Raw genomic sequence first — 55,523 nt, forward strand, 5'->3', positions numbered from 1 at the left:
CGCCAGGCGGCCATCGCGAAGCTGGTGTGCACCGACACCGCCATGAAGGTCACCACCGACGCCGTTCAGGTGCTCGGCGGGGCCGGCTACACGCGGGACTTCCCGGTGGAGCGGTACATGCGGGAGGCCAAGGTGCTGCAGATCTTCGAGGGCACCAACCAGATCCAGCGCCTGGTGATCGGCCGCGACCTGCGCCGCTGATCGAGGCGAACCGGGCCCGTTCGCCGGTCGCGGGCGGGATACTCGTCCGCATGCGGTGGCTGTGGGTCGTGGGTGGCCTGGTCGTGGTGGCGGTGGGCGTCGGCGTGGCCCTGTTGGGCTTGGAGAAGGCGGACCAGGTGGCCGGCGTGGTCGGCGCGCTCGCCGGGGTCGCGGGCCTCGCGGTGGCGCTGTACGGCCTCCGCCGCCCCACCACGCCGGTACCCGCACCCGCACCCGCATCCGAACTCACCACCACGCCCACGCCGGCACCCGCACTCACCACCACGCCCACGCCAGCACCCACCACCGCACCCGCACCCGCACCCACCACCGCACCCGCACCCGCACCGGCACCGGCACCGGCACCGGCACCGCCGGCGACCGTGACCAACACCGTGGAGAACTCGACCGTCCACGGCCCCAACGTCCAGATCGGGTCCGCGGGCGGCAACGTCGAGGTGCGAGAACCCTGACGTGAACCGGGTTTCGCACTCCTGGATCAACGGCCCGAACATCCAGGTCGGGTCCGCCGGCGGCAACGTCACCATCGCCCTGGACCGGCCCGGCTACCGCCTGCACTGGCTCGCCCCCGCCGCGCCGGAGGCGTGGCGCCCCCAGCACCTCCGCACGCCCGGCTACCTGCTCGACGCCCGCCGCCGCACGGTCCCGTTCCACCCGAGGCCGGCCGTGCAGCGACGCCTCACCGACTGGCTCGGCGAACCCGGCACCCCGCTGTCGGTCCAGCTGGTCCACGGCCCCGGTGGACGCGGGAAGACCAGGCTGGCCAACGCGTTCGCGGGTGTCGCGCACGAAGCCGGCTGGGCCGTCGCCCAGGCCACCGACCTGCGCACGCCCCACGTCGCCGGCACGTCGTCCACCCCCGACAGGGTGCTCGTCTGCGTCGACTACGCCGACCGCTGGGGCGCCGACACGCTGCTGGAGATGATCAGCGCCCTGCCGGTGGACTTCCCGGGCGCCACCGTCCGCGTCCTGCTGCTGGCCCGCTCCCCGGCGTCCTGGCCGCACCTCGCCGCCCACCTGGACCGCGTCGCCGACCTGCCGGACCCGGTCGAGCTGGGCGACCTCGCCGACGACCGCGAACTCGCCTTCCAAGTCGCCGCGACGGCCTTCCAGCACGCGCTGGCCCTCGAACCGCGACCGGTGCCGACCCCGGACCTCACCGGCCACGGCTCCGCGCTCCTGCTGCACATGGCGGCCCTCGCGGCGGTCTGCGCGGCCCGGGACGACGAGCCCGTCCCGACCGACCTGTCGACCTACCTGCTCCGCCACGAGCGCCGGTTCTGGCCCGCCGACGACCGGTTCGCCGACGCGGTCTTCCTGGCCACGCTCCTCGGCCCGGCCGGGGACGCGGAGGCCGTGCTGTCCCGGGCGAACCTCGACCCCGACCTCCTGGACCGGCACGCCCGCCTGTACCCGGAGGAGCCGTTCGCCCCGCTGCGCCCGGACCGCCTCGGCGAGGACTTCGTCGCCGCGCACCTGGCCGCCGACCGCCGCGCGGGGAAGGTGCTGGCGGCGGCCCTGGAGGTCGATCCGCTCAAGTCCCGGCGCGCGCTGATCGTGCTGGCCGCGGCGGCCGACCGGCACGAGGCGGTGCGACCGCTGCTGTGGGACGCCTTGCGGCACTACTGGCACCTCGCCGGCGCGCCCGTGGTGCGGACGGTGGTCTCGCACGGCTCGCTGGACCTGTGCGCCCTGCTGCTCGGCCGGCTGCCCCTCGACGACCCCGACCTGCTCGACCCGTGCGCCGACCTGGCCGTCCGCACCCTGCGCCTGCTGCCCGACGACGTCTCCCCGCTGGTGCGTTCGGTGGCGGTCTCCGCCGCGGCCAACCGGCTGCGCGCCGCGGGCGACCACGCCGCCGCCGTGCCGCTCGCCCGGGAAGCGGTGGAGCTGGACCGGCGATTGGTCGCGGCGCACGGCGAGGACCACCTGGCGACGCTCGCCGGGTCCCTGGCCAACCTCGCCGTCCACGCGGCCGGGGTGGACCGCGGGGAAGCCCTGCGGGCGGCGCGCGAGGCCGTGGCGCTGTGGCGGCGGATCGTGGCGGCGGATCCGGCGCAGCGCAGGCACCTGACCATCGCGCTGGTCGGGCTGGCCAACCGGGAGCACGGCCCGGAGCGGGTGGCGCGCGCCCGGGACGCCGTGGCGTCGGCCCGGGCCCTCGGCGAGTCGGGCGACCCCGCCGCCGAACCGCTCACCGTCACCGCGCTGCTGCCGCTGGGCGCCGCGACGGCCGAGTCCGGGGACCCGGCCGGCGCGTTGCGGGTGCTGCGCGAGGCCGTGGGCATCGCGCGGCGGCTGGGCCTGCCCGACCTGCTCGGCCAGGCCCTCCGCGCGCTCGCGGCGAGCCAGGTCGGCGGGGAGGACCGGCCGCCGGGCGACCTCGACGCGGCGCTGGCGGCCGGCCGGGAGGCGCTCGCGCTCTTCGAGCGGTTGGCGGAGCGGTCGCCGCGCGCGTTCGCCGGGTACGCCGCGTCCGCCCGGGAGGTGCTGGCCGAGGTCGAGCGTCAGGCCTCGGTGTAGAACGGGTTGGCCACCACGCCCTCGCCGTCGGCCCACCGGTACACCTCGCGGCCCTGGACGAAGACCTTCAGCGCGCGGCTCATCACGTCCAGCGGGTCGCCGGACCAGATCACCACGTCGCCGTCGAGGCCCGGCGCGAGGGAGCCCACGCGGTCGTCCAGGCCCATGATGCGGGCCGGGTTCACGGTGATCGACTCCAGCGCCACGCGGCGGTCCAGGCCCTCCTTCACGGCCAGGGTCGCCTGGTGGACCAGGAAGTGGATCGGCACCACCGGGTGGTCGGTCGTGATGGCGATCCGCACGCCGGCGCGGGCCAGGACGCCCGGCGTGCGCAGGCTGCGGTTGCGCACCTCGACCTTGGAGCGGGTGGTGAACAGCGGCCCGATGACGACCGGGACGTCCTTCTCCGCCAGCAGGTCCGCGATCAGGTGGCCCTCGGTGCCGTGGTTGACGATCAGCTTGTAGCCGAACTCGTCGGCCAGCCGCAGCGCGGTGGCGATGTCGTCCGCGCGGTGGCAGTGCTGGCACCACGGCAGCGTGCCGTCGAGCACCTTCGACAGCACTTCCAGCGTGTTGTCCCGGTCGAACGGACCGTCGGCGGCGGCCTTCCGGGCGGCGTAGTCCTGCGCCTTGGTGAAGGCGTCGCGGATGACCGCGGCCACGCCCTGGCGGGTGGACGGCAGCTTCTTCTGGTCGCCGTAGACGCGCTTGGGGTTCTCGCCCAGCGCGCTCTTCACGCTGACCGGGTCGCGCAGGAGCATGTCGTCCACGGTCCGGCCCCAGCACTTCACGGCCACCGTCTGGCCGCCGATGACGTTGCCGGAGCCGGGCTTGATCACGGCCGTGGTGACGCCGCCGGACAGGGCGTCGGCGAAGCCCACGTCGGCGGGGTTGATGGCGTCCAGGGCCTTGAGGCGGGCGCCGTTGGGGTCGGTCATCTCGTTGGTGTCCTGACCGGCCCAGCCCTCGCCCTCCTCGTGCACGCCGAGGTGGCCGTGGGCCTCGACGAACCCGGGCAGCACCCACGAGCCACCGGCGTCCACGACGGGCACGCCGGTGGGCACCTCGACGGAGGCGCCCACCGCGACGATCTTCCCGTCCCGGACCAGCACGGTCCCGTTCTCGATCGGCTCGCCCGCGACCGGGACGACGTACCCACCCGTGATAGCGACGTTCATAGTTAGCGACGCTAACGGTCTAGGCCAGGGGACGCAAACCCCACCGGCCGGCCCACGAGTCGCCCGGCTCCAGCCAGAGCAGGTCCACGCCCGAGTTCAACGCGTCCGGCGGGCACGTCATGGGCTCGATCGCCACCGCCCGGCCGCGACCGGGGAAGTTGTCGGGCGTGTAGACCTGCACCCACTTGAAGTCCGGGTCCGCCCACATCTCCACACCGCCGCCGGGGCCGCGCAGGACGTGCCGCACCAGCCCGTCCACCGGCTCGCAGCCGCCGAAGGCCGTGTCCAGCGCGACCCCGGCGAGCAGCCGGGCCACGCGGAAGTCGTGGTCGCCGGACACCGGCTCGGCGGGACCGTTGGGGATCATGGTGTCGGGGTCCACCGGCAGCACGGTCGTGGCCGCGAGGGACAGCGTGGACTCGTCGGTCGGGGACAGGCCCGCGCGCGGGTACGGGTGGGTGCCGACGCCGAAGGGCGTGCGGGCGTCGCCGACGTTCTGCACGCCGTGCGACACGGTCAGCCCGTTGTCGTCCAGCGCGTAGGAGATCGTCGTGCGCAGTTCGACCGGCCAGCCGAAGCCCGCGACCGGGATCTCCAGCGAGATCAGCGACCCGGTGTGCTCCACGACGGTCCACACCGCCCGCCGCACCAGCCCGTGGATCGCGTTGCCGCGCGCGGGCTCGGTGATCTCCAGCCGCTGCTCGACGCCGTCGAGGGTCCACCGGCCGCCGGCCGTGCGGTTGGGCCACGGCACGAGCACCGCGCCACTGCCCATCGGCGGTTCGTCGTCGTAGGTCTCGACGTACGGCACACCGCCGACGTCGAAGGACTTCAGCCCCGCACCGTCGGGGTCGATGACGGCGCGCGCCGCGCCGTGGGCGATCTCCAGCATCGATCAAGCTTAGCGGCCACGACCAAACAACTAGACCGGTCTGTATAGTTCACGGCATGGCACGCCGCACCGACACCCGTCAGCGCATGGTCCGCACGGCCGCGGACCTGTTCCACGCGCAGGGCTACCACGCCACCGGCCTGAACCAGGTGCTGGCCGAGGGCGGGGCCCCGAAGGGTTCCCTGTACTTCCACTTCCCGGGCGGCAAGGAGCAGTTGGCCGTCGAGGCCGTCGCCCTCGCCGCGGACGACCTCTGCACCGCCCTCCGCGCGATCTTCGAGACCACCGCGGACCCGGTGCGGGCACTGGACAAGGTCCTGACCATGCTCGGCGAACGCCTGGAACGCACCGACTTCCGCGAGGGCTGCCCCGTCGCGACCGTCGCCCTCGACGCGAGCGCCGAGAGCGAACCCATCCGCACCGCCTGCGTCTCCGCCTACGACCAGTGGCAGCGGGTCATCGCCGACCACCTGGACGGCGACGAGGACGCGGCGGCGGTCGTGCTGGCCGCCATCGAGGGCGCGGTCCTGCTGGCCCGGACCCGCCGCGACCCGACCCCGCTCCGCGCCGTGGGCGCCCGCCTGCCCGCCCTCCTGGGAAGGACTACCAAGTGAAGGTCCACCACCTCAACTGCGGCACCATGCGCCCGTTCGGCGGGAAACTGGTCGACGGCAGGGGATCCGTCTTCCGCCGGGCCGAACTGGTCTGCCACTGCCTGCTGCTGGAGACCGAGCACGACGGCCTGGTCCTGGTGGACAGCGGCCTCGGCGTGGACGACGTGCGGCGCCCCGAGGAGACCCTGTCCCGGGGCTGGCGCCGGATGTCCCAGCCGGTCCTGGACGAGCGGGAGACCGCCATCCGGCAGGTCGAGGCGCTGGGCTTCCGCGCGGACGACGTCCGCCACGTGGTCCTGACCCACCTGGACCTCGACCACGGCGGCGGCCTGCGCGACTTCCCGCACGCGGAAGTCCATGTCCTGCAAGAGGAGTTGGCCAACGCCCTCCAGCCGGACAAGCGCGGCAACGACGCCGTGCGGTACCCGGACAAGCAGTGGTCGCACGGCCCGAAGTGGGTCACCCACGAGCCTCGCGGCGAGGCGTGGTTCGGGTTCGACGGCGTCCGGGAGTTCCGCGAGGACGTCCTGCTGGTCCCGTTGTTCGGCCACACCAGGGGCCACACGGGCGTCGCGGTGAAGAAGGACGACGGCTGGTTGCTGCACGCCGGCGACGCCTACTTCTACCACCGCGAGCTGACCGACGACCCGTACTGCACGCCCGCCCTGACGATGATGCAGAACCGGGTGGAACAGGTCCGCGAACTGCGCCTGCACAACCAGGACCGCCTGCGCGAACTCAAGCGGACCCACGGGATCGACATCGTCAACGCCCACGACCTGACCGAACTGCGCCGCCACCAACTCCAGCCGGTCTGACGGGTCGCGGACGCCGCGCCGGAGAAGACGGCGCGGCGTCCGCGGTGCCTACTTCGACAGCTTCTCCGCGTCGAACTCGACCTTGCCGTGCACGAACCGGTTGATCAGCCAGAGCACCAACCCGGCGGCCAGCAGGTACAGGGCGATCTTGTAGTCGTCCGCCGGCCGCCCGGACAGCGGGCTGGCCAGGTAGGCGCACGTGATCGCGCCCAGCACCGGCACCCAGGTGGGGGCGCGGAAGTGCTTGTGCTCGACCTCCTCCTTGCGCAGCACCAGGACCGCGATGTTGACGATGGTGAAGACGACCAGCAGCAACAACGCCGTGGTGCCGCCGAGCTTCGCGATGTCGGCCGTGGACACCAGGATGATCGCCACGCCGCTGGTGAACACGATGGAGATCCACGGCGTGCGGCGGAACGGGTGCACGGTCCCGAACACCTTCGGGATGATCCGCTCGTTGGCCATGCCGTAGATCAGCCGGCTGGCCATCAGCATGTTGATCAGGGCGGAGTTGATGACCGCGAACAGGCCGATCAGCGAGAACACCCACAGCGGGAAGCCCGGCGCGCCGACCTGGACGACCTTCAACAGCGCCGAACTGCCCGCCTTGGACAGCTCGCCCGCCGGGATCAGCAGCGACGACGTGATGGCCACCAGGACGTAGATCGTGGCCGCGATGACCATGCCCCACAGCATCGCGCGCGGGAAGATCCGGACCGGGTCGCGGCACTCCTCGGCCATGTTGACCGAGTCCTCGAAGCCGACCATCGCGAAGAACGCCAGGGCGGTCGCCGACGTGATCGCCACCAGCGCCGACTGGCCGGGCGCGGGGTCCACCTGGGTCAGCCGGCCCGGGTCGCCGTCGCCCGCGAGCACCGCCCACACGCCGATCGCGATGATGATGACCAGACCGGACAGCTCGATGCAGGTCAGGACCACGTTGGCCTTGACCGACTCGGACACGCCCCGGAAGTTGACCGCGGCCAGGCCGACGATGAACAGGATGGCGACCAGCGTCGCCGACACGGTGAAGGTGTCGGAGAAGAACTCCTTGATCACCGACTGCAGGTAGGTGCGACCGAACGCGAGCGCGGCCGACGACGCCGACGTGATGCCGGAGCTCATGACGGCGAAGGCCACCATGAACGTCAGGAACTGGATCTTGAACGCCCGGTTGGTGTAGAGCGCCGCGCCGGCCGCGCGCGGGTACTTGCCGACCAGTTCGAGGTAGCTGAACGCCGTCAGGAAGGCCACCGCGAAGGCGATCAGGAACGGCAGCCACAGCGCGCCGCCGATCTTGCCCGCGACGTTGCCGGTGAGGGCGTAGATGCCGGTGCCGAGGATGTCACCGACCACGAAGAACAGCAGCAGCCTGGGCCCGATGGCCCGTTTCAGTTCCGGTTGCGCCGGTGCGCTCGTCGCTTCCGCCATGCCGGATGAGTGTGCCGGATCACACCTGGCCCGGATAGTTGAACCACCGAACCTTGGGCAAGGCTTGATGTTCTACAGCAGGGAAAGCCCTTCGCGGACGTCGATGCGGGCCACCGCGACCGCCTCGTCCAGGGCCGCCCGGAACGCGACCGCCTGTTGCAGGTCCAGCGCCACCGCGCCGCCGCCGCCCGGCAGGAAGATCTCCACGGTCCCCCGGGTCACCCCGAGGCCGAGCCCGGCCCGCCGCGCGCCTTCGGCCTCGACCCGCCACTCACGCCCGTCGCTTCGCACCCGGCCGAGGATGGCGGAAGCGACCGCGGGCGGCAATTACCCGATCGTGGGAGCGGGTTCGGGGGTGAACCGGTAGCGCCACACCGCCGGGATCAGCAGCACCGCGACCACCGTGGCCACCACGACCGCAACCCCGCCGAACACCGTCGCGACGCCGGGCCCGACCGCCGCGCCCGCGGTGCCGTGCACCAGGTCGGCCAACCGCGGCCCGCCCGCCACCACGACGATGAACACGCCCTGCATCCGGCCGCGCATCTCGTCGGTGGCGGCGGACTGGAGGATCGCGCTGCGGAACACCATGCTGATCATGTCCGCCGCGCCGCCGATGGCCAGGAACACCACGGCCAGCCAGAGCGCGTTGGAGAACCCGAAGCCGATCATCGCGAAGCCCCAGGCGACGACGGCCACCGCCGTGCCGACGCCGTGCCGGTGGATGCGGGAGGTCCAGCCCGACACCAGCCCGCACAGCATCGCGCCCAGCGAGATCGAGGCGAACAGCCAGCCCAGCGCGAGGCCGCCGCCGGGCGGGTCGCCGAAGGTCACCTCGGCCATCTCCGGGAACAGGGCGCGCGGCATGCCGAAGACCATCGCGATGATGTCCAGCACGAAGGAGGCCAGCAGGATCTTCTGGACGGCCAGGTAGCGGAACCCGTCCACCACGTCCTTGAGCCCGGCGCGGCGGCTCACGCCGTTCAGCGGGGGCAGCGGCGGCAGCTTCCACACCGCCCAGATCGTGATCGTCAGCGCCACCGAGTCGATCAGGTACAGCGTGGGCAGGCCGATCACCGGCATCAGCGCGCCGGCCAGCATCGGCCCGAAGACGCCGCCGAAGGTCATCACGGTGGAGCCGAGCGCTACCGCCGCGGGCACCTGGTCGGCGGGCACCAACCGGGCGACGGACGCGGCGCGCGCCGGGGCGTTGGCGGCGAAGAACACCTGTTGCAGGCCGAGCAGGGCGATGACCAGCCACACGCTGCGCATGTCGAAGGCGGCTTGCAGCCACAGCAGGACCGACGTCACGGCGATGCCGACGTTGGTGACCACGAGCAGCTTGCGCCGGTCGACCACGTCCGCGACCGCGCCGCCCCAGAGCCCGAACACCAGCAGCGGCACCAGCGCCACGCCGGCGGCCACGCCCACCCAGCCGGACGAGCCGGTGATGTCGTAGACCTGCTTGGGCACGGCCACCGCGGTCAGCTGGCTGCCCACGGCGGTCACGACGGTCGAGAGCCACAGCCGCCGGTACGCCACGACCTTGAGCGGTCGGGTGTCGATGGCGACCTTCCCCAGCAGCTTCCTCACTCTCGTTAGCGTACGACAACTAACAACTTGTTTACCGAGACGTGGACCACGGCCCACCATCCGGACGATCCCGCCCGCCCGCCGGCCGGAGGACCATCCAGGGGCATGCACAACCACGTGCACACGGCCGACACCGTCGTCCAGGCCGGTGCCATCCACGGCGACCTGCACCTGCACCCGGCCCAGCCGTCGGTGCCGGCGCCGCGCCAACTGCCGCCCGCGCCCACCCCGTTCACCGGACGAGCCGCCGAACTCGCCGCGCTCGGCACGGGCGCCATCACGGCCGTCCACGGCACCGGCGGCATCGGCAAGACCTGGCTCGCACTCCGGTGGGCCCACGACCACGCGGACGAGTTCCCCGACGGCCACCTGCACGCCGACCTGCGCGGAGCGGGCCCCGACGCCCTGCCGCCCGCCGCGGTGCTGGGCGGGTTCCTCGGCGCGCTCGGCGTCCCGCCGGACCGCGTGCCGGCGGACGTGCCGGCCCGGTCCGCCCTGTTCCGCAGCCTGGTCGCGGGCCGGCGGCTGCTGGTCGTGCTGGACGACGCCGCCGACACCGCCCAGGTCGCGCCGCTGCTGCCGGGCACGTCCACCGGCAAGGTCCTGGTCACCAGCCGGTCGACGCTGTCCGGGTTGGTCACCGGGCACGGCGCGCGGCCGGTCGCGCTGGACGTGCTCGCCGACGACGAGGCCCGCGCCCTGCTCACCGCCCGGCTCGGCCCGGACCGCACCGCCGGCGGCGACGCGGACGACCTCGTGGCGCTGTGCGGCGGGTTCCCGCTGGCGCTGGGCATCGCGGCTGGCCGCGCGCAGGCCCACCCCGCCGTGCCGCTCGCCACCCTGGTCGGGGAACTGCGCGAGGACCGGCTCGACGCGCTGGACGACGGCGACCCGGCGGCGAGCCTGCCCGCCGTGTTCAGCTCGGCCTACCGGGCGCTGGACCCGGCGGCGGCGCGGGTGTTCGGCTTGCTGGGCCTCGCCCCCGGCCCGGACGCGGGCCCGCTCACGGCCGCCGCGATGACCGGTCTGCCGGTGGCGCGGGCGCGGGCGGTGCTGCGGCGGCTGGCGGACGTGTCGCTGGTCGGGTTCGACGGCCGCTACCGGCTGCACGACCTGGTCCGCCGGTTCGCCGCCGACCGCGCCCGGCGCGACCTCGACCCGGCCGACCGGGACGCCGCGCTGCGCCGCGTGGTCGACTTCCTCCTGCACACCGCCTACGCGGCCGACCGCGTCCTGCACCCCCACCGCCGGCACGTCCCGCTGGACCCGCCGAGCGCGGCACCGCACCGGCCACCGGACGAACCGGCCGCGCTGGCGTGGTTCGCGGCGGAACTGCCCGCCCTGGCCGCCGCCCGGCGCACCGCCGCCGCGCTGGGCCTGCACCGGACCGTGCTGGGGTTGGCCTGGTCCACCGACACGTTCGTCACCCGGCGCGGGCTGCGCACGCAGCGGCTGGACGCGTGGCGGGCCGCGCTGGAGGCCGCGCCCCACCTCGACGACCCGGTGCTGCACGCCCTCGCCCACCGCGCCCTCGGCCACGTGTGCACCCAGCTCGGCCGGCACGCCGAGGCGGTGCGGCACCTGCGGTCGTCGCTGGCGCTGTCGGCGGGCGACCGCGAGTCCGAGGCGCACACCCACCAGTGGCTCGCGTTCGCGTGGGGGCAGCGGGGCGACGCCGACCGGGCGTGCCGGCACGCGACCCGCGCCCTGGACCTGCACCGAGCGGGCGACCACCCGGTGTGGACGGCCGCCGCGCTCAACACGGCCGGCTGGTACTGCTCGGCGGCGGGCGACCACGACCTGGCGCGGCGGTACTGCGTCGAAGCCCTGGCGCTGCACCGGGCGAACGGCGACCGGACCGGCGAGGCCGCCACCCTGGACAGCCTCGGCCTCATCGACCACCGCACCGGCCGGCACCGGGAGTCCGTCGAGCACTACCGCGCAGCGCTCGTCCTGTTCGAGGCCAACCCGTACAAGGCCGCCGACACCCTCGCCGGCATGGGCCACCCGCTGACCGCGCTCGGCGCGCACGACGAGGCGCGGGCCGCGTGGGGCGAGGCGTTGCGGCTGTACCGGGAGCAGCACCGGGCCGCCGACGCCGAGCGGGTCCGGCGGCTCCTTGGCTGATCGGGTGCGCCCGCTGGTTGTCGCGGACGAGAAGCGGCCGGCGGCGGGGTGGCCCGTGCCGGCCGACGACGAGGCGCGGACCCTCGCGTCCCCGCCGCACACCGTGGTGGCGGACCGGGGGCACGTGGTCCCGCTGAAGCGTTAGGGGGCGACCCGCTGGAGTTCCCAGCCGTCGCGGCCGAGGCGGAAGCGCAGGCGGTCGTGCATGCGGTCGCGGCGGCCCTGCCAGAACTCGACTTCCTCGGGCCGGATGCGCCAGCCGCCCCAGTGCGGCGGGACCGGGACGCGGTCGGCGTCGGCGAACTGGCGCTCGATCTTGTTCAGCGCACTCTCCAAAGTGGAGCGGCCGGACACCACGCGGGACTGGGGCGACGCCCACGCGCCCAGCTGCGAGCCGCGCGGGCGGCTCTCCCAGTAGCGGGCGGTCTCCTCGGGGCCGACCTTCTCGACCGTGCCGCGCACGTGGGCCTGCCGCTGCATCGCGAACCACGGGAAGGTGGCGGACGCGTACCGGGTGGCCATGAGGTCGTGGCTCTTGGTGGAGGTGTAGTTGGTGAAGAACACCAGCCCGCGGGCGTCGAGGCCCTTGGCGAGCACCGTGCGGGACGACGGGCGGCCCTCGGGGTCGGCGGTGGCGAGGACCATCGCGTTCGGCTCGGGCAGGCCGGCGCCGGCGGCCTGGTCCAGCCACAGTTGCAACTGCTCGTGCCAGGTGGGCAGCAAGTCGCTCTCCGTGAGCGATCCCTGTTCGTAAGACACGCGCATCGACGGCAACGCGATGTTCGTCGTCTCCGACATCCCGAACCTCCCGAGCAGGTTTTTCCTGGCAAGGCACTTGTGGCACCCGGCGATCCAGCGACCGTACGGGTTTCCGGCCGTGCGCGAAACCGCCTGGGTGGTGATGAGTACCACCGGCACCGTGACTATGCGTGTGAAGCACCTAACGGAATCGAGTTCGAGATCGAGTCAGATGGTCACTCGATCCGGGATGTTCGCGCCTGGCCTCCGCCAGCGCGCGTTCCGCCGTCACCGCGTCGGGTGCCAGCGCGGTCGCCAGGCTGCCGCCGCGCGCCAGCGGAACGAGGGACCACCAGTCGTGTGACACGGGCGCGGTGACGTCCTCGCCCCAGCACAGCACTTCGGTGCCGAGCACCCGCATCCCCGCGAGCCCGGCGGGGCTGCCGTCGGTCGCCGGGTCGCCGACGCGGGTGGTCTGGCGCAGCAGCGGCCCGTCCCGGCGCACGTCCAGCGTGCTGACCAGCGTGCCCGGCGGTTCGCCCACCCGTCCGAGGACGAGCACCTCCCGGAAGCGCAACCGGGCGTCGGGCGCAAGGTCGGCGCGGAACACCGCTTCGTGGCACGCCCGCCGCGTGACCACGGTCGGCTCGGGCGCGTAGTCCAGGCTGCCGCCGGCGGCGACCTCCACCCGGACCACCGCGCGGCTGCCACCCGGCCGGTGACCGGGCAGGGCCAGCGTCGCCGCGACACCCCGCAGTTCCAGGTGCGCGCCGGGGCCCACGCGGACGTGGAGTTCCAGGTCGTCCCCGCCCAGCGGCGCGGTCACCGAACTCACCAGGTGGACCACGCCGTCGCGGCGCGGAACGAGGCGCAACGGAGCCGCGGATCTCATTTCGCGCACCACCGTTCGCCCGTCCACCAGTTCGGCGGAAAGGAATGCCCGCGCTTTCACGCGACGGTCGTGAGTGCGCTGAGTTGGGCGCGCACCCATTCCGCGACGGCGGGCGCGTCCGGTGTTTCCACCAGGGATTGGCTGATCACGGGCAGTGCACCGCGCATCCGGTGGGCGTCGACCGCCATCACGTCGAGGTCGGCCCCGACCATCGGCGCGAGGTCGGTCTTGTTGATCACCAGCAGGTCGGCCGTGGTGACGCCCGGACCGCCCTTGCGCGGCACCTTGTCACCGCCGGCCACGTCCACCACGAAGATCTGCCGCTCCACCAGGCCCCGGCTGAACACGGCGGTCAGGTTGTCGCCGCCGCTCTCGATCAGCACCAGCTCCAGGCCGGGGAACCGGTGCTCCAGCCGTTCCACGGCGTCCAGGTTGGCGGTGATGTCGTCGCGGATCGCGGTGTGCGGGCACGCGCCGGTCTGCACGGCCTCGATGCGGTCCACGTCCAGCACGCCGGTCCGGCGCAGGAAGTCCGCGTCCTCGGTGGTGTAGATGTCGTTGGTGACGACGGCGAGGTCCACGCTGCCGCCCAGCGCCCGGCACAGGGCGGCGGTGAGCGCGGTCTTGCCGCTGCCGACCGGTCCGCCGATGCCGATCCGGATCGCGCCGTGGTGGTGGTCGTCGGCGTGGTGGTCGTGGCCGGGGTCGGTGGGGTCGAGGTTGACCGGGTGGACGTGATCAGCTGACAAAGAGACGCACCTCTTCCCTGTGGTGGCGGTCGTGGGCCTCGGCCAGCAGGTCCAGGCCGGGGGCGCTGGGCGCGGGCAGGTCGGCGGGGTCGGTGTCGGCGTGCTCCTCCGCTTGCGCCGCAACGTCTTCGAGGTCCGCTGCCAGGTGCGCGATGATCGCGTTGACGCCGAACGGGTCCAGGCCCAGCAACCGGATCGCGCCCGTGGCCGGGCCGGTGACGGCGTGGTAGGCCACGACCTGGGCGGCGGCGCGCGGGTCGTGGACCAGCGTGCCGACGATGATCGGGTGGTGCGGTTCGGGAGTGGTGTCGAGGAGGTCGGCCAGCCGGTCCGAGGGCCAGGCCTTCCTCGCGGCACGGGCGATGCCGCGGCCCTGCACGCGGGAGGCCTTGCGCTGCGCGGGGGACGGGGTGCGGGCGTCCAGCTCCACGTCCAGCTCGGCGTAGCGGCCCCGGGTCGCGGCGGCGGCGAAGACGGCGTTGAGCAAGCCCGCCGTGCGCAGGCGACCGACCAGGAACCTTTCGAGGGAGGGGAGATCGGTGACCAGCCCGCGCGCGACCGCCTCCTCCAGCCCGCCGGAGTGGACGTGACCCCCGCCCGGGAAGCGGGAGTCCGCGAGCATCAGCGCCGCGAGGTCCATCAGAACAGGAAGTAGCGCTGGGCCATCGGCAGCTCCGCCACCGGGTGCGGTTCGACCAGCTCGCCGTCCACGTGCACGGCGAAGCTGTCCGGGTCCACGCGGACATCGGGCATGGCGTCGTTGAGCACCATGTCCTTCTTGCCGACCCTGCGCGTGTTGCGCACCGGGACCAACGAGCGGGACAGGCGCAGCAGGTCGGCCAGGTCGCGGTCCACGGCCTCCTGCGACACGAAGTGCACGCTGGTGCGCGCGCCCGCGTACGCGCCGAACATCGGCCGGGCCAGCACCGGTTGCGGCGTGGGGATGGACGCGTTCGCGTCGCCCATCGCGGCCCACGCGATGAACCCGCCCTTGAGCACCACCGACGGCCGGACGCCGAAGAACTTCGGCTCCCACAGCACGAGGTCCGCGAGCTTGCCGACCTCGACCGAGCCGACCTCGTGGTCGATGCCGTGCGCGATGGCGGGGTTGATCGTGTACTTGGCGACGTACCGGCGGGCGCGCAGGTTGTCGGGCAGTTCGCCGCGCCGGCCGTGCATGACGTGCGCGGTCTGCCACGTGCGGATGACGACCTCGCCGACCCGGCCCATGGCTTGGGAGTCGGAGCTGATCATCGAGATCGCGCCGAGGTCGTGCAGCAGGTCCTCGGCGGCGATGGTGGTCGGCCGGATGCGGCTCTCCGCGAAGGCGAGGTCCTCGGGCACGGACGGGTTGAGGTGGTGGCAGACCACCAGCATGTCCAGGTGCTCTTCGAGGGTGTTGACGGTGTGCGGGCGGGTCGGGTTGGTGGAGGAGGGCAGCACGTTCGGCTCGGACACCACGCGGATGATGTCCGGCGCGTGGCCGCCGCCCGCGCCCTCGGAGTGGTAGGCGTTGATCGACCGGCCGCCGATGGCGTCCAGTGTGGACTCGACGAACCCGGCTTCGTTCAACGTGTCCGTGTGGATGGCGACCTGCACGCCCGACTCGTCGGCGATGCGCAGGGCGGTGTCGATGGCGGCGGGCGTGGTGCCCCAGTCCTCGTGCAGCTTGAACCCGCCCGCGCCGGCGTGCAGCTGCTCGCGCAGGGCGTCGTCGCGGACGGTGTTCCCCTTGCCCAGCAACAGGACGTTCACCGGCATGTGGTCCATCGCGGCGAGCATGCGGCCCAGGTTCCACGCGCCGGGCGTGACCGTGGTGGCCTTGGTGCCCTCCGCCGGGCCGGTGCCGCCGCCGATGAGCGTGGTCAGGCCGGAGGCGAGGGCCTCGTCCACGATCTGCGGGCAGATGAAGTGGACGTGGCAGTCGATGCCGCCGGCGGTGAGGACCTTCCCGTTGCCCGCGACGACCTCGGTGGCCGGGCCGATGACCAGCGCCGGGTCCACGCCGTCCATCACGTCGGGGTTGCCGGCCTTGCCGATGCCGACGATCCGGCCGTCGCGCACGCCGACGTCCGCCTTGACCACGCCCCAGTGGTCGAGGACCACCGCGCCGGTGATGACCAGGTCGGGGGCGCCCTCGGCGCGGGTGGCCGTGCCCTGCCCCATGGACTCGCGGATGACCTTGCCGCCGCCGAAGATCACCTCGTCGCCGGCGTGCGGGCCGCGGCTGCGGTCCTCGGTGACCTCGATGGTCAGGTCGGTGTCGGCGAGCCGGATGCGGTCGCCGGTCGTGGGGCCGAACAGCTCGGCGTAGCGCTCGCGGCTGATCTCCGTCACCGGTCCAGGTCCCCCGCCCACTCGGGGCGCAGGCCCGGCACCCGGCGCGCGCCGGCCAGCGGCACCAGCACCACCTCGCGCTCCACGCCCGGTTCGAACCGCACCGCCGTGCCCGCCGGCACGTCCAGCCGCTTGCCCCACGCCGCCTCGCGGTCGAACTCCAGGCCCGGGTTGACCGCGGCGAAGTGGTAGTGCGAGCCGACCTGCACCGGCCGGTCCGCGGTGTTGACCACGACCAGCGTGGTGCGCGGGCGGCCGGGGTTCAGCACGACCGGGTCGGCGCCGGTGATGATCTCGCCAGGGCGCACGCGCGACTCCTTCACACGATCGGGTGGTGCACGGTCACCAACTTCGTGCCGTCCGGGAAGGTGGCCTCCACCTGCACGGACTCGACCATCTCGGGCACGCCGGGCAGCACCTGGGCGCGGGTGAGGACGTGCCGGCCGCTGTCCATCAGCTCGCTGACCGTGCGGCCGTCCCGCGCGCCCTCCAGGACGTGGTCGGTGATCAACGCCACGGCTTCGGGGTAGTTCAGCACGACTCCGCGCTCCAGCCGGCGTCGCGCGACGTCGGCCGCCACGTGGACCAGCAGTTTCTCCCGCTCGTGGGGCGTGAGGTGCATCCCGTGAGGTCTACCAGACGAAACCGCGATACCGCCTGGTGGAAACAAGCACTTAACAGTTGATCTCCTTCTGAATCGGTTCCTGAATCGTGACCGACGACACGGAAAAGCGTCGTTGCCACGTCGTGTCGAGGGGAGCAAGGTTTTCCCAACTCTTGAACCTCGCGGACAAGGAGCGCACAGCGTGGTGCAGCAAACCGAGCAGGACGGATTCCGGCCGGGCCTGGAGGGCGTCGTCGCCTTCCGCACCGAGATCGCCGAGCCGGATCGCGACGGTGGCGCGCTGCGCTACCGCGGGGTGGACATCGAGGACCTGGCCGGGAAGGTGACCTTCGGCAACGTGTGGGCCCTGCTGGTCGACGGCCGCTTCGGGCCGGGCCTGCCGCCCGCCGAGCCGTTCCCGATCCCCGTGCACACCGGTGACGTGCGGGTGGACGTGCAGGCGGCGTTGGCGATGGTCGCGCCGATATGGGGTTACCAGCCGCTGCTGGACATCGACGACGAGGACGCCCGCGCGCAGCTCGCGCGCGCCTCGGTGATGGCGCTGTCGTACGCGGCGCAGTCGGCGCGCGGCATCGGCCGGCCCGCCGTGCCGCAGAAGCGCATCGACGAGTGCAAGACCATCACCGAGCGCTTCCTGACCCGCTGGCGCGGCGAGCCGGACCCGGCGCACGTGAAGGCGCTGGACGCGTACTGGGTGTCCGCCGCCGAGCACGGCCTGAACGCCTCCACCTTCACCGCCCGCGTCATCGCCTCGACCGGCGCGGACGTGGCGGCGGCCATGTCCGGCGCGATCGGCGCGATGTCCGGCCCGCTGCACGGCGGCGCCCCGGCGCGGGTGCTGCCGATGATCGAGGAGGTCGAGCGCACCGGCGACGCGCGCGGCTTCGTGAAGGGCATCCTCGACCGCGGCGAGCGCCTGATGGGCTTCGGCCACCGGGTCTACCGGGCGGAGGACCCGCGGGCGCGGGTGCTGCGGCGGACGTGCCGGGAGTTGGGCGCGGAGCGCTACGAGGTCGCGGCGGCCCTGGAACAGGCGGCCCTGGCCGAACTGCGCGAACGCCGCCCGGACCGGGCGATCGAGACCAACGTCGAGTTCTGGGCGGCCGTGATCCTGGACTTCGCCCAGGTCCCGCCGCACATGATGCCCGCGATGTTCACCTGCGCCCGGACGGCGGGCTGGTCGGCGCACATCCTGGAGCAGAAGCGCACCGGCCGACTCGTCCGCCCGTCCGCGACGTACGTGGGCCCGGGTCCGCGCAAGCCGTCCGAGGTCGAGGGCTGGGAAGAGATCGCCTGATCGCGTGCTCGCGTTGGGCCGGACCGGCCGGCTCGGCGGTCCGGCCCAACGTGAGCAGCGACACCCGGTTGTCACCGTTCGGCCACGCGGCTGCAACACTGGTGGCCCCGGCAACGGCGCCGGTCAGGCTGTCCAACACCTCCCCCGTGACCGGAGGCTTCGCTATGACCCAGACCGCCGATCCGACCACCTTGGTCCTGCCCTCCGACCTGCGGCCGTCCGACGGCCGGTTCGGCTGCGGACCGTCCAAGGTCCGGCCCGAGGCCCTCCAGGCCCTGGCCACCGAGGGCGCGGCCCTGATGGGCACCTCCCACCGGCAGAAGCCGGTGAAGTCCCTGGTCGGCTCCGTGCGGTCCGGTCTGCGCGAGCTGTTCTCGCTGCCGGAGGGCTACGAGGTCGTCCTGGGCAACGGCGGCACCACCGCGTTCTGGGACGCCGCGGCGTTCGGCCTGGTCCGCGAGCGGGCGCAGCACTTCACCTACGGCGAGTTCTCGTCGAAGTTCGCCAAGGTCACCTCCGACGCGCCGTTCCTCGGCGACTCGATCGTGGTCAAGGCCGACCCGGGCTCCGCGCCGGAGATCGCCTACGCCGAGGGCGCGGACCTGGTCGGCTGGGCGCACAACGAGACGTCCACCGGTGTCGCGGTGCCCGTGTCGCGGCCCGCCGGGTCCGACGGCGCGCTGGTCGCCATCGACGCCACCTCCGGCGCGGGCGGCCTGCCGGTGAACGCCGAGGACTTCGACGTCTACTACTTCGCGCCGCAGAAGTGCTTCGCCTCCGACGGCGGCCTGTGGATCGCGCTCATGTCCCCGGCCGCGCTGGAGCGGGTCGCGGAGATCGGCGCGAGCGGCCGGTGGGTGCCGGAGTTCCTGTCGCTGACCACGGCGCTGGACAACTCCACCAAGGACCAGACCTACAACACGCCGTCGCTGGCCACGCTGTTCCTGCTCAACGACCAGATCGAGTGGATCCTGGGCAACGGCGGCCTGTCCTGGGCCGTGGAGCGCACCGCGGACTCGTCGTCGCGGCTGTACTCGTGGGCCGAGGCGACCTCGTACACGACGCCGTACGTGGCCGACCCGGCGTACCGCTCGCAGGTCGTCGGCACGATCGACTTCGACGACTCGGTGGACGCCTCCGCGGTGGCGAAGGTGCTGCGCGCCAACGGCATCGTGGACGTCGAGCCGTACCGCAAGCTCGGCCGCAACCAGCTGCGCGTCGCGATGTTCCCGGCGATCGAGCCGGCCGACGTGACGACGCTGACCAAGGCCGTCGACTGGGTCGTGTCCCAGCTCTGACCCCCGGTTCGCGGGTGCGGGGACCCCTCCGGCGCAATGCCGGTCGGGTCCCCGCACGCGTTTCGCGGGCGACGGCCCCGACCGCCACCACCCCGCCGAGCAGGCCGGCTCGCGGCGGCGGCGCGGGACCGGGCTATTCGATCGTGCGTTCGATCGCATTGGCCCATTCGGGAAATGTGCGCGCGTGTATCGCGCGAGCGGCGGCGGTTTGTGCGTCGAGGTGAACCTTCCGGTAACGGACGTGCGGATCACAGCGACATACGGCAAGATCACATGAAGATATCGGTGAACGCGGCGAGCCTCCCCCGTCAAGGAGGCGCGCCGGATTAACGTCGGCACCTGGCGAGGTGAAGTCACACGGGAGGCCATGATGCGAGCGCTGCGGGTCATCGGGCTCGAAGAGGACGGCAAATCCGTCATCCTCGAAGACCCGGAACGCGGCGAGCGCTTCGTGCTGCCCGCCGACGAACGGCTGCGCGCGGCGGCGCGGGGCGACCTCACCCGACTCGGCCAGATCGAGATCGAGGTGGAGAGCCAGATGCGCCCGCGCGAGATCCAGGCGCGCATCCGCGCCGGCGAGTCGATCGACCAGGTCGCCGCGGCGGCGGGCATCCCGACCCACCGGGTCGAGCGGTTCGCCTACCCCGTGCTGCTGGAGCGGTCCCGGACCGCGGAGCTGGCGCAGCGGGCGCACCCGGTGCGCGAGGACGGGCCGGACGTGCAGACGCTCGGCGAGGTCGTCGCGCACTCGTTCGGCCTGCGCGGCCAGGACTACACCGACGTGAGCTGGGACTCGTGGCGCGGTGAGGACGGCCGCTGGGTCGTGCAGCTGCACTGGACGGCGGGCCGGTCCGACAACCGGGCGCACTGGGCGTTCCACCCGGGCGCGCACGGCGGCACGGTGACCGCGCTGGACGACGCGGCCGTCGAGCTGATGGACCCCAACCCGAACCGCACGCTGCGCACGGTCCGCCCGGTGACCCAGCTGGCCCGCCAGGCCCTGGAGCTGGAGAAGCCGGCGGAGCCGGAGATCCTGGTCCGCGAGGAGCCCCTCCCGACCCCGCCGCCCGCGCCGGAACCCGAGCCGGAGCCGGTGGTCGTCGAGGAGCCCCCCGCGCCGCAGCCCACGCCGGCCCCCGCGCCGGCCGCGGCGAAGAAGGACCCGCAGCCGCCCAAGCGCGGCAAGAAGAACCACCCGATCGTGCCGTCGTGGGAGGACGTCCTGCTGGGCGTCCGCTCCAACCGGGGCTGATCCGCTGGACGACGAAAGGGCCTCCGCCGCGCGCGGGGGCCCTTTCGCGTGGGGTGATGGCCGGCCGGGCCGCTGTTCCCGCTGGTCGGGGCGGCCGTCGAGGGCCGCTGCCGCGCCGCCGGCCGGAGCTTGACGACGGGCCGTCGGGCGGATCACGGTTCTTCGGCCGGAGATCGGGTAACCCTCCGGACATGCTGGCACGAATGCTGATCGGCGCCGTTCTGGGCGCCGGGCTCGGTGCTGCCTGGTGGGGTGTGCGGGAGATGATCGCGGCCGGCGCCGTGTGCTCCAAGGAGAACTGGAACTGCCTCGCGATGGGGCTGTTCAGCATCCCGATCACGCTGGTGGCCGGGGTGCTCGTCGCGTGGGCCGTGCTCCGGTTGGCCGGGGTCGAGCGGGCGCTGGGGATGGCCGCCGTCGGGATGTTCTTCGCCGCCGTCCTCACGCTGACCACCGTGTGGGTGTCCGTGCCGGCCGGCGGCGTGCTGGCGGGCGCGCTGGGGTTCGCGCTGGCCGCACCGGTGACAGCCCGCCACCGCGTGGGGCAGACTGCCGGCCGTGGCTGAGACGACGACCGGTGGCTTCGCCTTCCGGGTGCTGCTGCGCGTCGTCGTGTCCGGGGCGGTCGGGGCGGTGCTGCTGATCGCCTGGATTCAGGCGTACCGGTCCGGCGTGCTCGACCGGGTGGTCAACGAGACCTCGCTGAGCGAGTTCCTGCTGCTCGTCGTGATCGGGCTGCCGGTCGCGCTGCTGTTCAGCGCCCTGCTCGCGGGGCCGGTGCTGTGGCTGCTCAAGGTGCGCCCGGTGTGGCCGGTGGTGCTGATCGGGCCGGTCCTGCTCGGGCTCGCGCACTTCTTCAAGGTGCAGGAGCGGTTCTCGTGGCTCGGCGACCGCTGGACGGTGCTCACCCTGCTCGCGGGCGTCAGCTACGGGCTGGCCGGCCTGCTCACCGCCCCCGCCATGCTGCGCCGGGACAGGTAGTCACGCCACCGCCTCGGTCAGTGCTCCGGGTGGGGCACGGCGTCCAGCAGGGCCGGGTCCCAGCCCTCGCGCTCGCACCAGTCCTCCGCGTCCTCCCGTGACACCGGGTGCGCGCGTTCGGCCCGACCGCCGATGACGTCCCACCCGTCGGGGGCCAGCACGTGGAGCCGGCCGGCCTGGACCGCCAGCAAGCGACCGCGCGGGAACGCCATGGTCGGCTCGGTGCGCAGGTAGCGCACGTCCATCTTGACCTCCACCTGGCTAGAGCTCGCATGTTCGACAGCGGGAAAACCGGATGCTTACGGGGGGTGACCTTCGTACCGTGGCAGTGAGCCTGAGGGGGACCACCGAAGTGACCGAGTCCGCGACTTCGCCACCCGACCACCCGCGACCCACCACGTTCTCGACCGTGCGCAGGCTGTGGCCGTACTTCCGGCCCGTGCGCACCCAGATGCTGCTGAGCATGACCGCGGCGCTGCTGGCCATGCTCTGCGGCCTCGGCATCCCGCTCATCACCCAACGCATCGTGGACGGCCCGATCGCCGCCCGCGACCTGGGGGCCCTGCCGGCCATGGTCGGCCTGGTGCTGCTGCTCGGCATCGGCGAGGCGGCCCTGTTCTACGCGCGCCGCAAGTTCATCGCGCGGCCCGCGTCCGACGTCGAGGCCCGCATGCGGGTCGCGATGTACGACCACCTCCAGCGGCTGCCGGTGTCGTTCCACGACCGGTTCCAGTCCGGCCAGCTGCTCTCCCGCGCCACCACCGACCTCACCACCGTGCGCCGGTTCGTGGCGTTCGTCTGCACGTTCCTCGTGGTCAACACGCTGGTCGTGCTGACCGGCCTGGGCATCCTGTTCTGGCTGTCGCCCGTCCTGGGCGGGATCGTGCTGGCCTGCACGCTGCCGCTGATCCTGCTGTCCTACCTGTTCGAGTCCAGGTTCAAGGTCGTCGCGCGGCGGGCGCAGGACCAGGCGGGCGACCTGACCACCGTGGTCGAGGAGTCCGTGCTGGGCGTCAGGGTGCTCAAGGCGTTCGGCCGCGGGCCGCACCTGACCCGGCGGTTCCTGCGCCAGGCGCGCGAGCTGCGGGACACCGAACTGGCCAAGGTCCGCGTGTTCGCGCTGCTGTGGGCGGTGCTGATCGTGCTGCCCGAGCTGGCCATCGCGGGGCAGCTCGCGTTCGGCGCGGTCGGCATCGCCGACGGCACGGTCACCGCGGGCACGCTCGTCGCCGCCGTCACGGTGAGCGCCTACCTGCGCTGGCCGATCGACTCGATCGGGTGGTTGTTGGCCGAGACGAACCAGACCGCCGCCGCGTCCGAGCGGTACTTCGAGGTCATGGACGCCCCGGTCGCCATCACCTCCCCCGCCACCCCGAAGAAGCTCCCGGCGCGGGTCAAGGGGCACGTCCGGTTCGAGGGCGTGCACTTCGCCCACGGCGAGGGCGACCGCGAGGTGCTGCGCGGCGTCGACCTGGACATCCGGCCGGGCGAGACCCTCGCGCTGGTGGGCGCCACCGGATCGGGCAAGACCACGGTCACCGCCCTGGTGCCGCGCCTGGCCGACGTGACGCGCGGCCGGGTCACCATCGACGGCGTGGACGTGCGCGACCTGGACCTGGCGGAGCTGCGCCGGGTCGTCGGCACCGCGTTCGAGGAGCCGATCCTGTTCTCCGCGAGCGTCACCGAGAACGTCGCGCTCGGCGGGGTCGGCGGGGTCGGCGCGGACGAGGCGCGGGTCCGGGAGGCGCTGCGGGTCGCGCGGGCCGAGGAGTTCGTCGACGCCCTGCCGTGGGGCCTGGACACCCGGATCGGCGAGCAGGGCCTGTCGCTGTCCGGCGGTCAGCGGCAGCGGCTGGCGCTGGCGCGCGCGGTCGTCGGGCACCCCGCGGTGCTGGTGCTGGACGACCCGCTGTCCGCGTTGGACGTGCACACCGAGGCCGAGGTGGAGGCCGCGCTGCACCGCGTGCTCAAGGGCGTGACCGCGCTGGTGGTCGCGCACCGGCCCAGCACCGTGCAGCTGGCCGACCGGGTGGCGATGCTCGTGGACGGGCGGATCGCCGCGGTCGGCACGCACCGGGAACTGTTGGCGGACAACGAGGAGTACCGCTACCTCCTGTCCACTTTGGAAGACGAAGAGGTGGCGGCGTGACCACCGTCGAGCAGGCGCCGGAGCAGGGCGAGGAGAGGTGGCGGGGCGTCGCCGCCGAGGACGTCGAGGAACTGGACCACGCGACCGGCGTGAAGCTGCAGGCCCGGTCGCGCCGGCTGCTGGGCTCGCTGCTGCGCCCGCACGCGCGGGCGGCCGTGCTGGCGCTGGCGATCGTGGTGCTGGAGAACCTGGTCACCCTGGCCGGGCCGCTGCTGATCGCCGCCGCCATCGACAGGGGTGTGCCGGCCGCGCTGGACGGACGTCCGGAGGTGTTGGCGTGGTGCGTCGGCGGGTACGTCGGCGTGGCGTTCTCGGCGACGCTGCTGCGCTGGTCGTTCGTCCGGCTGACCGGCCGGATCGGCCAGGACCTGCTGCTGGACCTGCGGGAGCGCATCTTCCGGCACGCGCAGCGGCTGTCGGTGTCCTTCCACGAGCGCTACACCTCCGGCAAGGTGGTCTCGCGGCTGACCAGTGACGTCGACTCGTTGCAGGACCTGCTCGAACACGGCCTGGACGGGTTCTTCACGTCCATGCTGTCCGTGGTCGGCATCTCGATCGTGATGCTCACCCTGGACCCGCCGCTGGCCTCGGTCGTGCTGTTCGGGTTCGTGCCGCTGCTGCTGCTCATCCGCTGGTTCCGCCGCCGGTCGGCCCGCGCCTACCGCGGCACCCGCGGGGCCATCGCCAAGATCATCGTGCAGTTCGTGGAGACCATGAACGGCATCCGCGCGGTGCAGGCGTTCCGCCGCGAGAAGCGCAACGAGCACATCATGGGCGAGGTCAACGACCGGTTCCGCGACGCCAACACCGAGGCGTTCAGCGTGGTGGCGGTGTTCACCTCGCTGGTCCGGGTGATCGGCAACGTGTCGCTGGCCGTGATCCTCGCCTGGGGCGCGTGGCGGGTGGCGCAGGGCGAGCTGGAGCTGGGTGTGCTGGCCGCGTTCACGCTGTACGTGCGGCGGTTCTACGACCCGTTCGACGAGATCGCCATGTTCGCCAACTCCTACGCCTCGGCGACCGCCGCGCTGGAGAAGATCTCCGGCGTGCTGGAGGAGCGGCCGACCGTGCCGGAACCGGAGGACCCGGCCCCGCTGCGGGACGTGCGCGGGCAGGTCGCGTTCGACGGGGTGGAGTTCCGGTACACGCCGGAGACGCCGGTCGTGCTGCCGGCGTTCGACCTGCACGTGCCGGCCGGGCAGACCGTGGCGCTGGTGGGCGCGACCGGCGCGGGCAAGTCGACGCTGGCCAAGCTGGTGGCGCGGTTCTACGACCCGTCCGCGGGCGCGGTGCGGCTGGACGGCATCGACCTGCGCGAGGTCGCGGACACCGACCTGCGGCGCGCGGTGGTGATGGTGACCCAGGAGAACTTCCTGTTCGACGGGTCGGTCGCGGACAACATCAGCCTGGGCCGGCCGTCGGCGACGCGCGAGGAGGTCGTGTCGGCGGCCCGCGCGGTCGGGGCGCACGAGTTCATCTCGGCGCTGCCCGACGGGTACGACACGGACGTGCGCAAGCGCGGCGGGCGGCTGTCGGCCGGGCAGCGGCAGCTCGTGGCGTTCGCGCGGGCGTTCCTGGCCGACCCGGCGGTGCTGGTCTTGGACGAGGCCACGTCGAGCTTGGACGTGCCGACCGAGCGGCTGGTCCAACACGCGCTGGAGACGGTGTTGGCGGACCGGACGGCGTTCATCATCGCGCACCGCCTGTCCACGGTCATGATCGCGGACCGCGTGCTGGTGCTCGACGGCGGCCAAGTCGTGGAGGACGGCTCACCCGAAGAGCTGATCGACGACCGCGGCCGGTTCGCGGCCCTGCACACCGCCTGGCGGGACTCACTGGCTTAGACAGGCCGCGCCTGCTCCAAGCCGCGCAGCGGCGGGCTGGGCTCCCAGCCACAAGGGGCCTCCGTGTTCCCCACCGTATGACCTGCCCGAAGGGCTACCACAGATTGCCGGGGTCGGGCCAAAAAGTTTGCGAGGAACGAGCAAAGTTTTTCGACCGACCCCGGCAATCTGTGGTCGGCTCCGCCAGGTCATGCGGTGGGGAACACGCAGGCCCTCCCCCCACTGGAGGCCTCCCCAGCCCGCTTTTGATCTTGAGAGCGCGCCAGCGCGTTCCAGGCGCGAAGCGCACCAAGAAGAGCGAAGCGCCTAAAGCAAGGTGGTGATCAAGGCGAACCAAGCGAGAAGCACGCCGGCGACGACGCCGTAAGCGACCCACCGCCACACCAGCACCTTGCGCGCGAGCCAGACGGAAGGGGCGATACCACCCACGACCAGCACGTTCGCCAGCAGCGCCAGCCAAGGGCTGGTCTCACCGAGCCCCAACGACAGGGTGACGACCATGAACGTCACCACGGCCGCGGTGAACACGCTCACGGTCAAGCCGGTGCCCCAGGGAGGCCGCTCCTCCCGGGGCTCCGGCTCCGGCTCGACCGGGGGCAGCCGTTCCACCGGGGGCGCTTCCACGACGACCTGCTCGCCGGTCACCGGGTCGGTGTACGCGACGGGCGTGCCCATGTCCGCGGCCAGCCGTCCCGCCAACTGCCTCCCGCGCCGGGTGACCAGCGCCCCCGCCGCGCCGTTCGCGGGCGGGTCGGTGCGCAGCACCGCTTCGGCGACCTTGGCCCACTCGTGCAGCGCGTCGGCGAGTCCCGCGCCCAGCGGCAGCGTGTGCGGGTCCACCTCGTGCTCGCCCGCGTCGTCGCGGCCCGCCAGCACGGCACGGCCGCCCCGGACCCGCAGTTCCACGAATGTCCTCCTCGGCGACGGGGTGCTCCAGGGTGAACGTAGTCGGTCAGGCGATCGCGTAGAAGGCGATCGCGGCGGCCGTGGCGACGTTGAGCGAGTCGACGCCCGAGGCCATCGGGATGCGGACGGCCAGGTCGGCGGCGGTGATCGCCTCCTCGGTCAGGCCGTGGCCCTCCGACCCCAGCATGACGGCGACCCGCTGCCCGCGCAGCCCGGCGTCCTGGAGGTTGACCGCCGACGCGCGCGGGGTGAGGGCGGCGACGCGGAAGCCGTTGTGGCGCAACACGTCCAACCCGCGTCCGAGATCGGGCACCGTGGCGAACGGGACGCGCAGCACGTGCCCCATCGAGACGCGGACGCTGCGCCGGTAGAGCGGGTCGCTGCACCCGGGGCCGAGCAGCACGCCGTCGACGCCCAGCGCGGCGGCGTTGCGGAACAGGGAACCGAGGTTCTCGTGGTCGCCCACGCCTTCCAGCACGGCCAGGCGGGTGGAGCGCCGGGCCAGGTCCTCGACGGCGGGCTGCGGCGCGCGGTCGGCCGCCGCCAGGACGCCCCGGTTCAGGTGGAACCCCACGACCTCGGCCATGACCTCGGGCGTCGTCACGTACGCCGGCGCGGGCAACTCGCCCAGCGCCTCCACCCGGCGGCGCACGCCGAGCAGCGCGCGCACCGGGTACGGCGAGGCGAGCAGCCGTTCGACGACCACCACGCCCTCGGCGATGACCAGCCCCCGGCCACCGGGTCGGTCGGGCCTGCGGTCGGCCGTCGAGAGGTCGCGGAAATCGTCCAGTCGGGGGTCCGCCGGATCGTCGATCTCGATCACCCGGGCAGTGTCCCACTTCCCGGCATGTGAACACCGCTCGTAGTCCAACGGGTCGAACCGCAAGCGCTGGACCAGCGTTTTCTCGCTGATTGTTACCTGCATGTGACAGAGAGCACCGATTTGGACGCTGGCGGGCACAGGGCAGCCGTGTCACGGTTGACCTCCGCTGAGCCCGCCGGAGCAGCCCGACCGATTGGGAGGCGGCATGGGTAGCAATGTGTCCAGTCGGACGTTCACCAGGGAGGACCGCCAGCGCTACCGCGAGCGGGTGCAGCGGTGCTTGGACGCGCTGGGGACCATGTTGGCGGAGGACAGCTTCTCCTTCCCGCGCCAGCAGATGGGCCTGGAGATAGAGCTCAACCTCGTGGACGACTCGGGCCGCCCCGCGATGGCCAACGCCGAGGTCCTGGAGAAGATCGACGACCCGTCGTTCACCCTGGAACTGGGGCAGCACAACCTGGAGGTCAACGTCCCGCCGCGCGAACTGGCCGGTGACGAGACGCTGGACCTGGAGCGCGAGCTGAAGCAGACGCTGGCGTGCGCCGACGACAAGGCCCACGACGCGGGCACGTCCCTGGTGATGATCGGCGTGCTGCCCACGTTGCGGCATGAGCACTTCGACCGCCGCTGGCTGTCCGACAGCCCGCGCTACGCGCTGCTCAACGACCAGATCTTCGCCGCGCGCGGCGAAGAGATGGTGCTGAACATGGAGGGCACCCCGATGCCGGGGAGCGCCGCGCCGGAGAAGTTGTTGAGCTACGCGGAGTCCATCCTGCCCGAGGCGGCGTGCACGTCCGTGCAGCTGCACTTGCAGGTGGCGCCGGACGACTTCGCCGCCCACTGGAACGCGGCCCAGGCGCTGGCGGGCGTGCAGGTGGCGATCGCGGCGAACTCGCCGTTCCTGCTGGGGCGGGCGCTGTGGCACGAGACGCGCATCCCGTTGTTCCTCCAGGCGACCGACACGCGGCCGGTCGAGCTGAAGAACCAGGGCGTGCGGCCCCGGGTGTGGTTCGGGGAGCGGTGGATCACGTCGATCTTCGACCTGTTCGAGGAGAACGTGCGGTACTTCCCGGCGCTGCTGCCGGAGACCGGCGACGAGGACCCGTTGGACGTGCTGGGCGCGGGCGGGACGCCGTCGCTGACGGAACTGAGGCTGCACAACGGAACCGTGTGGCGCTGGAACCGGCCGGTGTACGACGTGGTGGACGGCGTGCCGCACCTGCGGGTGGAGAACCGGGTGCTGCCGGCCGGGCCGACGGTGCTGGACACGATGGCGAACGCGGCGTTCTTCTACGGCGCGCAGCGGGCTTTGACGACGCTGGACCGTCCCTTGTGGACGCAGATGTCGTTCGACGCGGCCGAGGAGAACCTGTACGCCGGGTCGCGGCACGGGATGGGCGCGCACCTGTACTGGCCGGGGATCGGGTGGGTGCCGCCGGACGAGCTGGTGCTGCGGCGGCTGCTGCCGTTGGCGCACGAGGGGTTGGCGGCGTGCGGGGTGTCCGACGAGGCGCGCGAGCGGTACCTCGGGGTGATCGAGGCGCGGTGCCTGTCGCGGCGGACCGGGTCCACGTGGCAGCGGGACACGGTCGCGTTGCTGGAGGAGCGCGGGGTGGAGCGGGAGGTGGCGTTGAGCGCCATGCTGGCCCGGTACGTGGAGCTGATGCACCACGGGGATCCCGTGCACACCTGGCCGGTGGGGTTGTAGCCCTCCGGCGACGGCCGGCACCGACGGCCCGCCGTCTCGAACGGGCCGACAGCGGCAAACCGGGCGGCCGGTCTCCTCGAAGCGGCGAGCCGCCCGGTCAGCGGCGGCGGCCGGCCTTCAGCGGGGCCACGTCCGCGCCGTCGTGGGAGCTGCGGCACTCGTCGGGCGTGACGGCCTCCACCGCGAGCGTCAGCATGCCCTTCACGCCGGTGTAGATCGACTCGCCCCGCGACGCCAGCGAGGTGTGCACCCGGTTCGAGTCGGAGAAGTCGCGCTCGTCCTTCGTGCGCTTCTTCCCGGCCTCCTCGGGCTTGGTGGCGCTGCGGAGGTTGACCTCCAGCCACGCGGCCACCTCGGTGGGCGTGGTCAGGACCTCTTCCGGGGTCCGTTCCAGGCGGTCCTGGCGTGGTGAGGCGTGGTCGAGGGAGGTGTGCTCGACGTAGGCGTGCCAGTGGGTGTTGCGCAGCGACCACGTCTGTTCGATCGGCCAGTCGTCCTCCGTGCCCATGCGCTCATCTTGCCAGGGTCCGCACGTCGAGTGTGTGGTCCACCCCCACCGCGTCGGCCAGCCGCCGGTCGTGCGTGACCAGCAGGAGGGTGCCCTCGTAGGTCTCCAGGGCCTGTTCCAACTGCTCGATGGCCGGGACGTCCAGGTGGTTCGTCGGCTCGTCCAGCACCAGGCACGTCGTCCCCCGCGCCTGGAGCACGGCCAGGCCCGCCCGCGTCCGCTCGCCCGGGGACAGGGAGCGGGCGGGGCGCAGGACCGCGTCCGCGCCCACCCGGAACTTGGCCAACAGGGTGCGGACCTCCACGTCGGGCAGGCCGGTGGCCTCGGCGACGACCGCCAGCGCGGTGCGGTCGGTGGCGAAGCCTTCGCGGATCTGGTCCACCTCGCCGACCACCACCGACGCCCCCTGGCCGCGGTTCCCCGAGACCAGCGGGACACGGCCCAGCAGAGCGCCCAGCAGCGTGCTCTTGCCGGACCCGTTCGGGCCGGTGATCCGCCACCGCTCCCCCGCGCCGACGGTCAGGTCGATCGGGCCGAGCGTGACCTCGCCCCGCCGGACGACCGCGTTCCGGAGCGTGAAGGCGATCTGGCTGCCCCGCCCCGCCGACGGCAGGGTCAGGCGGAGTTCCCACGGTTCACGCGGCTCCTCCACCTCCGTCAACCGGGCCAGCGCACGGTCCGCTGTGGACGCTTTCGCGGCGGTGTTCTCCGCGCCCTGCTTGCGGAAGAACTTGATGTTCTTGTCCGGCTCGTCGGACTTCGCGTTGCGGCGCACGCCGGCGCGGGACCACTCGCGGACCTCGCGGGCCCGTTGGACGAGCGCGTCGCGCTTGGCGGCGTAGGTCTCGTACTCCTCGCGGGCGCGCCGCCGGGCCGCCGCCTGCTCGGCCACGTACGCGTCCCAGCCGCCGCCGAACACCGTCAGACCGTGGCTGAACTCGTCCAGCTCGGCGATGTGGGTGGTGGTCCGGGCGAGGAACTCGCGGTCGTGGCTGACCAGGACCATGCCCGCCGGGCTGGCCGGGACGTGCGACTCCAGCAGGTTCAGGCCGGCCGCGTCGAGGTCGTTGGTCGGCTCGTCCAGCAGCAGGAACTCCGCGCGCGCCAGCAGCACCGACGCCAGCCGCAGCCGCGCCGACTGGCCGCCGGACAGGGTCCGGTGCTCGTCGAGCAGGTCGGCGGGCAGCCCGAGCCGCTCGCACACCTCGTCCGCGCGTTCGTCGAAGTCGGCCGCGCCGATGGCGGTCCACCCGTCGAAGGCGTGCGCGTAGGCGTCCTCCGCGCCGGGCACGCCCTCGGCCAACGCGCGCGTCGCGGCCTCGAACCGCTCGACCGCCGCGGCGACACCGGTGCGCCGAGCGAGGTGGGCCCGCAACGACTCCCCGGGCCGGACGGTCGTCTCCTGGGTGAGGAAAGCGACGCTCCCGCGCGCGACCACGGTCCCCTCGTCCGGCTTCGCCTCGCCGGCGAGGACCCGCAACAAGGTGGACTTGCCGACACCGTTGGGCGCGATCAGCCCGACACGTTGACCCGGGTGAACATCGAGATCGACCTCCTGGAGCACGGTCCGCGGACCGAACGACAGCGTGACGTTCCGGGCTGCCAGTACGGACACGCCCCGATCGTCGCAGGATCGCCGGTGATCAGCACCTCAGTTTCCGGACGCCCTAGTTGCAAGTAGATTGCAAGTACCAGAAGGTTGCAACGAGGGGATGTCATGGCCCAGTACGTCCTGCCCGACCTGGATTACGACTACGGCGACCTGGAGCCGGCGATCATCGGCGAGATCAACGAGCTGCACCACTCCAAGCACCACGCGGCCTACGTCAAGGGCGCGAACGACACGCTGGACCAGATCGCCGAGGCGCGCGACAAGGAGTCCTTCGGCTCGATCGTCGGCCTGGAGACCACGCTCGCGTTCCACCTCGCCGGCCACGCGCTGCACCAGGTGTGGTGGAAGAACCTGTCCCCCAACGGCGGCGACAAGCCCACCGGCGAGCTGGCGGCGGCGATCGACGAGCACTTCGGGTCGTTCGACAAGCTGCGCGCCCAGCTGACCGCCGCGTCGTCGTCCATCCAGGGGTCCGGCTGGGGCATCCTCGCGTGGGAGCCGGTCGGTCAGCGGCTGATCACCCAGCAGCTCAAGGACCACCACTCCAACCTGTCGATCGCCACCACGCCGCTGCTGGTGTTCGACATCTGGGAGCACGCGTACTACCTGCAGTACCGCAACCTGAAGGCCGACTACATCTCGGCGCTGTGGAACGTCGTCGACTGGGACGACGTCAACGCCCGCTTCGAGGCCGCGCGCGCCGGGCGGAACGGTCTCCAGCTGCCCTGAGAACCCGGCGACGGGTGCTCCGACAAGCCCCGCGCCGCCGGTCCCGTGGTGGATGCTCCGACAAGCCCCGCCACCGGACACGACGAGGCCCCGCTCCCCGGCGGTACGACCGGGAGGCGGGGCCTCGTCTGTTCCCGAACTGACTGCCGCTCCCACCACGAAGCAACGAGACTTAGGTTAGCCTAACTTCGCCTTGCTGGGAAGCCCGGCGCACGAACCCCCGCGCGACCAGCTCCACGACCACCGCGATCGCCGCCGCCTCCACCGCGAGCAGCCCCAACAGGACCACCAACTGCAACGCGCCGGCCTGCCACACCGGCGCCCCGCCCAGCAGCATGCCCACGAAAGCACCCGGAAGTGTGACCAGCCCCACGGTCCGCGTCTGGTCCAGGGCAGGCAGCAACGCCTCCCCCGCCGGCCCGCGCACCAACTCCCGCACCGCCACCGACTCGGTGAACCCCAGCGCCAGGGCCGCCTCGAACTCGCCGTGCCGGTCCCGCAGGGTGTCCAGCGCCCGCCGCACGGACAACGTCGTCGCGGTCATCGCGCCACCGATGAGGATCCCGCCGACCGGCACCAGCGCGATTCCCTCGACCGGCACGAGCCCGCTCAGGACCAGCGCCGCCAGCGCCGGGACCGTCCCGCCGAGGATCGCCACCCCGACCCACGCCCCGCGCCACCCGGTCTTCGTCCGCGCCGCCGACGTCCAGGTCGCCACCGCCGCCATCAGCACCAGGAACCCGGCCGTCAACGGCAACGACGCCAGCACCACCGTGATGACCGCCGACACGACGGCCAGCTGCACGGCCGCCCGCGCCGCCGCCCGGACCACCGGTCGCGGGGAGGCCAACCGCGCCCACCACAGCACCGCCCCGGCCGCCCCGGTGAAGAACACGCAGACGACGAGCAGCCGCACCCAGTCCGTCGTGATGACCACGGAGGCCATCATCGCCTCAGAGCCGGGCGCGCCGCCGCAGGCCGAGCCGGTACGAGGGCAGCGTCAGGCCACCGCGGCGCGCCAGGACGACGCCGCCGACCAGGGCCGCCACGATCGAGACCGCCCCGCCGACCACCAGGGGCGCGCGGGCGGTGAAGTGCTCGGCCAGCCAGCCCATGACCGGGCCGCCCACCGGGTTGCCGCCGAGGAAGACCAGCATGTAGAGGCCCATCACCCGGCCGCGCATGGCCGGGGTCACGGCCAGCTGCACGGTCGAGTTGGCGGTGGTCGTGAAGGTCATCATCGCGATGCCCACGGGGATCAGCAGCGCGCCGGTCAGCCACAGCGAGGGCATCAGGCCGGCGACGATCTCCAGCGCGCCGAACGCCAGCGCGCCGATGATCAGCAACCCCGGCTTCGGCTTGCCCTTGGCGCTGCGGCGGGCCGCCAGGGTCGCGCCGGCCAGCGTGCCCACGGCCATCAGCGTCGAGAGCAGGCCGTAGGCGTCGGCGTCGCCCCCGAACGTGTTGCGCGCCAGCACCGCCAGCGTCACGTGGAAGTTCAGCCCGAACGTGCTGACGAAGAACACCAGGAACAGCAGGATCACCAGGTCGCCCCGCCCGCGCACGTACCGCAGGCCCTCGCGCAGCTGGCCCTTCTCACGCGGCACGGGGTCGCCGCGGTGCAGCTCGGCCGGGCGCATCAGCAGCAGGCCCGCGATCACGCCGACGAACGTCATGGCGTTGAGCAGGAACACCCACCCGGTGCCCACGACGATGATCAGCCCGCCGGCCACGGCCGGACCGACCATGCGGGCCAGGTTGAACGTCATCGAGTTCAGCGCGACGGCGTTGGTCAGCTGGTTCCGGCCGACCATCTCGACCACGAACGACTGCCGCACCGGCGTCTCGATGGCCGCGACCGCGCCCAGCAGCAGGCACAGCAGGTAGACGTGCCACAGCTCGGCGACGCCGAGCACGTCGAGCAGGCCCAGCGTCAGGGCGCACAGCCCGAGCCCGACCTCCAGGACCAGCAGCAGCCGCCGCTTGTCCATCCGGTCCGCGAGCACGCCCGCCCACAGCGACAGGAACAGGATCGGCGCGAACTGCAACGCCGCCGCGATCCCGAGCGCCACCGGCGACCCGTCGGACAGCTCCAACACCAGCCAGTCCTGGGCGACGCGCTGCATCCACACGCCGACCAGGGACACGACCTGGCCGGACGCGTAGAGCCGGTAGTTGCGGACGCGCAGGGACCCGAACATGCGGGGTTTCGGCGGCGGGGGTAGCGCTTCGCCTCGATCGACCCGATCGGACTCGTTCCCACCCGCGTACGCCGGCACCCGTTACTGCCCCGCCATCCTGTCGATTATCTCGGCGGCGCGCGACAGCACCGCCCGGTCCTCCGGTGTCAGCTCCGCCAGCCGCTTGTCCAGCCACGCCTCGCGCGCGGACACCTCTTCGTCTATGTAGGCCAGCCCGGCCCCGGTCAGCTCCACGATCGCCTGCCGCCCGTCGGTCGGGTGGGGGCGGCGCGTGGCGAAGCCGTACTCCTCCAGCGCCGCGATCACCCGCGTCATGGACGGCGGCTGGACGCCTTCCTTGGCGGCCAGCTCGCCCGGCGTCAGCGGCCCGCACTTGTGCAGCGTGGACAGCGCGGACACCTGGGTGAGCGAGATCGCGGAGTTCACCCGCTGCGCGCGGAGCCGTCGGGTCAGCCGGACCACGGCCAGCCGCAACCGGCTCGCCAGTCCCCGTTCCGCGTCGCTCTCCGCCACGTAGTTAGCATACCTCACGATCTCGCACCCGTCGTGTGAACCTGCCCATTCAGCCGCCGAGAGCAGCCTGGATGGGTCCGATGGCGAAGTAGACGACGAAGGCGGCGGCCACCGCCCACATCAGCGGGTGCACGCTGCGCGCCCGCCCGGTCAGCGCCCGCAGCACCACGTAGCTGACGAAGCCCGCGCCGATGCCGTTGGCGATCGAGTAGGTGAACGGCATCACCACGATCGTGAGGAACGCGGGCAGCGCCACCGAGAAGTCGCCGAAGTCGATCTCCTTGACCTGCACGATCATCAGCGCGCCGACGATGACCAGCGCCGGGGCCGCCGCCTCGACCGGCACGATCGAGTACAGCGGGGTCAGGAACATCGCTGCGAGGAACAGCAGGCCGGTGACGACGTTCGCCAGGCCCGTCCGCGCGCCCTCCGCGATGCCGGCCGCCGATTCGATGTAGACGGTGTTGGACGAGCTGGACGCCGCCCCACCCGCGACCGCGCCCACGCCGTCCACGAACAACGCCTTGCTCACGCCGGGCAGCTGGCCGTCCTTGCCGATCAGCCCGGCCTCCTTGCCCAGGCCGGTCATGGTGCCGACGGTGTCGAAGAAGTCGGTCAGCACGAGCGTGAACACCAGCAGGGCGGCGGTCAGGGCGGGCAGCCGGGTCCACGCGCCGAACGACACGTCACCCAGCAGGGCGAGGTCCGGCAGCCCGAACACCTGGTCGGGCAGCGCCGGGTAGCCCAGGTTCCACCCGGCCGGGTTGGTCCCCTTGGACGGGCCGGCCTGCGCGACCGCCTCCACCACGATCGCCAGCACGGTCGAGGCGAGCACACCGATGAGGATCGCGCCCTTGACCTTGCGGGCGACGAGGATGCCGGTCAGCACCAGGCCGACCACGAACACGAACGTCGGCCAGGACGCGATGGACCCGCCGATGCCCAGTCCGACCGGGACGGTCGTGCCCGCCGCGTCCGGGACGCGCCGCACGAAACCGGCGTCCACCAGCCCGATGAAGCAGATGAACAGGCCGATGCCGACCGCGATGGCCGCCTTCAACTCCGGCGGCACCGCGTTGAACACGGCCGTGCGCACCCCCGTGACGACGAGCAGCAGCACCACGAGCCCGTTCACCAGGACCAACCCCATGGCTTCGGGCCAGGTCATCTGCGGCGCGAGGGACACCGCCACGAACGAGTTGATGCCGAGCCCGGTGGCCAGCGCGAACGGGTAGTTCGCGACCAGTCCGAACAGGATCGTCATGACCCCGGCGACCAGCGCCGTGACCGCCGCGACCTGCGACACCGGCAGGATCGCGCCCAGCACGTCCTTCTTGGCCGACGGGTCGTCCGCCGCGAAGCTGCCCAGGATCAGCGGGTTCAGCACGACGATGTAGGCCATGGTCACGAACGTGACCAGCCCACCGCGCACTTCCCGCCCCACCGTCGAGCCGCGCTCGGAGATCTTGAAGAAGCCGTCGAGCCCTGTCCTCGACACCTCACCGCCGGTCTTCGCGGCCATCTCGCCTCCACTCCGGGTAGTCCAGGTGCGCAGAGCGTGCCGCACCGGTGTTTCCGCCAGGTAGCCTGCCTGACGTGGCCGAACAGACCCAATCGCTGCCCGCCCCGCCCCCGCTGCCGGTGCGGCTGACCGACCCGGTCCCCGCCATCGCCGGCGGCACGGCCCTGTGGCTGCTGGCGTTCGCGGCGGTCCTCCTGTTCGCGCGCGACCAGACCACGTTGCTGTGGACGTGCGCGGCGGGCGCGGGCCTGGGCGTGATCGGCTACGGCATCTTCAGATGGCAACGATCAGCCGCCCGAAGGGGTTCGCGCACCGCCCAATCCGGCCTCGACTAACCGCCCCCACCCCGACACACCACCTTCGACACACCCGCTTTTCGGCGCGCAGCGCCGCGAAGGGCCCCGCCGGGTCACCCCCGACCCGGGCTTCTTGCTTGTGTCATCCCCGTATGGCCTGCCCGAAGGGCTACCGCACTTTGCCGGGGTCGGGCCAAAAAGTTTTGCGAGGAACGAGCAAAAGTTTTTCGACCGACCCCGGCAAAGTGTGGTCGGCTCCGCCAGGCCGTACGGGGATGGCACAAGCAAGAAGCCCCCGCCCTTGCTCTTGTGTCCATCCTTGGCGGCCTGCCCGCCGGCGAGGCGCTCTTGATCTTTGATTTTGAGGGCGAAACGCCCAGCCGCACGCTCCGCGTGCTCCGATCAACCCAACAGGACGGTCGGGGTCGGGTCGGCGATCAAGGCCGCGAACGCGTGCCGGTCGGACCACCTGTTCGTGGCCCACGCCAGCGCCCGCGCCAGTCCCTCCGGCGTGTCCGCCGCGTGCGGCACGCCGTCCTCGACCCACCACGACACCTCGTGCGACTCGCCTTCGAACACCACGTGCAGTTCGTCGTGGACGATCACCGGGCTGGTCGGCAGCTCCACCCCGAGCAGGTCGCAGGCCAGCCGGACCGCGCCCAGCTCGGCCCACACGACCTCGTCGCCCGCGGTCTCGACCTCCCCGACGACCTCTTCGGAGGCCAGCGGCAGCGCGAGCAGCTCCGCCAACGCCTCCGCGTGCCCCTCGGCGGCCAGGACCTGGTTGCCGGGCAGGACGCCCAGCAGCCACGGCAGGTCCAGCACCACCACGTCGTCCGCCGCCACGGCCTCGCCGGTCAGCACCCGCACGCGGTCCGGCGGCTCGACGCTCACCGAGTCCGCCACCTCCGCCAGGGCCGCGTGCACCCGCAGCACCAACGCGTCGGCGAGCTTGCGCTCCGGGTCGCCCAACCGGGTCAGCAGGTCGGTGACGTCGTCCTCGTCCAGCACCGTCAACGCGGTCCGCACACCGGCCGCCGCCAGCACGTGCGGCGGGACGTCCACGTCGGGCACCACGTCGTACAGGCCGTCCAGGCCCTCCGCGTCCGGCAGGCGCCACCCGTTGAGCGGGCAGCCCTCGATGGTCGCGTAGCGGGCCAGCCACCAGCCCGTGTAGCCGTCGGGTTCGGCCACCGCGCGCCACGCGACCGGGTCGGCGGCCATCAGGCGCAGGGCGGCCGGCCACTTGTCGCGCGCCACCAGGTCCAGGTCGCGGATGCCCAGCACGCGGGTCGGCGGCTCGTCCGCGCCGTCCCACCAATAGCCCTCGTCGGCCAGGTCGTGGTCCGGCTCGGTGGGCGCGGTGTCGTCCACGACGGTGAACCCGTCGATCACGCCCACGCCCGTCCACACCTCGCGCGGCCACCGGGCGGCCAGGTCGGCGTCGAGCACGCCGATCGGGGCGTCGGACTCCAGCACCGACAGCAGCGGCGAGTCGGGCAGGGCCAGTTCGTCGGCGCGCCGCCAGTCGCCCTCGGCGTCGGGCAGGGCCAGCTCACCCAGCCACGGACGTCCGCCGGCCCGCGCGACCAGCGACAGGACCGTCTTGACCAGGTCCGGGCCGTCCATCGCGGGGTCGTCGAGGCTGTGCTTGACGGCCTCGCGCAGGGCGTCGGAGTCGAGCAGCTCCCCCGGGCCGGCCTCCAGCGCGCCCAGGCGCAGCAGCAGCGGGTGCGCCGCCTCCGGGTGGACGATCCGCAGGCCGGACACGTCGAACGACACGTCGGCGGGCAGCACGTACACGCCGCGCGGCGAGCTGACCAGGCGGCCGTCCGCGAGCGGCACGGGCAGGCTGCCCATCTCCTCGCGGGCCGTGGAGTCGACGTCGGCCAGCGGGGTCAGCGCGTCGTAGACCTCGTGCCACCAGCCCGGGTCGCCGCCGATCCCGGCCAGCGCCTCGACCACCTCGGCGACCGACATGCGCGGGACTTCCAGCGCCGCCAACGCCTTCGCGTGCTCGGGCAGGGTCAGCTCGGCGTCCAGCAGGCCGGGGACGACGTCCTCCAGCAGCTCGACCAGCGGCTCGGACGGGGCGTCGAGGACCCGGGCGTTCTCCGGCGCGGTCCACTCGCCGCTGGCCAGCGGCAGCCAGGACGCCTTCCGCAGCGCGGCCAGGACGCGCTCGCGCAGCAGACCATCCACTTCGGACAGCGGGAAGCCGGGCAGCGGCACCAGGGACGTGCGGTCGATCGCGGGCAGCGCGAGGACCAGGTCCGGGTAGGCCAGGGCGGCCTGGTCGAGCACGAACTCGGCCGCCGCGCCGACCAGCACGCGCCGGCGGGACGGTTCCACCGGCAGGGACGCGATCAGCCGCGCCGGCAGGGACATCTTCTCGTCGGTCGGGGTCGGGGCGTGCAGGACGTCGCCGGTCAGCGGCTCGTCCATCGGCCACGCCCAGCAGGCGTTCCAGTGCGGCCGGGCCTCGACGCCCTGCACCAGGTGCGCGGACAGCTCGCCGCCGACGCGGTGCACGCGCCACCGCTGCGCCCCGGCCGGGCCGTGCAGCACGACCACGCCGTCGTCCTCGGCGCGCTCCCAGACCTGGTCGCCGACCTCGATCCGTCGGAGGCCGGGCAGCGCGAGCAGCAGGTCCGGGACCTGGTCGGCGAACTCGGCGAGCAGCGGGGCGGCGTCGACCTTGAGCGGCAGGCGGACCTCGGTGTCGAAGCCCGCGGGGAGGTCGGCCTCGTCGGTCGGCCAGACCAGCCGCAGCACGGGCACGTCACCGCCGCGCGCCTCGGCCAGCTCCGGGACGGCCTGCCGGGTGCGGGAGGCGGAGAACAGCACCCCACCGGACGTCGAGACCACGCGCGGGGCGTCGGTGACGGCGAGGACGGCGGCGAAACCGACGCCGAACTGGCCCACCGTGTCGGCGGACTTGGCGGACGCGCGCAGCGAGGCCAGGGCCGCCACGCCCTCGGCGGTCAGCGGGTGCCCGGTGTTGGCGGCCCGCAGCTCGCCGTCCACGATGGACAGTCGGAGCGTGCCCGGGGTGGGGCCGGCGGCGTCGGCGGCGTTCTGGGCGAGTTCGACCAGCAGGCGGTCGCGGTAGCCGCCCAGGCGCAGGTCCTCCTCGGCGTTGGCGTCCTCGCGGAACCGCGTGGGCGAGCCGCGCCAGGCAGCGAGCACCGAGTCCCGCAACGCCTCGGTGCCGAACGGGTCCCGGCTCACCGCCCGGACTCGTCCGCTTCGGCAGGCTCGGCTTCGACAGGCTCAGCTTCGGCAGATGCAGCGGCTTCGGCAGGCTCAGCTTCGGCGGCGGGCCCGGCTTCGGCAGCAGTCGGCTCAGCGGCTTCGGCCTCGGTCGACGCGGCCTCGGTCGGCGCGGTCTCAGCGACGGTTTCGTTCACCTCGACGTCCAGGATCGCGTCGTCGTAGACCAGGTCGGCCACCGGCACCGCCGGGCCGCCCTCCACCTCGACCTCCGAGTGCGCGCCGCACCCGTACTCCACGTGCACCACGTGCCCGTCCGCCGGCGTCAGCTCGTTCGCGCACACCCCGAACGCCGCGCCCAGCGACCCCGCGATCCGCGTGTAGAAACCGCACGTCCCACAGGTCGCGGGAGCACTGCGGGCCATGTCGCTGCGCGGGCCGAAGTCGCCGCCGTGCCAGCGGGACGCCGCGTCCAGCACGCCCTCGCGGGACAGCACGCGCACCCGGCCCAGGCCGACCTCCAGCGCGACCTCCTCGACCGCCGGGTCGTCGGAGCCCACGTACCCCGGCACCAGGCGCGGGTCGTCCTCCCGGGCCGGCAGGAGGTCGCCGACGCCCAGGTCGCCGGCGCGCACGCGCTCGTGCCACGGCACCCAGTCCGGCGCGACCAGCGCGTCGTTGCCCGGCAGGAGCACCACCTCGGACACCGACACCGGCGTGCCCGGCCCGGCGAACGCGACGGTCACCGCCCAGTTCCACCCCCGGTACCCGGCGTGCTCGGCCTCGAACAGGTGGGTGACCGACGCCTCGTCCTCGGCGAGCGCACCCACGTGCGCACCTACGGGTTCCGCACCCGCTTCTTCTTGAGCCGCGGCGCGGGCGGTCGACACCGCCGCGGCGTCGACGAGCGCCGGGTCGGCGAGCACTGGATCGGGCTGCTGGGTCGGCGTGGCGGTCACAGGTGAATTGTGCCGCACGTCTTCGCAGGCTCGTGCACACGTGCCACCCTTTCGGACGTGCGGTGGCTCCCGGTGGCAGTGGTCCTCGTCATGTCGACGGCGTGCACGTCCACGCCGAACCCGCCCGAACAGCCCGACCAGCAGGGCAGACCCACCGTCGAGGTGGTCGGCACCCTCCCGCACGACCCGGAGGCGTTCACCCAGGGCCTGGAGCTGGTCGACGGCGTCCTCTACGAGGGCACCGGCCTGGAGGGCGAGTCGACGCTGCGCCGCATCGACCCGGCCACCGGCGAGGTCAAGCAGCGCGTGGACCTGCCCGCGGACTTCTTCGGCGAGGGCGTGACCGTCGTCGGCGACCGCGTCTGGCAGCTCACCTGGCGCAACGGCGTGGCCATCCAGCGCGACAAGAACACCCTCCAAGAGGTGAAACGCGCCACGTACGAGGGCGAGGGCTGGGGCCTGTGCCGCGACGGCGACCGGCTGGTGATGAGCGACGGCACCGAGGAGCTGCGGTTCCGCGACCCGGAGACGTTCGCCGAGACCGGCCGCGTGACCGTCCGCCGCAACGGCGTCCCGCTGGTCCGGATCAACGAGCTGGAGTGCGTCGGCGGGGCCGTGTGGGCGAACCTGTGGCAGCTCGACGAGGTCGTCAAGATCGACCCGAAGACCGGCGACGTGCTGACCACCGTCGACCTCAGCTCCGTGCGCCCGGCGGACGTGCCCGAGTCGAACGTCCTCAACGGCATCGCGGCGGTGCCCGGCAGCACCGACGAGTTCCTGGTCACCGGCAAGAACTGGCCGACGATCTTCCGGGTGAAGATCAAGGAAGGGTGACCGCGAGCCCGGCCTTCACCGCGTCGAACACCGGCATCGTCTCGTAGCGCTTGACGTTGTCGTCGCGCTGGAACAGCTCGTCGCCGACCTCGCGGCAGCGGGCCATGTCGGGGACGGACAGCACCACCAGGTAGTCCCACCGCCCGGCCAGCTCGTAGCACTGCTGCACCTCGGGCGTGGCGCGCATGCGCTCGGCGAAGGCCCGGTGGTGCGCGTGGGACTCCCGTTCGAGCACCACCAGCACCACGGCGAGCAGCCCGCCCACCTTGCCCACGTCGAGCACCGCCACCTCGCGCTTGAGCAGCCCGGACGCCCGGTAGCGGGTGATCCGCCGCTGCACGGCGGAGGGCGACAGGCCGACCAGCTCGCCCAGGTCGTGCAGGGTGCGGCCGGAGTCCTGCTGGAGCTGCTCCAGGAGTCGGCGGTCCACGTCGTCCACGCAAAGATCTTGCGTGGTGGCGGGTGAACTTTCAATCGCCACCACGGGCGGGCGACCTAGCTTCTGGGCATGGACATCGAGCTGGAGAACATCGCCCGCGCCGCCAAGACCATCGACCCCGTGTTCCGCGACACCCCGCAGTACGTGGACGAGCAGCTGTGCGCCGCGCTGGGCCGCCGGGTGCTGGTGAAGGTGGAGACCGCGAACCCGTTGCGCAGCTTCAAGGGCAGAGGAGCGGACTTCCTGGCCTCGACGCTGCCCGTCGGGCGGTCCGTGGTGTGCGCGTCGGCGGGCAACTTCGGGCAGGCCGTGGCCTACGCGGGGCGCAACCACGGCTTCCCGGTCGAGGTGTTCGTGTCGGACCGGGCGAGGCCGGAGAAGGTGCGCCGGATGCGGCTGCTCGGCGCGACCGTGCACGAGGTCCCGGGCGACTTCACCGGCGCGAAGGACGTCGCGCGGCGGCACGCCGAGGAGACCGGGGCGGTGTTCGTCGAGGACGGTCGGGAGCCGGCCGTGTGCGAGGGGGCGGGCACCATCGCCGTGGAGCTGCTGGGGGCGGGCGTGCCGGTCGACACGGTCGTGGTGCCGCTCGGCGACGGCGCGCTGATCACCGGCATGGCCCGGTGGCTCAAGCACCACTCGCCGCACACGCGGGTGGTCGGGGTGTGCGCGGCCGGCGCGCCCGCGTTGGCGCACGCGTGGGCCGGGCGGGCGTGGGAGGGGCCGGCCGAGACGATCGCCGACGGCATCGCGGTGCGGGTCCCGGTCGCGGAGTCGGTCACACGGGTGAGGGAACTCGTGGACGACGTGGTGCTGGTGTCCGACGACGCCCTGCGGGACGCGGCCGACCTCGCCCTGCGGACGCTCGGGCTGGTGCTGGAGCCGGCGGGGGCGGCGGGGCTGGCCGGGTTGGCGGTCCACGACCTGCCCGGGGAGACCTGCGCCACCGTGCTCACCGGGAGCAATGTGTGAGACAGCCCGGAGCCGGTGAGGCAGGATTGGGGTGTGACGCGTCCACGGCCGGAAGACCCGTCGCGGCGGTACCCGTGGGAGGACGACGAGTACAAGCCGCGGACCCGGCCGTACCCGACGCCCGGCGTGCCACCCGGCGTGCCGCCCGGTGCCGCGCCCGGTGCTCCACCCGGCGCCGCGCCCGGTGGGTATCCGCCGCCGCGGGATGAGCGTGGGTATCCGCCGCCGCGAGAGCCGCGACCGGGCGACGGGCCAACCACGCCGACCTTGCCGAAGAAGTTGACCGTCACCCGCGTGGCGTGGTTCCGGACCAAGCAGCTCAGCACGCAGGCGGTGCGGGCGTTCCGGCGCGCGGCGCACGCGGACGGGGCCAAGCAGTCCGGGCTGTCGTCGCTGACCTACGCGGTGATGCTGAACTACGCCGCCGACGCCGCGATGGCCGTCGCGCTGGCCAACACCCTGTTCTTCTCGGCGGCGGCTGGGGAGAGCCGGGGCAAGGTCGCGCTGTACCTGCTGATCACGGTCGCCCCGTTCGCGGTCGTCGCCCCGGTGATCGGCCCGGTCCTCGACCGCATCCAGCACGGCCGCCGGGTCGCGCTGGCGCTGTCGTGCGTGCTGCGGGTGTTCCTGTCCATCGTCATGGCGATGAACTTCGACAACTGGGGCCTGTACCCGGCGGCGCTGGGCAGCATGGTGCTGTCGAAGTCGTTCACCGTGCTCAAGGCGGCGATCACCCCCCGGGTGCTGCCGCGCGAGATCACGCTGTCCAAGACCAACGCCCGGATGACCGTGTTCGGGCTGGCGGCGGGCGGTGTGTTCGGCGCGGTCGCGGCCGGGTTCGCGAACCTGTTCGGCTCGCCCGGCGCGCTGTGGTTCACGGCCGTGCTGTGCCTGGTGAACGCGTGGCTGTGCCTGCGGATCCCGGCGTGGGTCGAGGTGACCGAGGGCGAGGTGCCGACGTCGCTGCGCGCCAAGCCGCGCAAGCCGCGCCAGGCGCTGGGCCGGACGGTCGTGGTGGCGCTGTGGGGCAACGGCTCGATCCGGATGCTGACCGGGTTCCTCATGCTGTTCTCGGCGTTCGTGGTGCGGGCGCAGACCGAGGGTGACGCGTTCATGCAGTTGCTGCTGCTGGGCGTGATCGCGGGCGCGGCCGGTGTCGGGAGCTTCCTCGGCAACGCGGTGGGCGCGCGGCTGCACTTCGGCGCGCCGGACCAGGTCGTGATCGGGTGCCTGGTCGCGGCCGTGCTGTCCACGGTCCTGGCCGCGATCCTGCCGGGCCTGATCACGGCGGCGGTGGTGGGCCTGGTCGGCGCGACGGCGAGTTCGCTGGCCAAGGTGTCGCTGGACGCGGTGATCCAGGACGACCTGCCGGAGGAGTCGCGGGCGTCGGCGTTCGGGCGGTCGGAGACGATCCTGCAGCTCGGGTGGGTGTTCGGCGGCGCGATGGGCGTGTTGCTGCCGACCGAGTACTGGATCGGGTTCACGGTGCTGTCGGGGCTGCTGGCGTGCGGGCTGGCCCAGACGATCGCGACCCGGCAGGGCAGCACGCTGATCCCGGGCCTGGGCGGCGACCGCCCCATCAGGCCGACGGCGGTCACCCCGTAGGCTCGTCAGCCGTGCGCCGAGTGTTGCCCGTCCTGCCGCTGCTGTTCGTTGCGGCCTGTGCCGTCCCGACGAACCCCGAGGTGACGTTTTACGCGGACGGCAAGACCGTTGTCGTGAAGCCGACCCAGTACTGCGACCTGAAGTCCGAGGACTGCGACGTGGACGCGCGGGCGGCGGGGGTGCTGCGCGTGCGACCCGGTCGTCCGGTCCAGATTTCGGTGCCCGGGGAGTTGGCCAACTCGGCGTGGTCGGTGAAGTTCACCTACCGCAATGCGCGGGGTGAGGCGCAGGAGCCGTTGCGGAGCAAGCTGTTCACCGAGCGGGAGCCCCGGTTCGCCTACACGTTGGTGTTGCCGAACCCGGATGACCAGTTGGAGAGCGTCGAGGTGCAGCAGTACGGGGCTCGGATCGAGACCAGTGCTACTGGCGCTTTCGACTTCGTTGCTCGTGGGACCTGGGTTTTGTCTGTCGACGATCGTCGCTAGCTTGCGCTTCGCGGCTCTCAAGATCAAGAGCTGGGGGCTGGGGGCTGGGGGCTGGGGGCTGGGGGCTGGGGGCAAAAGCGAAGAGCTGAAAAGCGAAAAGCGAAGAGCGAAAAGCGGCGCTCGCCGCGCGGCAGGCCCCCGGGGGTGGAAGGGCGTCGGTTCGTTCCCCGTACGGCCTGCCGGAGGCAACCACCCTTCGCTCTTGTCCGCAACCGGTGAAGCGTGGTTGCGGACAAGAGCGAAGCGCGGTTGGGCTGCGCCCAGGCCGTACGGGGAACGAACCGAGGCCCTTCCGTGGGCGCTGCGCTTGGCGTGCGCCTGCGGCGCGGAGGCGTGCCTTGAGCGTGATGTGACAGGGGCCCCTGCCGTGGGGGGAGGTCGGCAGGGGCCCCTGGTTTGTGCACGGGTCGGGGGATGGCCCGTGCGGTCTGGTGGGTCGTGGTGACCCGGGTTACTTCGTGGCGATCTTGTGGCCCGGCAGGATCAGGTCCGCGTTCGGGATGAACTGCTTGTTCAGCTCGTGCAGCTTCGCCCAGCCGCCCTCGACCTTCAGCTCCTCCGCGATCTTCGACAGGCTGTCGCCCGGCTTGATCTCGTAGTCGCCGTTCGGGTTGGTCGACGGCAGGGCCACCGTCACCGGGGCCGCCTGCTGGACCGGCGCGGTCTGCTGCTGCTGCTGGACCGGAGCGGTCTGCTTGCGGGGCTGGGCCGGGGCCGGGGTGGTGCGCTTCGGGGCCGGTGCGGCGCCGCCGCCCAGGCCCTTCGGGCCGCAGACCGGCCAGGCGTTGATGCCCTGCGTCTGCAGGACGTTCTCGGCCACGCGGATCTGCTCCTCGCGCGACGCCTCGTGCGGCATGCCCTGGCCACCGTTGGCGCGCCACGTGCTGGGCAGGAACTGCAACCCGCCGTAGTAGCCGTTGCCGGTGTTGATGCTCCAGTCGCCGCCGCTCTCGCACGCCGCCACCGCGTCCCAGTTCACGCTCTGCGCGTTCGCCGTGCCGGCCGCCAGGCCCAGCGGGGCGCCGACGATGACGCCGGCTACGGCGACCTTCGCGACGGTGCGGGCGGCGGCGCTGGTGGTCGGGCGGTGCTTGCCTCGGTACGAAGCCATGTGCCTCTCTGCCCACCCACACCTGCTCGACCGGCCGGGGCTCGGGTTCCCCTCGTGGCCGATCGGTCCCCCCGTCCGGCGGATTTCTCTCGCTCGGGGTTGGTGCCGGGAGCCGTTGGACGGGGTTCGGTGTGCGGCGTCCCGGGTGGTGCTCTTGGTCGGTCGGGGCCAACCAACGAGCGACCGTACGTAACCACCGGAGCGAGGTAAAACGATCTGGGGGGTGATCCACATCACTGTAACGAACTCGGGTGATCCGTCGACCCTGTTGTTCCCGCTGGTCAGAGCGTCGTTATCGTCCCGTTTCCAATCCGAGATCCGTCGAGATCGATCACCCTCAGTGAGGCATGGATCACGTCGATCCGCCGCCCGGGTCAGCCCCCCGCGAAGGGCGGGAGGACGTCCAACTGGGCGCTGGGAGGGATGGGGGTGGCGCGGTCGCGGACCGCGACGCCGTCCAGGAGGAAGCTGCACGCCTTGAGGACCCGGGCGAGCCTCTCGTCGTGCCGCGTCTCGATCGCCGTCAGCGCGGTGGCCACGGTCGCCCCGGCGGGCAGGGCGAGGTTCTCGTCGGGGGTGCCCGAGGCGGCGCGCGCGCCCGCGAAGTACCGGACCGTCAGCTCGACCAACTTCAGCCTCCGATGGCGCTCATGGGACGGTCCGGCTGGTGGAAGCCGGCCTCGTTGATGCCGTGACCGGCCGCCTTCGCCCACGAGTTCGCCCGCCACCGGCGCGCGATCTCCTCGTCGGTCGCGCCGGCGCGCAGCAGCGCCCGCAGGTCGGTCTCGGACTGGCTGAACAGGCAGTTGCGCACCTGGCCGTCGGCGGTCAGCCGGGTCCGGTCGCAGGCCGCGCAGAACGGCCTGGTGACCGACGCGATCACGCCCACCACGGCCGGGCCGCCGTCCACCAGCCACCGCTCCGCCGGCGCGCCGCCCCGCTCGCCCGGCTCGGGCGCGAGGTCGAACGCCGTGCGCAGCGCCGCCAGGATCTCCTCAGCGGTCACCATGTCGTCGCGGTTCCAGCCGTGCTGCGGGTCCAGCGGCATCTGCTCGATGAACCGGAGCTGGTAGCCGTGCTCCAGGCAGTACCGCAGCAGCGGCACGGCCTCGTCCTCGTTCACCCCGCGCATCAGCACCGCGTTGACCTTCACCGGGGCCATCCCGGCGTCCCGCGCGGCGGCCAGGCCCGCGAACACGTCGTCCAGCCGGTCGCGGCGGGTCAGCGCGCGGAAGCGGGCCGGGTCGAGGGTGTCCAGCGAGACGTTCACCCGGTCGAGGCCGGCGCGCACCAGGTCGGCGGCGCGGCGGGCCAGGCTCAGGCCGTTGGTGGTCATCGAGATCTTCGGCCGCGGGTCCAGGGCGGAGGTGGCCGCGATCACGTCTTCCAGGCCCGGCCGCAGCAGCGGCTCGCCGCCGGTGAAGCGGATGTTGGTGACGCCCAGGCGGGTCACCGCGATGCCGATCAGCCGCACCAGCTCGGCGTCGGAGAGCAGCTCCCGCTTGGGCAGCCAGTCCAGGCCCTCGGCGGGCATGCAGTAGGTGCAGCGCAGGTTGCAGCGGTCGGTCAGCGACACGCGCAGGTCGGTGGCGACCCGCCCGAACCGGTCGACCAGCAGCGGGGAGTCGGGCCGGTCGGCCACGTCGGGGGTGCCGCGCACGATGGGTAGTCCCAGCTCGACTGCCGTCACCCCTACCAGGGTAATGGGCTGCCACTTGTGGGTACCGCTACAAATCCGACACAGCACGGCGGGAGGCGTTGGAGGACCATCCCAACCCCGGCCGGCCGGCGGCTAAATTGCTTGACATGACGAGCGAGCAGGACCCGCCCGCGGACGTGCTGGAGCGGTTCGCCGGGTACGCGCGGGAGTCCAGCGCCCTCACCGTCCTGTTCCACACCCGCCTGGCCGAGCGGATGGGCCTGTCGCCGACCGACGAGAAGTGCCTGGACCTGGCCGTTCGCGCCGAGGGACCGGTCACCGCGGGCCGCATCGCCGAGCTGTCCGGGCTCTCCACCGGAGCGGTCACCGGCGTGATCGACCGGCTGGAGAAGGCCGGGTACGTGCGCCGCGTGCGCGACCCGCACGACCGGCGCAAGGTGCTGGTCGAGGTGGTCGTCGCCGACGCCGGGCTGTTCGAGGGCGCGCGCGAGACGTTGCGCGAAGTTCTCGCGCAGTTCACACCGGACGAGCGCGAGGTCCTCGACCGCTACCACCGGGTGCTGATCGAAACGTTCCGCAGGCGCGTCGTCGACGTCTGAGCCGGCAGCATGACCCGCATGGCCGAGCAGTGGAACTACCTGATGGACATGGACGGCGTGCTCGTGCACGAGGAGCACCCGATCCCCGGGTCGAGCGAGTTCGTGGCGGAGCTGACCGCGAACGGCATCCCGTTCCTCGTGCTCACGAACAACTCGATCTACACGCCGCGCGACCTGCGGGCCCGCCTGGCCCGCACCGGGCTGGAGGTGCCGGAGACGGCGATCTGGACCTCCGCGCTGGCCACCGCGCGGTTCCTGGACTCGCAGCGGCCCGGCGGGTCGGCGTTCGTCATCGGCGAGGCGGGCCTGACCACGGCGCTGCACGAGATCGGGTACGTGCTCACCGACCGCGACCCGGACTACGTCGTCCTCGGCGAGACCCGCACCTACAGCTTCACCGCCATCACCAAGGCGATCCGCCTGGTCGAGGAGGGCGCGAAGTTCATCGCCACCAACCCGGACGCGACCGGCCCGTCCCGCGAGGGCTCGCTGCCCGCGACCGGGTCCATCGCGGCGCTGATCGAGCGGGCGACCGGGCGCGAGCCGTACTACGTGGGCAAGCCCAACCCGTTGATGATGCGGTCGGCGCTGCGGGCGCTGGGCGCGCACTCGGCGAACACGCTGATGATCGGCGACCGGATGGACACCGACGTGCGGTCCGGCCTGGAGGCGGGGCTGCGGACCATCCTCGTGCTGACCGGCATCTCGGCGGACTCCACGGCGGAGCGGTACCCGTACCGGCCGACGCGGGTGGTGAAGTCGATCGCCGAGCTGGTCGGCCACTCGGCGAACCCGTTCCCCGACGAGGACTAGGCCTCGGGCTCGACCCGGACCACGTCCAGGTCGCCGGCGACGACCAGGCGCTCGAACGGCTCGTCGCCGGCGGTGACCCGCACGAGCGCCGGCCGCCCGCCGAACGCGCTCACGGTGCCGTGGCGCCCGTTGGGCAGGTCGGCGCCGGGCAGTCCGTTGAGCCGGTCCGCGAGCCGTTCGGCCTGGTCGCGGACCAGTTCGCCGCGCCCGGACACCGCGCTGGCCGGGCCGGCCGCCGCGCCGAGGCGGTCCAGCAGGTCGGCGTGCAGCCGCAGCCAGTCGACGTGCTCCCACGGCGTCAGCGCCCCGGTCGCGGCGGTCTCCGCCATGACCTCGTCCAGCACGACCGCGACGCGTTCCAGGTGCTCCCTCATGCCGGTGAGAATGCCCACGGGCGGGTTCCGTCACGCGGAACGCGCGGACTTCACCCCGGTGGGGGAGGCCGCACGGCCCAGCGGGACGTCCGCATCCGGCCCCGCGGTGATCCACTCCTACGCGTCGCACCGGGACGTCGCCTATCGTCGCTGATGTGGACAGACCGCTCTTCGTCGTCGGGGACGTGCACGGGCACCTCGCCGAGCTGACCCGCGCCCTGCACGCCCAGCGGCTCGTGGACGCCGGCGGCGACTGGACCGGCGGCGACGCGGAGCTGTGGTTCCTGGGCGACTTCGTCGACCGCGGGCCCGACGGCATCGGGGTCATCGAGTTCGTGATGAAGCTGTCCGAGCAGTCCGAGGGCCGCGTCGACGCCCTCATCGGCAACCACGAGATCCTGCTCCTGGGCATGCACCGCTTCGGCGACACCCACGTGCCCAACGCCCCCACCCCGCGCAGCTTCGCCCGCAGCTGGCTGCTCAACGGCGGGCTGCGCAGCGACCAGGACCGGCTGACCGACCGGCACATCGACTGGCTGACGGGCCGGCCGGTGCTGCGCCTGGTCGACGAGCACCTGCTGATGCACTCCGACACGCTCGCGTACCTGGAGTGGGGCACCACGATCGAGCAGGTCAACGCGGCCGTGCGGGAGGTCCTGGAGGGCTCGGACCTGGAGGCGTGGTGGGAGTGCTGGCGCAAGATGACCACCCGCTACGCGTTCCGCGGCCCGGAGGGCGGTGACGTCGCCGCCGAGCTGCTGGAGGTGCTGGGCGGGCGCGAGGTCGTCCACGGGCACAGCGTGATCGCCGACCAGCTCGGCGTGTCGCCGGAGGAGATCGACGGCCCGCTGCGCTACGCCGACGACCGCGTGCTGGCCGTGGACGCGGGCCTCTACAGCGGCGGCCCGTGCCTGGTGGTCCGCCTGGACTCGGCTACGCCGGGACGATGACCTTGCCCAGCGGCATCAGCGACACGGGCACCATCTTGAAGTTCGCGACGCCGAGCGGGATGCCGATGATCGTGACGCAGAGCAGTACCCCGGTCACCACGTGCCCGATGGCCAGCCAGATCCCGGCGACGACGATCCAGATGACGTTGCCGAGCAGCGACGGCGCGCCCGCGTCGGCCCGGTCCACCACCTGCCGCCCGAACGGCCAGAGCGCGTAGTTGGCGATCCGGAACGCCGCCAGCCCCCACGGGATGGTGATGATCAGCAGGCAGCACACGATCCCGGTCAGGACGTACCCGATCGCCAGCCAGAAGCCGCTGAGCACCAGCCAGATCAGGTTCAGGATGATCCGCACCCCACCATCCTGCCCGAGCCGGCGGTCAGGCGAGCAGCGCCCGGGTCACCGCCACGACCATCGCCGGCGCGTCGCCCGACGGCGTCAACAGGTGGCTGACCACCAGCCGCACGGTGGTCTGGGCGACCAGGGCCCGGTGGTCCTCGGGGACGTGCGGCCAGTGCGCGGCCACGTGCGCCGCGAACACCTCGGCCGCCGCGCTGAGGATCTCGTGGCCGCGGGTGGTGATGAACGGGAGCATGTCCTCCGCGTTCGCGCCGCTGAAGACGGAGTGGGGCAACGGGTCGCGGGCCGCCTGGTCGAGGACGAACTCCACAGCGGCGCGCAGGCCCTCCAGCGGGTCGGCCGCGGCGGTCAGGCGGTCGTGCACGCCGGCCAGGAACTGGCCCGTCTTGTCCAGGGCCACCGCCCGGACCAGGGTCTCCTTGTTGCCGAACTCGTTGTAGACGGTCTGCCTGCTCACGCCCGCCCGGGTCGCGACGTCCACCATCCGCAGGCCGCGCGAGCCGTGTGCCGCGAGCAGGTCCGCCGCCGCGTCCAGCAGCGCCCGGGTGAGGTCGGTCACGGCGAAAAGCTTTACACAAAGCCGGATTTTGTAAAGACCGTAGAGTTCCAGGTGTGCCGTTGACCGTGGGGTTCGACCTCGACATGACGCTCATCGATCCCCGACCCGGCATGGCGGCGGTCATGAACGCCGTCGGCGCCGAGTCCGGGCACGCGCTGGACGGCGAGCACTTCGCGGCCAACCTCGGGCCGCCCCTGGACATGGTCTACCGCGCCTTCGGCGTGCCCGAGGACGAGGTCCCGGCGCTGGTCGCGCGGTTCCGGGCGCTGTACCCGGAGATCGTCATCCCCGCCACGGTCGCCCTGCCCGGCGCGGCGCAAGCGCTTGCCGCCGTGCGGGAGCTGGGCGGCACGACGATGGTCGTGACCGGCAAGTACCGGGCCAACGCCGCGCTGCACCTGGCCGCCTTCGGCTGGGAGGTGGACCACCTGTTCGGCGAGCTGTGGGCGGCGGGCAAGGCGGAGGCGCTCAAGCTGCACCGGGCCGCGGTCTACGTGGGCGACCACGTCGGCGACATGCGGGGCGCCAAGGCCGCGGGAGCGACGGCGGTGGGCGTGGTCAGCGGGCCCTGCACGCGGCAGGAGCTGGTGGACGAGGGCGCGGACGTCGTCCTCGCCTCGCTGGCGGAGTTCCCGGACTGGCTGCGCGTGAACGCCGTCAGCCTCGGGAGCGGGAGCTCCGCACCGCGCTGAACACGCCGAGCGCGAGCCCGGCGGGCGCGAGCAGCCAGCCCGCCGCGAACACCCAGCCCGGCAACCCGGGCTCGCCCGCCACGAACATCGCGACGATCGCCACGACACCCAGCGCGAACAGCGCCACTGCCAGCGGCATCAGCTTCGAGGTCGGCATGGGGTGAGCGTAGTCGCGCGATCGGAGGTGCCCCGGCGGTGGTGTTCTGGATAGTCTGGTGGGACGCGCCTCGGGCACGCCTGGGGCGCGTTCGTCGTGTGGTTGATCGAGGATTGGTGAGCGCGGTGCCGACCGGCAAGGTCAAGTGGTACGACTCGGAGAAGGGCTTCGGCTTCGTCACCCAAGACGGGGGCGAGGACGTGTACGTGCGGAAGTCCGCGCTGCCCCCGGGCGTCGAGGGCCTCAAGGCCGGACAGCGCATCGAGTTCGGCATGGCCGAGGGCCGGCGCGGCCCGCAGGCCCTGTCGGTGCGCCTGATCGACCCGACGCCCTCGGTGGCCGAGGCCCGGCGGCGCCCCGCGGAGGAGCTGCACGGCCTGGTCGAGGACATGATCAAGCTGCTGGAGCTGAAGGTGCAGCCGGAGCTGCGGCGGGGGCGCTACCCCGACCGCAAGAACACCAAGCTGATCGCCGACGTGGTCCGCGCGGTGGCGCGGGAGCTGGACCCGTAAAGACGCTCTATGAACGCGCAAGGGGCGTTGTGCTCGTGCACAACGCCCCTTTTCGTGCTGCTCAGGGGCAGTTGACCCACTCGTCGGTGCCGTCGGCGAACACCTGCCGCTTCCACACCGGCAGCCGCCGCTTCACCTCGTCGACCAGCTCGGAGCACACCGCGAACGCCTCGCCCCGGTGCTCCGCCGACACGGCGCACGCCAGCGCCACGTCCCCGATCCGCAGCTCGCCCACCCGGTGCGACACAGCCACCGCGCGCACGCCCTCGAACTTCGCGACCACGTCGGCGACGACCCCGGCCACCACGTCCCCTGCGGTCGGGTGCCCCACGTACTCCAGCTCGCGCACGGTCCGGCCGTGGTCGTGGTCGCGGACCACGCCGGAGAACGTCACGACCGCGCCCGCGCCCGCGTTCTCCACCAGCTTCGCGTGCTCCTCCACCGACAGCGGCTGGTCGCTGACGGTCGCCCGCAGCACCTCGGTCATGCGTGGTCACCTCCGGCCACCTGGTCCACCGCGTGCTCCAGCAGCGTGCCGAGCACGTCCAACCCGTCGCGCACCCCGCCGGTCGAGCCGGGCAGGTTCACCACGAACGTCCGCCCGGCGACGCCGGCCACGCCGCGCGACAGCACGGCCGTGGGCACGCGGGGCCAGCCTGACATGCGGATGGCGTCCGCCACACCGGGCACCTCGAAGTCCAGCACGGACCGAGTCGCCTCCGGGGTCCGGTCGGTGGGGCTGATGCCCGTGCCGCCGGTCGTCACGACCACCGACGCGCCCGCGGCGACGGCCGCGCGCAGGGCGTCGGCCACCGGCTCGCCGTCGGGCACCACGGTGGCGTCGGGCGTCTCGAAGCCGCGTTCGCGCAGCCACGCCACGATGATCGGCCCGCCCCGGTCCGCGTAGACCCCGGCGGAGGCCCGGTTGGACGCGGTCACCACGCGCGCGGTCCTCACGGGCGCTCCCACAGGCCGGTCTTGCCGCCTTCCTTGCGCTCCACCCGCACCGCGTCCAGCGTCGCCGCCGGGTCCACCGACTTGACCATGTCGTGCAGGGTCAGCCCGGCGACGGACACCGCCGTCAGGGCCTCCATCTCCACGCCGGTCCGGTCGGTGGTGCGCACGGTGGCCGTGATGTGCACCGCCGCGTCGCCCAGGCTCAGGTCCACGGACACCTTGGACAGCGCGATGGGGTGGCACAGCGGCACCAGCTCCCACGTCCGCTTGGCCGCCATGATGCCCGCGATGCGCGCGGTGGCCAGCGCGTCGCCCTTGGGCAGGGCGTCGCCGCCCAACAGCGCCACCACCTCGTCGGTCGTGCGCAGGACACCGGAGGCGACCGCCGTGCGGGTGGTCGGCTCCTTGCCGGAGACGTCCACCATGTGCGCCGCGCCGCTGGAGTCCAGGTGGGTGAACTGCTTGGTCATGCGGCCGATGCTAGGCCTGTTCGACCGCCGCCTTCCGGACGGCTTCGGCGACGGCGGGCGCCACGGACGCGTCGAACACGCTCGGCACGATGAACGAGGCGTTCAGCTTCTCCCCGTCGACCACGTCCGCGATGGCGGTCGCGGCGGCCAGCAGCATCGCGTCGGTGATGGTGCGGGCGTGCGCGTCCAGCAGCCCCCGGAAGACGCCCGGGAACGCCAGGACGTTGTTGATCTGGTTGGGGAAGTCGCTGCGGCCGGTGGCGACGACGGCGGCGTGCTTCTGCGCCTCCATCGGGTCGATCTCCGGGTCCGGGTTGGCCAGCGCGAACACGATGGCGTCGGAGTTCATCGTCGCGACCTGCTCCGCGCCGAACAGGTTCGGGGCGGACACGCCGATGAACACGTCCGCGCCGACCAGGGCGTCGTGCAGGCGGCCGGACGTGCTGTCCTTGTTGGTGACGGCCGCGATGGACTTCAGGTTGTCGTCCAGTCCCGGCCGGTCGCGGTGCACGATGCCGTCCACGTCGACCGCGACGATGTCGCCCGGCTCCTGCTTGAGCAGCAGGCGGATGATCGCGGACCCGGCCGCGCCGACGCCGCAGACCACGACCTTGCAGTCGGACAGCTTCTTGCCGACCACGCGCAGCGCGTTGCGCAGCGCCCCGACGACAACGATGGCAGTGCCGTGCTGGTCGTCGTGGAAGACCGGGATGTCGAGCTTCTCCCGCAGCCGGGCCTCGATCTCGAAGCAGCGCGGCGCGGCGATGTCCTCCAGGTTGATGCCGCCGTAGACGGGGGCGATCAGCTCGACCGCGCGGATGATCTCCTCGGTGTCCTGGGTGTCCAGGCACACCGGCCACGCGTCGACGCCGGCGAACTTCTTGAACAGGGCGGCCTTGCCCTCCATGACCGGCAGCGCGGCGGCCGGGCCGAGGTTGCCCAGGCCCAGCACCGCGGACCCGTCGGTGACGACGGCGACCGTGTTGCGCTTGATGGTCAGGCGGCGGGCGTCGTCGGGGTTCTCGGCGATCGCCTGGCAGACGCGGGCGACGCCGGGGGTGTAGGCGCGGGAGAGGTCGTCGCGGTTGCGCAGCGGGACCTTGGAGGAGATCTCGATCTTGCCGCCGAGGTGGACCAGGAACGTCCGGTCGGACACCTTGCGGACCACGATGCCGGGCAGCAGCCCGAGGGTGTCGGTGATGTCCTTGGCGTGGTTGGCCGACAGCGCGTTGCAGGTGAGGTCGATGATGACGCGGTCGTTGTGCGACTCGACGACGTCGAACGCGGTGATGACCCCGCCGGCGCGCCCGACGGCCGAGGTCAGGTCCCCCGCCGCGCTCGCCGACGGCGGCGCCTCCAGGCGGACGGTGATCGAGTAACCAGGGCCGGGGACCGGCATCGAACCTCCCAGAACAGCACTGCTCAG

At 72.7% G+C, this 55,523-nt stretch carries 59 protein-coding genes and 1 pseudogene (1 of these 60 cut by a window edge); 26 read left to right on the forward strand and 34 right to left on the reverse strand.

What is annotated here, in order from left to right; translation table 11 throughout:
- The 3 genes in view from ABD126_RS06970 to ABD126_RS06980 are tightly spaced (at most 50 nt apart) and all read left to right on the forward strand, a layout consistent with a single transcriptional unit that may run on beyond the window.
- Positions 1 to 201 carry the 3' portion of an acyl-CoA dehydrogenase family protein gene (locus tag ABD126_RS06970; protein WP_343932801.1) on the forward strand. The gene continues 942 nt to the left of window position 1, outside the view, so the window shows 201 of its 1,143 coding nt (coding positions 943-1,143); the start codon falls outside the window, past its left edge; it ends in the stop codon at positions 199 to 201.
- A 50-nt stretch (positions 202 to 251) separates the two neighbouring features.
- Positions 252 to 674 carry a hypothetical protein gene (locus ABD126_RS06975; protein WP_343932802.1) on the forward strand — a complete coding sequence of 141 codons (423 nt, stop codon included), beginning with the start codon at positions 252 to 254 and terminating at the stop codon, positions 672 to 674.
- 1 nt (position 675) lies between these two features.
- Entirely contained in the window at positions 676 to 2,745 is a 2,070-nt protein-coding gene (locus ABD126_RS06980) for a hypothetical protein (protein WP_343932803.1), read from the forward strand.
- Here ABD126_RS06980 and ABD126_RS06985 read toward each other — a convergent pair.
- Both ABD126_RS06985 and ABD126_RS06990 read right to left on the reverse strand, forming a co-directional pair.
- Positions 2,730 to 3,923, reverse strand: a complete 1,194-nt coding sequence (locus tag ABD126_RS06985) for an amidohydrolase (protein ID WP_343932805.1) — start codon at positions 3,921 to 3,923, stop codon at positions 2,730 to 2,732. The two genes, ABD126_RS06980 and ABD126_RS06985, sit on opposite strands and share 16 nt — an antisense overlap.
- Before the next feature lie 19 nt (positions 3,924 to 3,942).
- Positions 3,943 to 4,815, reverse strand: coding sequence for an aldose 1-epimerase family protein (locus ABD126_RS06990; RefSeq protein ID WP_343932806.1), 873 nt, complete (start codon positions 4,813 to 4,815; stop codon positions 3,943 to 3,945).
- A gap of 56 nt (positions 4,816 to 4,871) precedes the next feature.
- On the opposite strand from ABD126_RS06990, the gene ABD126_RS06995 reads away from it, so the two are divergent.
- Entirely contained in the window at positions 4,872 to 5,429 is a 558-nt protein-coding gene (locus tag ABD126_RS06995; RefSeq protein WP_343932807.1) for a TetR/AcrR family transcriptional regulator, read from the forward strand.
- Complete coding sequence (locus ABD126_RS07000) at positions 5,426 to 6,247, forward strand: MBL fold metallo-hydrolase (protein ID WP_343932808.1); 822 nt, start codon at positions 5,426 to 5,428, stop codon at positions 6,245 to 6,247. The genes ABD126_RS06995 and ABD126_RS07000 overlap by 4 nt, the downstream gene beginning before the upstream one ends.
- A 48-nt stretch (positions 6,248 to 6,295) precedes the next feature.
- On the opposite strand, the gene ABD126_RS07005 is transcribed toward ABD126_RS07000, so the two are convergent.
- From ABD126_RS07005 to ABD126_RS07015, 3 genes are all read right to left on the reverse strand, one after another.
- Positions 6,296 to 7,678, reverse strand: a complete 1,383-nt coding sequence (locus ABD126_RS07005) for an APC family permease (protein ID WP_343932809.1) — start codon at positions 7,676 to 7,678, stop codon at positions 6,296 to 6,298.
- 72 nt (positions 7,679 to 7,750) lie between these two features.
- The gene (locus ABD126_RS07010; protein WP_343932810.1) at positions 7,751 to 7,969 is read right to left on the reverse strand and encodes a hypothetical protein; all 219 of its coding nucleotides are present in this window, start codon (positions 7,967 to 7,969) and stop codon (positions 7,751 to 7,753) included.
- A 36-nt stretch (positions 7,970 to 8,005) separates the two neighbouring features.
- Positions 8,006 to 9,271: an MFS transporter gene (locus ABD126_RS07015; RefSeq protein ID WP_425542754.1), complete on the reverse strand. Its 1,266-nt coding sequence runs from the start codon at positions 9,269 to 9,271 to the stop codon at positions 8,006 to 8,008.
- Between the two features lie 105 nt (positions 9,272 to 9,376).
- Here ABD126_RS07015 and ABD126_RS07020 point away from each other — a divergent pair, with 105 nt between their 5' ends.
- Together ABD126_RS07020 and ABD126_RS07025 are read left to right on the forward strand one after the other, a co-directional pair.
- Positions 9,377 to 11,398, forward strand: a complete 2,022-nt coding sequence (locus ABD126_RS07020) for an ATP-binding protein (RefSeq protein ID WP_343932811.1) — start codon at positions 9,377 to 9,379, stop codon at positions 11,396 to 11,398.
- Positions 11,399 to 11,402: 4 nt separating this feature from the next.
- A complete protein-coding gene (locus ABD126_RS07025; RefSeq protein WP_343932812.1) occupies positions 11,403 to 11,543 on the forward strand; it encodes a hypothetical protein in 141 nt (46 codons plus the stop codon).
- Here ABD126_RS07025 and pdxH read toward each other — a convergent pair.
- From pdxH to ABD126_RS07060, 7 genes are all read right to left on the reverse strand, one after another.
- The gene (gene pdxH, locus ABD126_RS07030) at positions 11,540 to 12,196 is read right to left on the reverse strand and encodes a pyridoxamine 5'-phosphate oxidase (protein ID WP_343932813.1); all 657 of its coding nucleotides are present in this window, start codon (positions 12,194 to 12,196) and stop codon (positions 11,540 to 11,542) included. The genes ABD126_RS07025 and pdxH overlap by 4 nt on opposite strands.
- Before the next feature lie 142 nt (positions 12,197 to 12,338).
- Positions 12,339 to 13,088 (reverse strand): urease accessory protein UreD, encoded by a 750-nt coding sequence (locus tag ABD126_RS07035; protein WP_343932814.1) that lies wholly within the window; start codon positions 13,086 to 13,088, stop codon positions 12,339 to 12,341.
- Positions 13,085 to 13,777, reverse strand: coding sequence for an urease accessory protein UreG (ureG, locus tag ABD126_RS07040; protein ID WP_343932815.1), 693 nt, complete (start codon positions 13,775 to 13,777; stop codon positions 13,085 to 13,087). The genes ABD126_RS07035 and ureG overlap by 4 nt, the downstream gene beginning before the upstream one ends.
- The gene (locus tag ABD126_RS07045) at positions 13,767 to 14,417 is read right to left on the reverse strand and encodes an urease accessory protein UreF (protein ID WP_343932816.1); all 651 of its coding nucleotides are present in this window, start codon (positions 14,415 to 14,417) and stop codon (positions 13,767 to 13,769) included. The genes ureG and ABD126_RS07045 overlap by 11 nt, the downstream gene beginning before the upstream one ends.
- Positions 14,417 to 16,114 carry an urease subunit alpha gene (locus ABD126_RS07050; protein WP_343932817.1) on the reverse strand — a complete coding sequence of 566 codons (1,698 nt, stop codon included), beginning with the start codon at positions 16,112 to 16,114 and terminating at the stop codon, positions 14,417 to 14,419. Before ABD126_RS07050 ends, ABD126_RS07045 begins: the two co-directional genes overlap by 1 nt.
- Entirely contained in the window at positions 16,111 to 16,422 is a 312-nt protein-coding gene (locus ABD126_RS07055) for an urease subunit beta (protein ID WP_343932818.1), read from the reverse strand. The genes ABD126_RS07050 and ABD126_RS07055 overlap by 4 nt, the downstream gene beginning before the upstream one ends.
- Positions 16,423 to 16,433: 11 nt before the next feature.
- Entirely contained in the window at positions 16,434 to 16,736 is a 303-nt protein-coding gene (locus ABD126_RS07060) for an urease subunit gamma (protein ID WP_343932819.1), read from the reverse strand.
- A gap of 184 nt (positions 16,737 to 16,920) precedes the next feature.
- On the opposite strand from ABD126_RS07060, the gene ABD126_RS07065 reads away from it, so the two are divergent.
- From ABD126_RS07065 to ABD126_RS07085, 5 genes are all read left to right on the forward strand, one after another.
- Positions 16,921 to 18,036: a citrate synthase 2 gene (locus ABD126_RS07065; protein ID WP_343932820.1), complete on the forward strand. Its 1,116-nt coding sequence runs from the start codon at positions 16,921 to 16,923 to the stop codon at positions 18,034 to 18,036.
- Between the two features lie 164 nt (positions 18,037 to 18,200).
- A complete protein-coding gene (serC, locus tag ABD126_RS07070) occupies positions 18,201 to 19,334 on the forward strand; it encodes a phosphoserine transaminase (RefSeq protein ID WP_343932821.1) in 1,134 nt (377 codons plus the stop codon).
- A gap of 370 nt (positions 19,335 to 19,704) precedes the next feature.
- Entirely contained in the window at positions 19,705 to 20,586 is an 882-nt protein-coding gene (sepH, locus tag ABD126_RS07075) for a septation protein SepH (protein ID WP_343932822.1), read from the forward strand.
- 191 nt (positions 20,587 to 20,777) lie between these two features.
- Positions 20,778 to 21,152 carry a hypothetical protein gene (locus ABD126_RS07080; RefSeq protein WP_343932823.1) on the forward strand — a complete coding sequence of 125 codons (375 nt, stop codon included), beginning with the start codon at positions 20,778 to 20,780 and terminating at the stop codon, positions 21,150 to 21,152.
- Positions 21,145 to 21,567 carry a hypothetical protein gene (locus tag ABD126_RS07085; RefSeq protein WP_343932824.1) on the forward strand — a complete coding sequence of 141 codons (423 nt, stop codon included), beginning with the start codon at positions 21,145 to 21,147 and terminating at the stop codon, positions 21,565 to 21,567. Before ABD126_RS07080 ends, ABD126_RS07085 begins: the two co-directional genes overlap by 8 nt.
- A gap of 17 nt (positions 21,568 to 21,584) precedes the next feature.
- Here the strand turns inward: ABD126_RS07085 and ABD126_RS07090 are convergent, their stop codons facing one another.
- Entirely contained in the window at positions 21,585 to 21,812 is a 228-nt protein-coding gene (locus ABD126_RS07090; protein WP_343932825.1) for a hypothetical protein, read from the reverse strand.
- Positions 21,813 to 21,976: 164 nt separating this feature from the next.
- Here ABD126_RS07090 and ABD126_RS07095 point away from each other — a divergent pair, with 164 nt between their 5' ends.
- Positions 21,977 to 23,716 (forward strand): ABC transporter ATP-binding protein, encoded by a 1,740-nt coding sequence (locus ABD126_RS07095; protein WP_343932826.1) that lies wholly within the window; start codon positions 21,977 to 21,979, stop codon positions 23,714 to 23,716.
- Positions 23,713 to 25,557: an ABC transporter ATP-binding protein gene (locus ABD126_RS07100; RefSeq protein ID WP_343932827.1), complete on the forward strand. Its 1,845-nt coding sequence runs from the start codon at positions 23,713 to 23,715 to the stop codon at positions 25,555 to 25,557. Before ABD126_RS07095 ends, ABD126_RS07100 begins: the two co-directional genes overlap by 4 nt.
- Before the next feature lie 306 nt (positions 25,558 to 25,863).
- Here ABD126_RS07100 and ABD126_RS07105 read toward each other — a convergent pair whose 3' ends face one another.
- Positions 25,864 to 26,463, reverse strand: coding sequence for a DUF2537 domain-containing protein (locus ABD126_RS07105; protein WP_343932828.1), 600 nt, complete (start codon positions 26,461 to 26,463; stop codon positions 25,864 to 25,866).
- A 46-nt stretch (positions 26,464 to 26,509) separates the two neighbouring features.
- Positions 26,510 to 27,286 carry a TrmH family RNA methyltransferase gene (locus tag ABD126_RS07110; protein ID WP_343932829.1) on the reverse strand — a complete coding sequence of 259 codons (777 nt, stop codon included), beginning with the start codon at positions 27,284 to 27,286 and terminating at the stop codon, positions 26,510 to 26,512.
- A gap of 205 nt (positions 27,287 to 27,491) precedes the next feature.
- Between ABD126_RS07110 and ABD126_RS07115 the strand changes: the two genes are divergently transcribed.
- Entirely contained in the window at positions 27,492 to 28,994 is a 1,503-nt protein-coding gene (locus ABD126_RS07115) for a glutamate-cysteine ligase family protein (protein WP_343932830.1), read from the forward strand.
- A 97-nt stretch (positions 28,995 to 29,091) separates the two neighbouring features.
- Here ABD126_RS07115 and ABD126_RS07120 read toward each other — a convergent pair whose 3' ends face one another.
- Positions 29,092 to 29,502 carry a hypothetical protein gene (locus ABD126_RS07120; RefSeq protein ID WP_343932831.1) on the reverse strand — a complete coding sequence of 137 codons (411 nt, stop codon included), beginning with the start codon at positions 29,500 to 29,502 and terminating at the stop codon, positions 29,092 to 29,094.
- Positions 29,503 to 29,506: 4 nt separating this feature from the next.
- On the reverse strand, positions 29,507 to 31,087 hold the full coding sequence (locus ABD126_RS07125; RefSeq protein WP_425542760.1) for an ABC-F family ATP-binding cassette domain-containing protein: 1,581 nt from the start codon (positions 31,085 to 31,087) through the stop codon (positions 29,507 to 29,509).
- Positions 31,088 to 31,219: 132 nt separating this feature from the next.
- On the opposite strand from ABD126_RS07125, the gene ABD126_RS07130 reads away from it, so the two are divergent.
- The gene (locus tag ABD126_RS07130; RefSeq protein WP_343932833.1) at positions 31,220 to 31,843 is read left to right on the forward strand and encodes a superoxide dismutase; all 624 of its coding nucleotides are present in this window, start codon (positions 31,220 to 31,222) and stop codon (positions 31,841 to 31,843) included.
- A 172-nt stretch (positions 31,844 to 32,015) separates the two neighbouring features.
- Here ABD126_RS07130 and ABD126_RS07135 read toward each other — a convergent pair whose 3' ends face one another.
- From ABD126_RS07135 to ABD126_RS07150, 4 genes are read right to left on the reverse strand one after another with little or no spacing between them, the layout of a single operon-like run.
- A complete protein-coding gene (locus tag ABD126_RS07135) occupies positions 32,016 to 32,789 on the reverse strand; it encodes an ABC transporter permease (protein ID WP_425542761.1) in 774 nt (257 codons plus the stop codon).
- A gap of 7 nt (positions 32,790 to 32,796) precedes the next feature.
- On the reverse strand, positions 32,797 to 34,122 hold the full coding sequence (locus ABD126_RS07140; RefSeq protein WP_425542755.1) for an MFS transporter: 1,326 nt from the start codon (positions 34,120 to 34,122) through the stop codon (positions 32,797 to 32,799).
- Between the two features lie 3 nt (positions 34,123 to 34,125).
- Complete coding sequence (locus ABD126_RS07145) at positions 34,126 to 34,575, reverse strand: MarR family winged helix-turn-helix transcriptional regulator (RefSeq protein WP_343932836.1); 450 nt, start codon at positions 34,573 to 34,575, stop codon at positions 34,126 to 34,128.
- A 31-nt stretch (positions 34,576 to 34,606) separates the two neighbouring features.
- A complete protein-coding gene (locus ABD126_RS07150; RefSeq protein WP_343932837.1) occupies positions 34,607 to 36,079 on the reverse strand; it encodes an NCS2 family permease in 1,473 nt (490 codons plus the stop codon).
- A gap of 74 nt (positions 36,080 to 36,153) precedes the next feature.
- Here ABD126_RS07150 and ABD126_RS07155 point away from each other — a divergent pair, with 74 nt between their 5' ends.
- Positions 36,154 to 36,414: a DUF2530 domain-containing protein gene (locus ABD126_RS07155; RefSeq protein ID WP_343932838.1), complete on the forward strand. Its 261-nt coding sequence runs from the start codon at positions 36,154 to 36,156 to the stop codon at positions 36,412 to 36,414.
- Positions 36,415 to 36,777: 363 nt separating this feature from the next.
- Here ABD126_RS07155 and ABD126_RS07160 read toward each other — a convergent pair whose 3' ends face one another.
- Positions 36,778 to 39,606: a sacsin N-terminal ATP-binding-like domain-containing protein gene (locus tag ABD126_RS07160; RefSeq protein WP_343932839.1), complete on the reverse strand. Its 2,829-nt coding sequence runs from the start codon at positions 39,604 to 39,606 to the stop codon at positions 36,778 to 36,780.
- Positions 39,603 to 40,547 (reverse strand): DUF3027 domain-containing protein, encoded by a 945-nt coding sequence (locus tag ABD126_RS07165; protein ID WP_343932840.1) that lies wholly within the window; start codon positions 40,545 to 40,547, stop codon positions 39,603 to 39,605. Before ABD126_RS07165 ends, ABD126_RS07160 begins: the two co-directional genes overlap by 4 nt.
- Positions 40,548 to 40,619: 72 nt before the next feature.
- Between ABD126_RS07165 and ABD126_RS07170 the strand changes: the two genes are divergently transcribed.
- Positions 40,620 to 41,381 (forward strand): glutaminyl-peptide cyclotransferase, encoded by a 762-nt coding sequence (locus ABD126_RS07170; protein ID WP_343932841.1) that lies wholly within the window; start codon positions 40,620 to 40,622, stop codon positions 41,379 to 41,381.
- Here ABD126_RS07170 and ABD126_RS07175 read toward each other — a convergent pair.
- Positions 41,368 to 41,820: an Lrp/AsnC family transcriptional regulator gene (locus ABD126_RS07175; protein WP_343932842.1), complete on the reverse strand. Its 453-nt coding sequence runs from the start codon at positions 41,818 to 41,820 to the stop codon at positions 41,368 to 41,370. The two genes, ABD126_RS07170 and ABD126_RS07175, sit on opposite strands and share 14 nt — an antisense overlap.
- A 69-nt stretch (positions 41,821 to 41,889) precedes the next feature.
- Between ABD126_RS07175 and ABD126_RS07180 the strand changes: the two genes are divergently transcribed.
- Genes ABD126_RS07180 through ABD126_RS07190 form a run of 3 tightly spaced genes read left to right on the forward strand, consistent with a single transcriptional unit; the run spans position 41,890 to position 44,882 of the window.
- Positions 41,890 to 42,792, forward strand: a complete 903-nt coding sequence (locus ABD126_RS07180; RefSeq protein WP_343932843.1) for a threonine ammonia-lyase — start codon at positions 41,890 to 41,892, stop codon at positions 42,790 to 42,792.
- A gap of 33 nt (positions 42,793 to 42,825) precedes the next feature.
- Positions 42,826 to 44,397 carry an MFS transporter gene (locus ABD126_RS07185; RefSeq protein WP_343932844.1) on the forward strand — a complete coding sequence of 524 codons (1,572 nt, stop codon included), beginning with the start codon at positions 42,826 to 42,828 and terminating at the stop codon, positions 44,395 to 44,397.
- Between the two features lie 20 nt (positions 44,398 to 44,417).
- Positions 44,418 to 44,882, forward strand: coding sequence for a DUF2771 family protein (locus tag ABD126_RS07190; RefSeq protein ID WP_343932845.1), 465 nt, complete (start codon positions 44,418 to 44,420; stop codon positions 44,880 to 44,882).
- A 451-nt stretch (positions 44,883 to 45,333) separates the two neighbouring features.
- Here the strand turns inward: ABD126_RS07190 and ABD126_RS07195 are convergent, their stop codons facing one another.
- From ABD126_RS07195 to moaA, 3 genes are all read right to left on the reverse strand, one after another.
- The gene (locus tag ABD126_RS07195) at positions 45,334 to 45,993 is read right to left on the reverse strand and encodes a transglycosylase family protein (protein ID WP_343932846.1); all 660 of its coding nucleotides are present in this window, start codon (positions 45,991 to 45,993) and stop codon (positions 45,334 to 45,336) included.
- 374 nt (positions 45,994 to 46,367) lie between these two features.
- Positions 46,368 to 46,622 carry a MoaD/ThiS family protein gene (locus tag ABD126_RS07200; RefSeq protein ID WP_343932847.1) on the reverse strand — a complete coding sequence of 85 codons (255 nt, stop codon included), beginning with the start codon at positions 46,620 to 46,622 and terminating at the stop codon, positions 46,368 to 46,370.
- A gap of 2 nt (positions 46,623 to 46,624) precedes the next feature.
- Positions 46,625 to 47,683: a GTP 3',8-cyclase MoaA gene (gene moaA, locus ABD126_RS07205; protein ID WP_343932848.1), complete on the reverse strand. Its 1,059-nt coding sequence runs from the start codon at positions 47,681 to 47,683 to the stop codon at positions 46,625 to 46,627.
- A 116-nt stretch (positions 47,684 to 47,799) separates the two neighbouring features.
- Here moaA and ABD126_RS07210 point away from each other — a divergent pair, with 116 nt between their 5' ends.
- Together ABD126_RS07210 and ABD126_RS07215 are read left to right on the forward strand one after the other, a co-directional pair.
- The gene (locus tag ABD126_RS07210; protein ID WP_343932849.1) at positions 47,800 to 48,252 is read left to right on the forward strand and encodes a MarR family winged helix-turn-helix transcriptional regulator; all 453 of its coding nucleotides are present in this window, start codon (positions 47,800 to 47,802) and stop codon (positions 48,250 to 48,252) included.
- An 18-nt stretch (positions 48,253 to 48,270) separates the two neighbouring features.
- Positions 48,271 to 49,065 (forward strand): HAD-IIA family hydrolase, encoded by a 795-nt coding sequence (locus ABD126_RS07215; RefSeq protein WP_380567291.1) that lies wholly within the window; start codon positions 48,271 to 48,273, stop codon positions 49,063 to 49,065.
- Here the strand turns inward: ABD126_RS07215 and ABD126_RS07220 are convergent.
- On the reverse strand, positions 49,062 to 49,439 hold the full coding sequence (locus ABD126_RS07220) for a hypothetical protein (protein WP_343932851.1): 378 nt from the start codon (positions 49,437 to 49,439) through the stop codon (positions 49,062 to 49,064). The genes ABD126_RS07215 and ABD126_RS07220 overlap by 4 nt on opposite strands.
- A gap of 155 nt (positions 49,440 to 49,594) precedes the next feature.
- On the opposite strand from ABD126_RS07220, the gene ABD126_RS07225 reads away from it, so the two are divergent.
- Entirely contained in the window at positions 49,595 to 50,389 is a 795-nt protein-coding gene (locus ABD126_RS07225) for a metallophosphoesterase (RefSeq protein WP_343932852.1), read from the forward strand.
- On the opposite strand, the gene ABD126_RS07230 is transcribed toward ABD126_RS07225, so the two are convergent.
- On the reverse strand, positions 50,373 to 50,744 hold the full coding sequence (locus ABD126_RS07230; protein ID WP_343932853.1) for a YccF domain-containing protein: 372 nt from the start codon (positions 50,742 to 50,744) through the stop codon (positions 50,373 to 50,375). The genes ABD126_RS07225 and ABD126_RS07230 overlap by 17 nt on opposite strands.
- A gap of 25 nt (positions 50,745 to 50,769) precedes the next feature.
- Positions 50,770 to 51,309 carry a TetR/AcrR family transcriptional regulator gene (locus tag ABD126_RS07235; protein WP_343932854.1) on the reverse strand — a complete coding sequence of 180 codons (540 nt, stop codon included), beginning with the start codon at positions 51,307 to 51,309 and terminating at the stop codon, positions 50,770 to 50,772.
- Positions 51,310 to 51,362: 53 nt separating this feature from the next.
- Between ABD126_RS07235 and ABD126_RS07240 the strand changes: the two genes are divergently transcribed.
- Positions 51,363 to 52,001 carry an HAD family hydrolase gene (locus tag ABD126_RS07240; protein WP_343932855.1) on the forward strand — a complete coding sequence of 213 codons (639 nt, stop codon included), beginning with the start codon at positions 51,363 to 51,365 and terminating at the stop codon, positions 51,999 to 52,001.
- On the opposite strand, the gene ABD126_RS07245 is transcribed toward ABD126_RS07240, so the two are convergent.
- On the reverse strand, positions 51,967 to 52,158 hold the full coding sequence (locus tag ABD126_RS07245; protein ID WP_343932856.1) for a hypothetical protein: 192 nt from the start codon (positions 52,156 to 52,158) through the stop codon (positions 51,967 to 51,969). The genes ABD126_RS07240 and ABD126_RS07245 overlap by 35 nt on opposite strands.
- Before the next feature lie 125 nt (positions 52,159 to 52,283).
- Here ABD126_RS07245 and ABD126_RS07250 point away from each other — a divergent pair, with 125 nt between their 5' ends.
- Positions 52,284 to 52,670, forward strand: coding sequence for a cold-shock protein (locus ABD126_RS07250; RefSeq protein ID WP_343932965.1), 387 nt, complete (start codon positions 52,284 to 52,286; stop codon positions 52,668 to 52,670).
- 61 nt (positions 52,671 to 52,731) lie between these two features.
- Here ABD126_RS07250 and ABD126_RS07255 read toward each other — a convergent pair.
- The 3 genes and pseudogenes from ABD126_RS07255 to ABD126_RS07265 form a co-directional block, all read right to left on the reverse strand.
- Positions 52,732 to 53,627, reverse strand: a pseudogene (locus ABD126_RS07255) (molybdenum cofactor biosynthesis protein MoaE).
- The gene (moaC, locus tag ABD126_RS07260; protein ID WP_343932857.1) at positions 53,624 to 54,097 is read right to left on the reverse strand and encodes a cyclic pyranopterin monophosphate synthase MoaC; all 474 of its coding nucleotides are present in this window, start codon (positions 54,095 to 54,097) and stop codon (positions 53,624 to 53,626) included. Before moaC ends, ABD126_RS07255 begins: the two are co-directional and overlap by 4 nt.
- A gap of 10 nt (positions 54,098 to 54,107) precedes the next feature.
- On the reverse strand, positions 54,108 to 55,496 hold the full coding sequence (locus ABD126_RS07265; protein WP_343932858.1) for an NAD-dependent malic enzyme: 1,389 nt from the start codon (positions 55,494 to 55,496) through the stop codon (positions 54,108 to 54,110).
- Positions 55,497 to 55,523 lie beyond the last annotated feature (27 nt).

It is taken from the genome of Saccharothrix mutabilis subsp. mutabilis (assembly GCF_039521145.1).
GTDB classification, from domain to species: Bacteria; Actinomycetota; Actinomycetes; order Mycobacteriales; family Pseudonocardiaceae; genus Actinosynnema; species Actinosynnema mutabilis.

Coding starts and splice junctions, on each gene's coding strand:
- ABD126_RS07210 (WP_343932849.1), top strand. CDS start 47,800: ATGACGAGCGAGCAGGACCCGCCCGCGGACGTGCTGGAGCGGTTCGCC.
- ABD126_RS07090 (WP_343932825.1), bottom strand. CDS start 21,812: ATGGACGTGCGCTACCTGCGCACCGAGCCGACCATGGCGTTCCCGCGC.
- ABD126_RS06990 (WP_343932806.1), bottom strand. CDS start 4,815: ATGCTGGAGATCGCCCACGGCGCGGCGCGCGCCGTCATCGACCCCGAC.
- ABD126_RS07180 (WP_343932843.1), top strand. CDS start 41,890: ATGGACATCGAGCTGGAGAACATCGCCCGCGCCGCCAAGACCATCGAC.
- ABD126_RS07220 (WP_343932851.1), bottom strand. CDS start 49,439: ATGAGGGAGCACCTGGAACGCGTCGCGGTCGTGCTGGACGAGGTCATG.
- ABD126_RS07060 (WP_343932819.1), bottom strand. CDS start 16,736: ATGCACCTCACGCCCCACGAGCGGGAGAAACTGCTGGTCCACGTGGCG.
- ABD126_RS07215 (WP_380567291.1), top strand. CDS start 48,271: ATGGCCGAGCAGTGGAACTACCTGATGGACATGGACGGCGTGCTCGTG.
- ABD126_RS07245 (WP_343932856.1), bottom strand. CDS start 52,158: ATGCCGACCTCGAAGCTGATGCCGCTGGCAGTGGCGCTGTTCGCGCTG.
- ABD126_RS07195 (WP_343932846.1), bottom strand. CDS start 45,993: ATGGCTTCGTACCGAGGCAAGCACCGCCCGACCACCAGCGCCGCCGCC.
- ABD126_RS07135 (WP_425542761.1), bottom strand. CDS start 32,789: ATGGCCTCCGTGGTCATCACGACGGACTGGGTGCGGCTGCTCGTCGTC.
- ABD126_RS07080 (WP_343932823.1), top strand. CDS start 20,778: ATGCTGGCACGAATGCTGATCGGCGCCGTTCTGGGCGCCGGGCTCGGT.
- ABD126_RS07150 (WP_343932837.1), bottom strand. CDS start 36,079: ATGGCCGCGAAGACCGGCGGTGAGGTGTCGAGGACAGGGCTCGACGGC.
- ABD126_RS06985 (WP_343932805.1), bottom strand. CDS start 3,923: ATGAACGTCGCTATCACGGGTGGGTACGTCGTCCCGGTCGCGGGCGAG.
- ABD126_RS07115 (WP_343932830.1), top strand. CDS start 27,492: ATGGGTAGCAATGTGTCCAGTCGGACGTTCACCAGGGAGGACCGCCAG.
- ABD126_RS06995 (WP_343932807.1), top strand. CDS start 4,872: ATGGCACGCCGCACCGACACCCGTCAGCGCATGGTCCGCACGGCCGCG.
- ABD126_RS07130 (WP_343932833.1), top strand. CDS start 31,220: ATGGCCCAGTACGTCCTGCCCGACCTGGATTACGACTACGGCGACCTG.
- ABD126_RS07020 (WP_343932811.1), top strand. CDS start 9,377: ATGCACAACCACGTGCACACGGCCGACACCGTCGTCCAGGCCGGTGCC.
- pdxH (WP_343932813.1), bottom strand. CDS start 12,196: ATGTCGGAGACGACGAACATCGCGTTGCCGTCGATGCGCGTGTCTTAC.
- sepH (WP_343932822.1), top strand. CDS start 19,705: ATGCGAGCGCTGCGGGTCATCGGGCTCGAAGAGGACGGCAAATCCGTC.
- moaC (WP_343932857.1), bottom strand. CDS start 54,097: ATGACCAAGCAGTTCACCCACCTGGACTCCAGCGGCGCGGCGCACATG.
- serC (WP_343932821.1), top strand. CDS start 18,201: ATGACCCAGACCGCCGATCCGACCACCTTGGTCCTGCCCTCCGACCTG.
- ABD126_RS07120 (WP_343932831.1), bottom strand. CDS start 29,502: ATGGGCACGGAGGACGACTGGCCGATCGAACAGACGTGGTCGCTGCGC.
- ABD126_RS07005 (WP_343932809.1), bottom strand. CDS start 7,678: ATGGCGGAAGCGACGAGCGCACCGGCGCAACCGGAACTGAAACGGGCC.
- ABD126_RS07045 (WP_343932816.1), bottom strand. CDS start 14,417: ATGGACCTCGCGGCGCTGATGCTCGCGGACTCCCGCTTCCCGGGCGGG.
- ABD126_RS06975 (WP_343932802.1), top strand. CDS start 252: ATGCGGTGGCTGTGGGTCGTGGGTGGCCTGGTCGTGGTGGCGGTGGGC.
- ABD126_RS07265 (WP_343932858.1), bottom strand. CDS start 55,496: ATGCCGGTCCCCGGCCCTGGTTACTCGATCACCGTCCGCCTGGAGGCG.